Origin of the sequence: Pseudomonas sp. G1002 (genome assembly GCF_013385455.1) — a bacterium.
Taxonomy (GTDB): domain Bacteria; phylum Pseudomonadota; class Gammaproteobacteria; order Pseudomonadales; family Pseudomonadaceae; genus Aquipseudomonas.
Genome location: NZ_JACAPY010000019.1, coordinates 167703 through 223127, shown reverse-complemented (window position 1 = coordinate 223127; position 55425 = coordinate 167703). Strand labels below are relative to the sequence as shown.

At 61.6% G+C, this 55425-nt stretch carries 56 protein-coding genes (2 of these 56 running past the window's edge); 26 read left to right on the top strand and 30 right to left on the bottom strand.

All coding sequences use genetic code 11. The features are described 5' to 3' along the window. Positions 1-471: the start of a saccharopine dehydrogenase family protein gene (locus HX801_RS10220; protein WP_003211412.1), read on the bottom strand. It extends 774 nt beyond the left edge of the window; the window shows 471 of its 1245 coding nt (coding positions 1-471); its start codon is at positions 469-471; its stop codon lies beyond the left edge, outside the window. A gap of 29 nt (positions 472-500) precedes the next feature. Further along, positions 501-1598 (bottom strand): carboxynorspermidine decarboxylase, encoded by a 1098-nt coding sequence (locus tag HX801_RS10215; protein WP_003211413.1) that lies wholly within the window; start codon positions 1596-1598, stop codon positions 501-503. A 184-nt stretch (positions 1599-1782) separates the two neighbouring features. Between HX801_RS10215 and HX801_RS10210 the strand changes: the two genes are divergently transcribed. Next, positions 1783-2445: a DUF2268 domain-containing putative Zn-dependent protease gene (locus HX801_RS10210; RefSeq protein WP_008435410.1), complete on the top strand. Its 663-nt coding sequence runs from the start codon at positions 1783-1785 to the stop codon at positions 2443-2445. A 220-nt stretch (positions 2446-2665) separates the two neighbouring features. On the opposite strand, the gene HX801_RS10205 is transcribed toward HX801_RS10210, so the two are convergent. From HX801_RS10205 to HX801_RS10190, 4 genes are all read right to left on the bottom strand, one after another. Next, on the bottom strand, positions 2666-3139 hold the full coding sequence (locus HX801_RS10205) for a GNAT family N-acetyltransferase (protein WP_003210233.1): 474 nt from the start codon (positions 3137-3139) through the stop codon (positions 2666-2668). Beyond that, on the bottom strand, positions 3132-3524 hold the full coding sequence (locus tag HX801_RS10200; protein ID WP_177022011.1) for a GFA family protein: 393 nt from the start codon (positions 3522-3524) through the stop codon (positions 3132-3134). The genes HX801_RS10205 and HX801_RS10200 overlap by 8 nt, the downstream gene beginning before the upstream one ends. A 75-nt stretch (positions 3525-3599) precedes the next feature. Next, entirely contained in the window at positions 3600-4688 is a 1089-nt protein-coding gene (locus HX801_RS10195) for a polyamine ABC transporter substrate-binding protein (protein ID WP_003210229.1), read from the bottom strand. Between the two features lie 29 nt (positions 4689-4717). Further along, the gene (locus tag HX801_RS10190; RefSeq protein ID WP_003210227.1) at positions 4718-6019 is read right to left on the bottom strand and encodes an FAD-binding oxidoreductase; all 1302 of its coding nucleotides are present in this window, start codon (positions 6017-6019) and stop codon (positions 4718-4720) included. Between the two features lie 117 nt (positions 6020-6136). On the opposite strand from HX801_RS10190, the gene HX801_RS10185 reads away from it, so the two are divergent. The 6 genes from HX801_RS10185 (at position 6137) to HX801_RS10160 (ending at position 14790) form a co-directional block, all read left to right on the top strand. Next, the gene (locus HX801_RS10185) at positions 6137-7027 is read left to right on the top strand and encodes a LysR substrate-binding domain-containing protein (protein WP_003210225.1); all 891 of its coding nucleotides are present in this window, start codon (positions 6137-6139) and stop codon (positions 7025-7027) included. Between the two features lie 21 nt (positions 7028-7048). Continuing rightward, positions 7049-7894 carry a LysR family transcriptional regulator gene (locus tag HX801_RS10180; protein ID WP_003210222.1) on the top strand — a complete coding sequence of 282 codons (846 nt, stop codon included), beginning with the start codon at positions 7049-7051 and terminating at the stop codon, positions 7892-7894. 388 nt (positions 7895-8282) lie between these two features. Next, entirely contained in the window at positions 8283-10571 is a 2289-nt protein-coding gene (gene metE, locus HX801_RS10175; RefSeq protein ID WP_177022010.1) for a 5-methyltetrahydropteroyltriglutamate--homocysteine S-methyltransferase, read from the top strand. 247 nt (positions 10572-10818) lie between these two features. After that, a complete protein-coding gene (locus tag HX801_RS10170) occupies positions 10819-11316 on the top strand; it encodes a sigma-70 family RNA polymerase sigma factor (protein ID WP_003210217.1) in 498 nt (165 codons plus the stop codon). Continuing rightward, on the top strand, positions 11313-12260 hold the full coding sequence (locus HX801_RS10165; protein ID WP_003210215.1) for a FecR domain-containing protein: 948 nt from the start codon (positions 11313-11315) through the stop codon (positions 12258-12260). Before HX801_RS10170 ends, HX801_RS10165 begins: the two co-directional genes overlap by 4 nt. Positions 12261-12348: 88 nt before the next feature. After that, entirely contained in the window at positions 12349-14790 is a 2442-nt protein-coding gene (locus HX801_RS10160; protein WP_177022009.1) for a TonB-dependent receptor, read from the top strand. 187 nt (positions 14791-14977) lie between these two features. Here the strand turns inward: HX801_RS10160 and HX801_RS10155 are convergent, their stop codons facing one another. Further along, a complete protein-coding gene (locus tag HX801_RS10155) occupies positions 14978-16036 on the bottom strand; it encodes a HoxN/HupN/NixA family nickel/cobalt transporter (protein ID WP_087692446.1) in 1059 nt (352 codons plus the stop codon). A 127-nt stretch (positions 16037-16163) separates the two neighbouring features. On the opposite strand from HX801_RS10155, the gene HX801_RS10150 reads away from it, so the two are divergent. After that, on the top strand, positions 16164-16688 hold the full coding sequence (locus tag HX801_RS10150) for a DUF924 family protein (RefSeq protein WP_008435398.1): 525 nt from the start codon (positions 16164-16166) through the stop codon (positions 16686-16688). On the opposite strand, the gene HX801_RS10145 is transcribed toward HX801_RS10150, so the two are convergent. Continuing rightward, on the bottom strand, positions 16685-18115 hold the full coding sequence (locus HX801_RS10145; RefSeq protein ID WP_087692444.1) for a hypothetical protein: 1431 nt from the start codon (positions 18113-18115) through the stop codon (positions 16685-16687). The two genes, HX801_RS10150 and HX801_RS10145, sit on opposite strands and share 4 nt — an antisense overlap. 171 nt (positions 18116-18286) lie before the next feature. Here HX801_RS10145 and yfcF point away from each other — a divergent pair, with 171 nt between their 5' ends. Together yfcF and HX801_RS10135 are read left to right on the top strand one after the other, a co-directional pair. After that, the gene (gene yfcF / locus HX801_RS10140) at positions 18287-18919 is read left to right on the top strand and encodes a glutathione transferase (protein ID WP_177022008.1); all 633 of its coding nucleotides are present in this window, start codon (positions 18287-18289) and stop codon (positions 18917-18919) included. Between the two features lie 34 nt (positions 18920-18953). Continuing rightward, a complete protein-coding gene (locus HX801_RS10135) occupies positions 18954-19685 on the top strand; it encodes a GntR family transcriptional regulator (RefSeq protein ID WP_003210205.1) in 732 nt (243 codons plus the stop codon). Between the two features lie 15 nt (positions 19686-19700). On the opposite strand, the gene HX801_RS10130 is transcribed toward HX801_RS10135, so the two are convergent. Beyond that, positions 19701-19964, bottom strand: a complete 264-nt coding sequence (locus tag HX801_RS10130; RefSeq protein ID WP_008435390.1) for a hypothetical protein — start codon at positions 19962-19964, stop codon at positions 19701-19703. A 143-nt stretch (positions 19965-20107) separates the two neighbouring features. Between HX801_RS10130 and HX801_RS10125 the strand changes: the two genes are divergently transcribed. Both HX801_RS10125 and HX801_RS10120 read left to right on the top strand, forming a co-directional pair. Further along, on the top strand, positions 20108-20746 hold the full coding sequence (locus HX801_RS10125; RefSeq protein ID WP_177022007.1) for an ATPase: 639 nt from the start codon (positions 20108-20110) through the stop codon (positions 20744-20746). A 29-nt stretch (positions 20747-20775) separates the two neighbouring features. Continuing rightward, on the top strand, positions 20776-21117 hold the full coding sequence (locus HX801_RS10120) for a hypothetical protein (protein ID WP_003210199.1): 342 nt from the start codon (positions 20776-20778) through the stop codon (positions 21115-21117). Between the two features lie 152 nt (positions 21118-21269). Here HX801_RS10120 and HX801_RS10115 read toward each other — a convergent pair whose 3' ends face one another. Further along, entirely contained in the window at positions 21270-22019 is a 750-nt protein-coding gene (locus tag HX801_RS10115; RefSeq protein ID WP_177022006.1) for a creatininase family protein, read from the bottom strand. 86 nt (positions 22020-22105) lie between these two features. After that, entirely contained in the window at positions 22106-22819 is a 714-nt protein-coding gene (locus tag HX801_RS10110; RefSeq protein ID WP_023658766.1) for a murein L,D-transpeptidase catalytic domain family protein, read from the bottom strand. Between the two features lie 37 nt (positions 22820-22856). Between HX801_RS10110 and HX801_RS10105 the strand changes: the two genes are divergently transcribed. Next, positions 22857-24419 carry a murein L,D-transpeptidase gene (locus HX801_RS10105; RefSeq protein ID WP_177022005.1) on the top strand — a complete coding sequence of 521 codons (1563 nt, stop codon included), beginning with the start codon at positions 22857-22859 and terminating at the stop codon, positions 24417-24419. Here the strand turns inward: HX801_RS10105 and HX801_RS10100 are convergent. Beyond that, positions 24416-24916: an AAA family ATPase gene (locus HX801_RS10100; RefSeq protein WP_177022004.1), complete on the bottom strand. Its 501-nt coding sequence runs from the start codon at positions 24914-24916 to the stop codon at positions 24416-24418. The two genes, HX801_RS10105 and HX801_RS10100, sit on opposite strands and share 4 nt — an antisense overlap. A 45-nt stretch (positions 24917-24961) precedes the next feature. Continuing rightward, positions 24962-26020, bottom strand: a complete 1059-nt coding sequence (locus tag HX801_RS10095) for an alginate lyase family protein (RefSeq protein WP_008435376.1) — start codon at positions 26018-26020, stop codon at positions 24962-24964. Between the two features lie 130 nt (positions 26021-26150). Here HX801_RS10095 and dapF point away from each other — a divergent pair, with 130 nt between their 5' ends. Further along, the gene (gene dapF, locus HX801_RS10090; protein WP_177022003.1) at positions 26151-26984 is read left to right on the top strand and encodes a diaminopimelate epimerase; all 834 of its coding nucleotides are present in this window, start codon (positions 26151-26153) and stop codon (positions 26982-26984) included. On the opposite strand, the gene HX801_RS10085 is transcribed toward dapF, so the two are convergent. Beyond that, a complete protein-coding gene (locus HX801_RS10085; RefSeq protein ID WP_177022002.1) occupies positions 26953-28128 on the bottom strand; it encodes a PAS domain-containing sensor histidine kinase in 1176 nt (391 codons plus the stop codon). The genes dapF and HX801_RS10085 overlap by 32 nt on opposite strands. After that, the gene (locus HX801_RS10080; protein WP_134326375.1) at positions 28115-28933 is read right to left on the bottom strand and encodes an alpha/beta fold hydrolase; all 819 of its coding nucleotides are present in this window, start codon (positions 28931-28933) and stop codon (positions 28115-28117) included. Before HX801_RS10080 ends, HX801_RS10085 begins: the two co-directional genes overlap by 14 nt. Positions 28934-29060: 127 nt before the next feature. Here HX801_RS10080 and HX801_RS10075 point away from each other — a divergent pair, with 127 nt between their 5' ends. After that, the gene (locus tag HX801_RS10075) at positions 29061-30266 is read left to right on the top strand and encodes a YgcG family protein (RefSeq protein ID WP_177022001.1); all 1206 of its coding nucleotides are present in this window, start codon (positions 29061-29063) and stop codon (positions 30264-30266) included. A 14-nt stretch (positions 30267-30280) separates the two neighbouring features. Here the strand turns inward: HX801_RS10075 and HX801_RS10070 are convergent, their stop codons facing one another. Beyond that, complete coding sequence (locus HX801_RS10070) at positions 30281-30961, bottom strand: class I SAM-dependent methyltransferase (protein ID WP_177022000.1); 681 nt, start codon at positions 30959-30961, stop codon at positions 30281-30283. Between the two features lie 132 nt (positions 30962-31093). Between HX801_RS10070 and HX801_RS10065 the strand changes: the two genes are divergently transcribed. After that, entirely contained in the window at positions 31094-31609 is a 516-nt protein-coding gene (locus HX801_RS10065; RefSeq protein WP_256344240.1) for a GNAT family N-acetyltransferase, read from the top strand. Between the two features lie 3 nt (positions 31610-31612). Here HX801_RS10065 and HX801_RS10060 read toward each other — a convergent pair whose 3' ends face one another. Beyond that, positions 31613-32038 carry an N-acetyltransferase gene (locus tag HX801_RS10060; RefSeq protein ID WP_008435362.1) on the bottom strand — a complete coding sequence of 142 codons (426 nt, stop codon included), beginning with the start codon at positions 32036-32038 and terminating at the stop codon, positions 31613-31615. 16 nt (positions 32039-32054) lie between these two features. Continuing rightward, positions 32055-32621, bottom strand: a complete 567-nt coding sequence (locus HX801_RS10055) for a TetR/AcrR family transcriptional regulator (RefSeq protein WP_177008604.1) — start codon at positions 32619-32621, stop codon at positions 32055-32057. A gap of 101 nt (positions 32622-32722) precedes the next feature. Here HX801_RS10055 and HX801_RS10050 point away from each other — a divergent pair, with 101 nt between their 5' ends. Continuing rightward, complete coding sequence (locus HX801_RS10050; protein ID WP_177021998.1) at positions 32723-34162, top strand: amidase; 1440 nt, start codon at positions 32723-32725, stop codon at positions 34160-34162. Between the two features lie 165 nt (positions 34163-34327). On the opposite strand, the gene HX801_RS10045 is transcribed toward HX801_RS10050, so the two are convergent. Both HX801_RS10045 and HX801_RS10040 read right to left on the bottom strand, forming a co-directional pair. Continuing rightward, complete coding sequence (locus HX801_RS10045; protein WP_177021997.1) at positions 34328-34819, bottom strand: GNAT family N-acetyltransferase; 492 nt, start codon at positions 34817-34819, stop codon at positions 34328-34330. Positions 34820-35040: 221 nt separating this feature from the next. After that, positions 35041-36456: a cytosine permease gene (locus HX801_RS10040; protein WP_003210161.1), complete on the bottom strand. Its 1416-nt coding sequence runs from the start codon at positions 36454-36456 to the stop codon at positions 35041-35043. 251 nt (positions 36457-36707) lie between these two features. On the opposite strand from HX801_RS10040, the gene HX801_RS10035 reads away from it, so the two are divergent. Continuing rightward, positions 36708-37619 carry a LysR substrate-binding domain-containing protein gene (locus tag HX801_RS10035; protein ID WP_003210159.1) on the top strand — a complete coding sequence of 304 codons (912 nt, stop codon included), beginning with the start codon at positions 36708-36710 and terminating at the stop codon, positions 37617-37619. Positions 37620-37736: 117 nt separating this feature from the next. Here HX801_RS10035 and argE read toward each other — a convergent pair whose 3' ends face one another. Genes argE through HX801_RS10015 form a run of 4 tightly spaced genes read right to left on the bottom strand, consistent with a single transcriptional unit; the run spans position 37737 to position 41339 of the window. Further along, positions 37737-38882: an acetylornithine deacetylase gene (argE, locus tag HX801_RS10030; RefSeq protein WP_102606138.1), complete on the bottom strand. Its 1146-nt coding sequence runs from the start codon at positions 38880-38882 to the stop codon at positions 37737-37739. Next, the gene (locus tag HX801_RS10025; RefSeq protein WP_177021996.1) at positions 38879-39556 is read right to left on the bottom strand and encodes a DUF1028 domain-containing protein; all 678 of its coding nucleotides are present in this window, start codon (positions 39554-39556) and stop codon (positions 38879-38881) included. Before HX801_RS10025 ends, argE begins: the two co-directional genes overlap by 4 nt. Positions 39557-39572: 16 nt before the next feature. Then, the gene (locus tag HX801_RS10020; protein ID WP_003207327.1) at positions 39573-39983 is read right to left on the bottom strand and encodes a RidA family protein; all 411 of its coding nucleotides are present in this window, start codon (positions 39981-39983) and stop codon (positions 39573-39575) included. Positions 39984-40007: 24 nt separating this feature from the next. Beyond that, positions 40008-41339 (bottom strand): flavin-containing monooxygenase, encoded by a 1332-nt coding sequence (locus tag HX801_RS10015; protein WP_371316561.1) that lies wholly within the window; start codon positions 41337-41339, stop codon positions 40008-40010. Between the two features lie 153 nt (positions 41340-41492). Here HX801_RS10015 and HX801_RS10010 point away from each other — a divergent pair, with 153 nt between their 5' ends. The 6 genes from HX801_RS10010 (at position 41493) to HX801_RS09985 (ending at position 47809) form a co-directional block, all read left to right on the top strand. After that, positions 41493-42332: a helix-turn-helix transcriptional regulator gene (locus HX801_RS10010; RefSeq protein WP_177022031.1), complete on the top strand. Its 840-nt coding sequence runs from the start codon at positions 41493-41495 to the stop codon at positions 42330-42332. 46 nt (positions 42333-42378) lie between these two features. Beyond that, positions 42379-43761, top strand: coding sequence for an aspartate aminotransferase family protein (locus HX801_RS10005; RefSeq protein ID WP_177021994.1), 1383 nt, complete (start codon positions 42379-42381; stop codon positions 43759-43761). Positions 43762-43880: 119 nt separating this feature from the next. After that, the gene (locus HX801_RS10000; RefSeq protein WP_023658770.1) at positions 43881-45260 is read left to right on the top strand and encodes an APC family permease; all 1380 of its coding nucleotides are present in this window, start codon (positions 43881-43883) and stop codon (positions 45258-45260) included. Positions 45261-45299: 39 nt separating this feature from the next. Beyond that, a complete protein-coding gene (locus tag HX801_RS09995) occupies positions 45300-46790 on the top strand; it encodes an aldehyde dehydrogenase (RefSeq protein WP_177021993.1) in 1491 nt (496 codons plus the stop codon). Positions 46791-46817: 27 nt separating this feature from the next. Then, positions 46818-47315, top strand: a complete 498-nt coding sequence (locus tag HX801_RS09990; RefSeq protein ID WP_256344239.1) for a GNAT family N-acetyltransferase — start codon at positions 46818-46820, stop codon at positions 47313-47315. Positions 47316-47332: 17 nt separating this feature from the next. Then, on the top strand, positions 47333-47809 hold the full coding sequence (locus HX801_RS09985) for a GNAT family N-acetyltransferase (RefSeq protein ID WP_177008600.1): 477 nt from the start codon (positions 47333-47335) through the stop codon (positions 47807-47809). 162 nt (positions 47810-47971) lie between these two features. On the opposite strand, the gene HX801_RS09980 is transcribed toward HX801_RS09985, so the two are convergent. Beyond that, positions 47972-48460 (bottom strand): HIT family protein, encoded by a 489-nt coding sequence (locus tag HX801_RS09980; RefSeq protein ID WP_102368849.1) that lies wholly within the window; start codon positions 48458-48460, stop codon positions 47972-47974. 141 nt (positions 48461-48601) lie between these two features. Between HX801_RS09980 and HX801_RS09975 the strand changes: the two genes are divergently transcribed. Continuing rightward, on the top strand, positions 48602-48931 hold the full coding sequence (locus tag HX801_RS09975) for a DHCW motif cupin fold protein (protein ID WP_087692424.1): 330 nt from the start codon (positions 48602-48604) through the stop codon (positions 48929-48931). A gap of 14 nt (positions 48932-48945) precedes the next feature. Here the strand turns inward: HX801_RS09975 and HX801_RS09970 are convergent, their stop codons facing one another. After that, on the bottom strand, positions 48946-49860 hold the full coding sequence (locus HX801_RS09970; RefSeq protein WP_102368851.1) for a LysR family transcriptional regulator: 915 nt from the start codon (positions 49858-49860) through the stop codon (positions 48946-48948). A gap of 118 nt (positions 49861-49978) precedes the next feature. On the opposite strand from HX801_RS09970, the gene HX801_RS09965 reads away from it, so the two are divergent. Further along, positions 49979-51211, top strand: a complete 1233-nt coding sequence (locus tag HX801_RS09965; RefSeq protein WP_177021991.1) for a cation:dicarboxylate symporter family transporter — start codon at positions 49979-49981, stop codon at positions 51209-51211. Positions 51212-51349: 138 nt separating this feature from the next. On the opposite strand, the gene HX801_RS09960 is transcribed toward HX801_RS09965, so the two are convergent. From HX801_RS09960 to HX801_RS09945, 4 genes are all read right to left on the bottom strand, one after another. Continuing rightward, complete coding sequence (locus HX801_RS09960) at positions 51350-52960, bottom strand: argininosuccinate lyase (protein WP_177021990.1); 1611 nt, start codon at positions 52958-52960, stop codon at positions 51350-51352. A 20-nt stretch (positions 52961-52980) separates the two neighbouring features. Then, on the bottom strand, positions 52981-54228 hold the full coding sequence (locus HX801_RS09955; RefSeq protein WP_008435327.1) for an OprD family porin: 1248 nt from the start codon (positions 54226-54228) through the stop codon (positions 52981-52983). 301 nt (positions 54229-54529) lie between these two features. Beyond that, positions 54530-55006 carry a copper chaperone PCu(A)C gene (locus HX801_RS09950; RefSeq protein ID WP_003207356.1) on the bottom strand — a complete coding sequence of 159 codons (477 nt, stop codon included), beginning with the start codon at positions 55004-55006 and terminating at the stop codon, positions 54530-54532. After that, on the bottom strand, positions 55006-55425 hold the 3' portion of the coding sequence (locus HX801_RS09945; protein ID WP_003207358.1) for an SCO family protein. Its footprint extends 186 nt past the window's final position; the window shows 420 of its 606 coding nt (coding positions 187-606); the start codon falls outside the window, past its right edge; its stop codon occupies positions 55006-55008. The genes HX801_RS09950 and HX801_RS09945 overlap by 1 nt, the downstream gene beginning before the upstream one ends.

Genomic DNA, 55425 nt, shown 5'->3' with positions numbered 1-55425 from the left:
GTTGACCACACCCGGGTCGAAGCCCACGCCAAGGATGGCCGTGATGTTCTTCTGTTTGCACTCTTCCAGGTGGTTCCATTCGTAGTTGCCGTACCACGGCGGGGTCTCGCAGACCTTGCCCGGCTCTTCGTGGATGGCGGTGTCGAGGTACGCCACGCCGGTGTCGATGCAGGCACGCAGTACCGACATGTTGAGGAACGCGGAACCGACGTTGATGACGATCTGCGATTCAGTCTCGCGGATCAGTGCCTTGGTCGCTTCCACGTCCAAAGCGTTCAGCGCGAAGGCCTGGATGTCGGCGGGTACCTTGAGGCTACCCTTGGCCTTGACGCTGTCGATGATGGCCTGGCATTTGGAGATGTTGCGCGACGCGATAGCAATACGACCGAGTTCGTCGTTGTGCTGCGCGCACTTGTGGGCCACCACCTTGGCGACACCTCCTGCACCAATGATAAGAACGTTCTTTTTCAATTGCTTTATCTCTCCTTTATCTGTCCGCTTTACGAAAGGCTGGACAGGTAGTCGTCGTAACCAAATTCACGAACCACTTCGACTGTACCGTCGAGTTGTTTCACTACGATGGACGGCATTTTCAGGCCGTTGAACCAGTTTTTCTTGACCATGGTGTAGCCTGCCGTGTCGATGAACGACAGTCGATCGCCGATGGCCAGCGGCTGATCAAATTGGTACTCACCGAAGATATCCCCGGCCAGGCACGACTTGCCGCACACCATGTAGGTGTGTTCGCCATTGCTCGGCGCCAGCTTGGCGTTGAGGCGATAGATCAGCAGGTCCAGCAGGTGGGCTTCGATGGAGCTGTCTACCACGGCGAGGTTCTTGCCGTTGTAGAGGGTGTCGAGCACGGTCACTTCCAGGGAGGCGCTGTTGGTGATCGCCGCTTCGCCGGGTTCCAGGTACACCTGCACGTCGTACTTCTGCGAGAACGCCTTGAGGCGCTGGCAGAAGGCGTCGATGGCATAGCCTTCACCGGTGAAGTGGATGCCGCCGCCGAGGCTGACCCAGTTGACCTTGTGCAGCAGCGCGCCGAAGCGTTCTTCGATGGTGTTGAGCATCTGGTCGAACAGGTTGAAATCACCGTTCTCGCAGTTGTTGTGGAACATGAAACCGGAGATTTGCTCGATCACACCTTCGATCTTCACCGGGTCCCACTCGCCCAGGCGGCTGAACGGGCGCGCCGGGTCGGCCAGCAGGTAGTCGGAGCTGCTCACTTGCGGGTTGACGCGCAGGCCGCGGGTCTTGCCTTCGCTGCGCTCGGCGAAGCGCTGCAGCTGGCTGATGGAGTTGAAGATGATCTTGTCGCAGTTGTCGAGCATCTCTTCGATTTCATCGTCGGCCCAGGCCACGCTGTAGGCGTGGGCTTCACCTTCGAACTTCTGGCGACCCAGCTTGAGCTCGTACAGCGACGACGAGGTGGTGCCGTCCATGTATTCCTGCATCAGGTCGAACACCGACCAGGTGGCGAAGCATTTGAGGGCCAGCAGAGCCTTGGCGCCGGACTGTTCGCGCACGTAGGCGATCTTCTGCATGTTGACCAGAAGCTTCTGTTTGTCGATGAGGTAGTACGGCGTTTTGATCATTTTCAGAGCCTGCGGCGGTGCCTGCCAAAAAAGGACACGCATTGTGCCCGCACTTGGGACAGATCGAAAGGTTAGTCAGCGGAATTTGCTGGCCCGGTTATAAGCTGGCCTGTGAATATGACAGCCCGTAGGTATGATGAGCCGCTTTGATAACGGACCACGGCTTGGGCGACGAGAGGTGAGAATGGACGCATGGACGCTGCATTGGCTGGAAGCTTCGGGGAGCCTGGCGCAGTTTCGCCCGGAGTTGATCCGAGAGTTTGAGGTTGCCTACGAGGCAATCGCGCAACTGCTGCCGCCGCCGCGGCTGGACATTCTGATCCAGCGGTTGCCGGGGGAGACCCTTCCGGAACTCGGCCTGGTGGGCCGTGCTTATCGCAGCACGATGTTCAGCATGACCCTTGATCCCGATAACCCGAATTTCCTCACCAGCCTGCAAAGCGGTGCATTGCGTCGACACGTGGTGCATGAGGTGCACCATTGCCTGCGCATGGCGGGCCCCGGTTATGGCTGGACGCTGGGGGAGGCGATGGTCAGTGAGGGCCTGGCCGGGCAGTTTGTGCGGCAGGTGCTGGGCAGTGAGCCGGAGTTGTGGGAGCGGGCGCTTGCCCCCCAGGAACTGCTGAGTGCCCCGGTAGACCGCCAGCTTCTAGACGCCACGTATTACGATCACAGTGAATGGTTCTTTGGTACCGGCGCGCGGCCAAGATGGCTGGGATACACGCTGGGCTACCAGATGGTGGAGGCCTGGCTGGCAAAACAGGGCGAGGTGGACGCCGCCACATGGGTCAATGTACCCGCCCAAGACATACTCGCCAATGCCGCCAAAGCGGGGTTGGTGGCCTGACTTTGAAACACAAGCCCACCAAACAACCCCTATCCCCTGTGGGAGCTGTCGAGCCTCAGCGAGGCTGCGAAGGCGGCGGCACAGCCGATAAAATAAGCTGCCTGACACACCGCTATCGCAGCCTCGCTAAAGCTCGACAGCTCCCACATGACAAAAACGCACCCACACTGACATCAAACCGTCATCTCCCCCCGAACGTATTCAGGCCGGTTGTCGTTGATCACCTGCATGAAGCCTCCTGATCAATTAATGATTTAGCGTGAGTTGCATGTTCGTCCTGTACCGGCTCAAACCCGCAGCGCAGATAAAAGCTTGCGCCCTCGTGGGTGTCGGTAGACAGGCGCACGACATGGAAGGATTGCGCAGCGCGTGCCAAAAGCTGGCCTACCAACGCTTTGCCCACCTGGCGTCCCCTTGATGCCTGTGCGACGTACACCCGGCGCAGCCTGCCAACCTCCGGACCTGCGTAAGGGTCATGGGACAAACCGCCAACGGCGATCAACTGCCCGTTGCTGAATACACCCAAAAGACATTCGCCTGGCTGGTCAAAACGGTTGGCGCCGCTGGACCACTCTGCAACGAGTCGCGTGAGAAACCTGAATCCTTCGGCGACGGCTTCTGCTTCCAATACCAGGATCTCTTCGGGCAACGCCGAGAGGGTGCGTATCGACAAACCGTCCTCTGATTCAGCCACTGCGATTCTCCAGATCCAGCCAAGCGGCCTTGGAGTCAACGCAGGAGTGCTCCTGCTTGCCAGGCAAGAGCGGCGTATCGAGTGTAGCGATTGCTATCGAGACCCAGTCTGGGTAAACACCATTGATATCGGACCAGAACATCGACGAGCCGCAGCGTGAGCAAAACTCACGAAACACACCCTCGGAAGATTCATAAGCCTTGAGCGTTTGCAGCGAAGACTCGATGTGCACCGACGATTTCGGAGAACTCGCGTATGTCGCGAAGGCGGAGCCATGACTCTTTTGGCATTTTTTGCAGTGGCAATGCGTCACAGCTTTCAGCGGTGTCGATACTCGGTAGCTGACCGCGCCGCACAGGCAGCTACCCTGGTGAAGTCCTTCCATGTTGATTCAATCCCAAGCTCAATGGAGTGACTATACCGCTCTCCCATGAGCCTTGAGCAAGTCCGGTTTTCGGTATCACGTATTGGTCTTCAACTTGGTCCACAACCGAGTGGCCAGCCGCGCAATCGCTGGCGGCAGGTCCTCCACGATAAACAGCTTGTCCATCACGCTTTTCGGCGGGTAGATCGCCAGGTCTTGCTTCACCTCAGGGGTCACCAGCTCATCCGCCGCGCTGTTGGGGTTGGCGTAGTGGATGCTGTTGCTAATGTTGGCAATCACCTTGGGCTCCAGCAGGTAATTCATATAGGCATAGCCGTTTTTCTCGTGCGGTGCACCCTTGGGCATCACCACCATGTCCAGCCACAATGTCGAGCCTTCGTCCGGGATCGAGTAGGCGATGCTGATACCGTTTTTCGCTTCCCTGGCGCTGGCGGCAGCCTGTACCACGTCGCCGTTAAAGCCGATCACTGCGCAGATATTGCCGTTCGCCAGGTCGCTGATGTACTTGGAGGCATGGAAGTACTGGATGTAGGGGCGGATTTTCAACAGCGCCTGCTCGGCCTTTTTGTAGTCGGCCGGTTCGTGGCTGTGGTGCGGCAGGCCCAGGTAGTTGAGGGTGATCGGCAGGATCTGCGTGGGGTTGTCGATAATCGCCACGCCGCAGGCGCTGAGTTTCTTGATGTTGTTTTCATCAAAGAACAGGCTCCAGGAATGGGTGACGTCGGTGGTGCCGAAGATCGCCTTGATCTTCTCGACGTTGTAGCCAATCCCCGCCGTGCCCCACATATACGGGAAGCCGTACTGGTTGCCCGGGTCGTTGGTCTCCAGCTTTTTCATCAGCAACGGGTCGAGGTTTTTCCAGTTGGGCAGTTGGCTTCGGTCGAGCTTCTGGATCGCCCCGGCCTTGATCAGCCGCGAGAGGAAGTGGTTGGACGGGCTCACCACGTCATAACCGGTATTGCCGGTCATCAGCTTGGATTCCAGCACTTCATTGCTGTCGTGAATGTCGTAGGTCGCCTTGATTCCGGTCGCTTTGGTAAAACTGGTCAAGGTGTCATCGGCGATGTAGCCGTTCCAGTTGGAAATGTTCACTTCTTCGGCGGCGTACACAGCCGCCGGGAGCGCGCTGAGGATGACCGCCAGGGACAGACTGTTGATGTGCATGTGAATCACCTTTATCGAGGTTTCTTGTTCTAGATTTCTGTCCGTGCTCGAACCGTTTCCACGCCCATACGCAGCATGGCACCGATGTCGAACAACGGCCGGGGTGGCAGCCAGCCGGGCTGTGCCCTGTGCATCACAGAGTGCAGGAGCGAGGAAGTCTGGCCCGACGCCCACTCGGCCAGCAGTCGACCCCACAGCGTGCCGCGGGCCACGCCTGAACCGTTGCAGCCCGCGACGGCATACAGGTTGCTTTCGACCCGCGCGAAATACGGTTGACCGCTGCGGGAGGCGCTCAAGTGGCCGGTCCAGGTGTAGTGGATGTCTTGTTCGGTCAGCCACGGGAAGCGTCGCTGCATGCCCTTTACATGGTGTTGGCGCCGGTGCAACAGGTCGCCGTTGGACAAGTCCCGGGTGCGGTACTCCGCTGTGTTGCGGATCATCACCCGATGGTCCGGTGTCAGGCGCACCGTGGCACCCAGTGGCCGCGTGGACAGCACGCCCCACGGTTCCACTGCGCCGATCCGGCGGTATTCCTCATCGCTGAGAGGGCGGGTGAGGCTGGCGCTGAGTTCCATCGGGAACGTCGCACTGGCCTCAAGGCCCACCCGTGGAATAAAGGCGTTGAGGCACACCAGCACCTGGCCGGCTTCAATGCAGGCGTCCAGGCCGTTGGCGCGAATGCCGCCATTGGCCATGCGCTCAAGGCCGGTGATGTCGGTGTTCTCATAAAGCGTCACGTTGTCCGGCAGCGCTTCGAGCAAACCCTTCACATACTTCGCCGGTTGCAGCAAGGCGTTGCCGTGGCCGCACCAGATGGCGGCCTGGTAATGCTCGGTGCCGAGTGTCTGCGCGAGTGCGGCACCTTGCAGGAACTGCGCTGAAGCACCCGCGGCACGCAAGGTCGCCAACTTGGCATCCACATGCGCAAGCTTGTCGCGATCGTGCACGGCGAAGTAGTAGCCGCTGTCCCGAAAGTCGCAGTCGATGGCATGGCGGGCGATGCGCTCGCGCACTTCATCGCTGGCTGCGCGGGAGATCGCGGTGTCCACCTCAAAGTCAGCGAAGCCTGCGTTGCCCATCAGTTCACTTGCAGCGGGATGCTCATGGGCCACCACAAAACCGGAATTACGCGCTGAGGCACCTTGGGCGGCGCGCTGGCGGTCGACGATCACGATGCGCGCCTCGGGGTGCATCTCGGCCAGGTTGTGCGCCGCACACAAACCGGTGATGCCGGCGCCGATCACCAGCCAGTCGGCTTTTTGTAGGCCGGTGAGTCGGTCCCGGGCGGGGAGGCTTTCAGTCTGGGCAATCCAGCCACATGTGTTTTCCATGAAGATCCTCGGCTGTATGCGTTGCTGGCATAAATAAGTTCGGGCTGCAGCTGGAATCTATAGGGCCTGCGGTGATACAACCAACGTTATAAAATCATCCAGCCATTCGGAAAACGCATGGATAACATCCGTCACGTGCCTTCGCTGCAGGGCCTTCAGGCGTTGGTTGAAGTCAGCGACTGCGCGAGCTTCACCGTGGCTGCGCAGAAGCTGTGCCTGACCCAAAGCGCGGTGAGCCGCAAAATCCAGCAACTGGAAAGCCATTTCGGCGTGCCGATGTTCACCCGGACCAGCCGCAGCCTGCGCCTGACCTCCGAAGGTGAGCAGGTGCTGGCCAGTGCCCGGAGCATCCTGGCGCAACTGAAGGGGCTGGAGGATCGGCTCTCGCCTCGTAAACGTCCGTTTCGCATCCGCCTGCATGTGTCGCTGGCGGTGCGCTGGCTGCTGCCCAAGCTCAGCGATTTCTATCGCAACCATCCCGATATTTCCCTGGCAATCGAGACCGTCGCCACCGAGGTGGTCGAGCCGGCGAGTGACAGCGATGCCTACATCCTTTACCTGCCCAAGCCCGACAACGATCCTGCGCGGCTGACCTTGTTCCACGAATCATTGGTGCCGGTCTGCGCGCCGGGTTTGGGGCCACTGGCTTCCGTGGAACAGCTCGAACACTTTGCGCTGCTGCATCGTTCAGCCGACAAGCAGGACTGGATGACCTGGCTGGCGGCCAATGGCGCGCGGTCGCTGGACGACTACCGGCATATCCCGTTCAACCTTGACGAATTGGCGCTGGATGCCGCCGCGCGCGGGCTTGGGGTGGCGATGACGGATCTGACGCTGGCGGCCGAGTCGATCGAACGGGGTGTGTTGGTGGTGCCGTTTGGTCAGCCGCTGGTGACCGGCGGAGTGTATGCATTGTGCTTGCAGTCATCGGCGGCGTCACACCCAGGCTGCGTGCTCATCATGCAGTGGTTTGGTCAGCAGGCGCGGCATGCTAACGTCACGTCTTGACTCTCTATCGCCAGCCCATCCATGAAAATGCCCGATATCGACGCCATCCAGGCGTTCGTCCTGGTCGCCGAACTCAAGAGCTTTACCCGCGCTGCCGATGCCATCGGCGGCACCCAGGCGGCTATCAGCCTGAAGATAAAACGCCTCGAAGAAAGCCTTGGCCGCAAGCTGCTGGAGCGCACGCCGCGACGGGTCACGCTGTCGGCCCATGGCCAGATGTTTTTGGCCAGCGCCCGCCGCTTGCTGGACAACTACCAGGATGCGATGAATTGTTTTGGCCCGCAGAAACGCACCTTGCGCGTGGGCGTCAGCCACCACATTGTCGGCGCCGATCTCAGCCTGTGGCTGCGACGTTTGGCGACCACCGACCCGGACGTGATCGTGGCGTTCAGCCTCGGCACCTCGCGGGATATGTTGATGAACTACGAGCAGGGCAAGCTGGATGTGGCGATGATCCTGCGGCACGACAACCGTCGCCAGGACGGCGAAGTGGTGGGCATCGAACGCTTTGGCTGGATGGCTTCCCACGACTTCGAATTGCGCCAGGGCGGGGCGTTGCCCCTGGCGATCCAGCCGGAACCCTGCGGCATGCGCAGCATGGTGATGGCGGCGCTGGCCGAGCAGAACCGTGCCTGGGAAGAGGCGTTCGTGGGCAGCGGGATCCTGGCGATCGGCGCTGCAGTGGTGGCGGGAATTGGCATCGGCGCGATGGTTGGGCGAATGGCGCCCAGTGGCTGCGTTGACGTGGAGCAGCGTTTCGACCTGCCGCCGCTGCCCAGTCGTGAAGTGGTGCTGTATACGGCGCAGCGGGACTCTCAGGCGCAAGCGTTGATCCGCACCTTGAGCGCCGATATTCCCGCCGATTGAACTAGAAAATCAGACGCCCGGCCCAGGCCATCAGCAGCGCCAGGCTGCCGATGCCGAGGAGTGTGAGCCCAAGGGCTACGAAGTGAACGAGGAGGGTGGTCAGTGGCTGCTGCTGTTCCATGTGGGGGCTTCCTTGGGGCTTGGGAAGCAAAAGTATGCTGAGCGGCCGGGCACCGAAACAGACGCCGCCAGCTATTTCAGTGATAAGCAAAACGAAGGCCCACCCACTCCCGTGCGCATGGAGCGTGAGCGCCGCGCGATCACTTAAGCCTGGGCGGTGCATTTCATCATGAGTGGAACTTGTGATCATCTCAAATAAAATGAGTTTGTCTCACTATCACTCGATCCCGACAATGGCTCCCATACAAACACATTGGAGCTTTACGTCATGGCTGTTGCCCATTCCCTTGGATTCCCGCGCATTGGTCGCGATCGTGAACTGAAAAAAGCGCAGGAAGCGTTTTGGAAGGGCGAGCTCGACGAAGCCGGCCTGCGCGCCGTAGGTCGTGAACTGCGCAAGACGCACTGGGACCTGCAAAAGAAGGCCGGCATCGAACTGTTGCCCGCCGGCGACTTCGCCTGGTACGACCAGGTACTGACTCACTCGCTGATGTTCGGTGTGATCCCCGAGCGTTTCCGCCCGGCCGACGGCAAAGCCACCCTGCACACCCTGTTCGGCATGGCCCGTGGCGTCAGTGACAACTGCTGCGGCGGTGCCCACGCCCAGGAAATGACCAAGTGGTTCGACACCAACTATCACTACCTGGTCCCTGAATTCAGCGCCGACCAGCAATTCCAGCTGGGTTGGGAGCAACTGTTCGAAGAGGTCAAGGAAGCCCGCGACCTCGGCCACACCGTCAAGCCGGTCGTCATCGGCCCGCTGACTTATCTGTGGCTGGGCAAGGCCAAGGGTGGTGATTTCGACAAACTCGACCTGCTGGACCGCCTCCTGCCGCTGTACGGCCAGATCTTCCAGCGCCTGGCGGACCTGGGCGTGGAATGGGTGCAGATCGACGAGCCGATCCTGGTGCTGGACCTGCCGCAGGATTGGAAAAACGCCTTCGAGCGTGCCTACAACCTGATCCAGCGCGACCCGCTGAAGAAGCTGGTGGCCACCTATTTTGGCGGCCTGGAAGAGAACCTCGGCCTGGCAGCCAACCTGCCGGTGGACGGCCTGCACATCGACCTGGTGCGTGCACCGGATCAGTACCCGACCATCCTCGATCGCCTGCCGGCTTATAAGGTGCTGTCCCTGGGCGTGGTCAACGGCCGTAACGTATGGCGCTGCGACCTGGAAAAAGCCCTGGCCACCTTGCAGCATGCTCATGAGCGCCTGGGTGATCGCCTGTGGGTGGCGCCATCCTGCTCGTTGCTGCACAGCCCGGTAGACCTGTGCCGTGAAGACAAGCTGGATGCCGAGCTGAAAAGCTGGCTGGCGTTTGCCGTGCAGAAGTGCGAAGAGGTGGCGGTGCTGGCCCAGGCCGTGAACCAGCCTGAAGCGCCGAACGTGATCGCCGCCCTGGCCGAAAGCCGTGCCGTGCAGGCGGCCCGTGCCGCTTCGCCGCGTATCCACAAGCCGGCGGTGCAAGCCCGTGTGGCGGCGATCACCGCCAAGGACAGCCAGCGTGACTCGCTGTTTGCCCAACGTATCGAGAAACAGCGTGCCGGCCTTAACCTGCCGCTGTTCCCGACCACCACCATCGGTTCGTTCCCGCAAACTGCTTCGATCCGCCTGGCTCGCCAGTCCTACAAGGCCGGCAAGTTGAGCGAAGCCGAATACGTCGAAGCCATGCACAGCGAGATCCGCCACGCTGTCGAAGTGCAGGAAAACCTTGGCCTGGACGTGCTGGTGCATGGTGAAGCCGAGCGTAACGACATGGTCGAATACTTCGCCGAACAGTTGGACGGTTATGTATTTACCCGCTTCGGCTGGGTGCAGAGCTACGGTTCCCGTTGTGTGAAACCGGCGGTGATTTTCGGTGACCTGAGTCGTCCGAAAGCCATGACCGTGGAGTGGATCCGCTACGCCCAGGGCCTCACCAACAAGGTGATGAAGGGCATGCTGACCGGCCCGGTGACCATGCTGATGTGGTCGTTCCCCCGTGAAGACGTGAGCCGCGAAGAACAGGCGCGGCAACTCGCCCTGGCGATTCGTGACGAAGTGGTGGACCTGGAAGCCGCCGGGATCAAGATCGTGCAGATCGACGAAGCCGCGTTCCGCGAAGGCTTGCCGTTGCGCCAGGCGCAGTGGAAGGAATACCTGGATTGGGCCACTGAAGTGTTCCGCCTGTGCGCCTCCGGCGTGCGTGACGAAACCCAGATTCACACCCACATGTGCTACAGCGAGTTCAACGATGTGATCGAGTCCATCGCGGCGATGGATGCCGACGTGATCACCATCGAAACCTCGCGCTCGGACATGGAACTGCTGGAGGCATTCGAAGCCTTCGCCTATCCGAACGACATTGGCCCAGGTGTGTATGACATCCACTCGCCACGGGTGCCGGATGCCTCGGAAATGGCCAACCTGCTGCGCAAGGCAGCCAAACGCATCCCGGCCGAACGCCTGTGGGTCAACCCGGATTGCGGCCTGAAAACCCGTGGCTGGCCGGAGACTGAAGCGGCGCTGATTCACATGGTGACAGCGGCGCGTCAACTGCGGGCCGAACTGGCCTGATCCAACACCCGGAATCACACGCCGGGTGAAGCTCAAAAATGTGGGAGCGGGCTTGCTCGCGAATACGGAGTATCAGCCGCTGGAGATGTCGACTGACCCACCGCATTCGCGAGCAAGCCCGCTCCCACATTGGGTCACCGGCGTTATCAAAATCATGAAATTGCCAGCATTACCCCGCGCAGACTAGAATGCGATCAATTCTTAATTACGCTTGGGTCTCACCGCCCGGCACGCCCCGGTGATCGGCATGTCGTCTCCCCTCAATCTGCATATCCAGGACCTGTACTGCGAACACCATGGATGGTTGCACCGTTGGCTGGACCGCAAGCTGGGCAACGCCAGCGATGCCGCAGACCTGGCCCATGACACGTTCATGCGCCTGCTCACCCGGCAAACCAGCACCCACCTGGGCGCCGAACCACGGGCGTTGCTCACGCATATCGCCAAGGGCCTGATGATCGACAGCTGGCGCCGCCAGGAAGTGGAACGCGCCTACCTGGAAACCATCGCCCACCTGCCCGAACAGCATGTACCTTCGCCGGAAACCCGCTGGCTGATCCTCGAAGCGCTGTACCGCATTGAGGCGATGCTGCGGGATCTGCCGGAAAAAACCCGCCAGGCCTTCCTGATGTCGCAGATCGACGGCCTGAGCTATCAGCAGATTGCCGATGCCCTGGGTGTGTCGCTGATTTCGGTCAAACGCTACATGCGCGATGCCTTCCTGGCCTGCCTGAGCGTGGCATGAGCCAGTCGATTGATCCGCTGATCCTCGGTGAAGCCGCCGACTGGATGGTGCAGTTGCAGTCCGGCAGCGCCACCGATGAGGACCGCCGCGCCATCGCCCAGTGGCAGGGCCGCAGCGCCCAGCATGCCCAGGCCTGGCAACGGGCGCAGGCGATTCTGGGGGACTTCAACAGCGTGCCGGCGGCGATTGCCGGCGATACCTTGAAGCGCATCGGGCGCAAAAAATCCCTCGGCCGACGCCAGGCGCTCGGGTTGTTGCTGGCGGCCGGCCCGGCGGCCTGGCTGGCGTATCGGCAGGTGCCGTGGCAGCAGTGGACCGCCGACCAGCACACGGCCATCGGCGAACAAAGGAACCTCACCTTGCCCGACGGCACACGCATGCTGATCAACACCGGCAGCTCGCTGAATATCGCGTTCTCCGAGCAGGTGCGGCGTATCGAGCTGCTCAAGGGCGAAGTGCTGATCACCACCGCCAAGGATTCGGCCCATCGCCCGTTCATCGTCCAGACCCGCCACGGTACCGCCAGGGCCTTGGGCACGCGGTTCAGCGTGCGGGTGGGTGAGCAGGCAAGCCGAGTGGCCGTGACCGAAGGCGCAGTGGAGTTGCTGGCGGTGCATGCCGGCCAGGGGGTGATCGTCAAGGCGGGCGAGCAGGGCGCCTTCAGTGTTGACCGGGTAGCCGCCGTCGAGCCGCTGGACGTCAGCACCCTGACCTGGGAGAACGGCATGCTGCTGGCCCAGCATATGCGCCTGGCGGACCTGCTGGATGAGCTGGGGCGTTATCGCGCCGGCGTATTGCGCTGCCATGCCTCGGTTGCCGACCTCACGGTGTCGGGTGCGTTTCCCCTGCGCGACACCGATGCCAGCCTGCACCTGTTGCAGGAAACCTTGCCGGTCAAGGTCAGCAGCCTGACGGGGTATTGGGTGACGGTCGAGCCGCGCTGATCTTTTTCAACTTTCGCTGATACCTTTTTCGTTGTCGCCCGGTGTAGGGGAGAACCCTCAACATTGCTCCGCGCCGACAGGAATGCCCATGACCGCCAGACCGCTCCCGTACTGCCCCCGTCCGTTGAAGGCTCTGAGCCTGGCGGTCGCCCTTGCCGCCGTCGCACCGTTGCAGAACGCCCAGGCAGAAGACGCTGCGCCAAGCAGTGCGGCGCGCAGCTATAACATCGCGGCGGGGCCGCTGGGGAATGTGCTGGCGCAGTTTGCGGCGTTGTCCGGGGTGCCGTTGTCGTTCGATTCGACGTTGCTCAACGATCAACAAAGCCCGGGGCTGCAAGGCAGCTACAGCGCACAATCGGGTTTTGCCCAGTTGCTGCAAGGCAGCGGCTACACCCTGCAAGGCACCGGCACCAACGGTTATACCGTGGTGCCCCAGGCCAGCGGCGGTGCGTTGGAGTTGGGCGCCACCACCATCAGCGGTGAAGCGAGCGGGGCGCAGGCAGACACGTATGCCGGTGGCCAGGTGGCACGTTCTGCACGCCTGGGCGTGTTGGGCAATCGGTCCATCAACGACGTGCCATTCAGCGTGGTCAGCTACACCTCGAAAACCATCGCCGACCAACAAGCGCGAACCGTCGGCGACGTATTGCTCAACGACGCGTCGGTGCGCCAGTCGTCTGGGTTTGGCAACTTCTCCCAGGTGTTCACCATTCGCGGGCTGCCGCTGAGCACCGATGACATCGCATTCAACGGCCTGTACGGCGTGCTGCCCCGGCAGATCATCACTACCGAAGCCCTGGAACGGGTGGAGTTGTTCAAGGGCCCGAATGCCTTCGTCAACGGCGTGTCGCCCTCGGGCAGCGGGATCGGCGGCAGCGTCAACCTGGTGCCCAAGCGCGCTGAAGACACGCCCACCCGCAGCGTCACCCTCGATTACGCCAGCGACAGCCAGGCCGGCGGCCACATCGACCTCGGCCAACGCTTTGGCGAAGACAACCGCTTTGGCGCCCGGGTCAACCTGGCGCGGCACGGCGGCGAAACCGCTGTGGATGACGAAAACAAAAGCTCGCAGTTGATCGCCGTTGCCCTGGATTATCGCGGCGAGCGCTTGCGGGTCTCCACCGACTTTGGCTACCAGAAAGAACGCATCAATAACGGCCGCTCGGTGGTCTACCTGACCGGCACCAAAGTGCCCAGCCCGCCGTCGGCCAAGGACAACTACGCCCAGGACTGGAGCTGGTCGCAGCTGGAAGACACCTACGGCATGGTCAACGCCGAATATGACTTGAACGATAACTGGACGGCCTACGCGGCAGGTGGCGCCAAGCACACTCGGGAGAACGGCCAGTATTCGTCGCTGTATGTCGCCAACGATGGCAGCGCCAAGGTGGGCTTCCTCTATTCACCCCATGACGAAGACAACAAAAGCGCCATGGCCGGCTTGAACGGGCACTTTGCGACGGGGCCGGTGACCCATCAGATGAACTTCGGGCTGTCGGGGATCTGGGGCGAGCAGCGCTCGTCCTACGAGGCGATCCTGCAAGCCAACCGCCAGCCCGGCAACCTGTACGACCCGACGCAAACGCCGCGACCTACCAACACCTATTTCGGCAGTGATATTCACGACCCGCGGGTTGTCGGCAAGAACCGCATCAAGAGTGCGGCGGTGTCCGACACCCTGGGCTTTTTGGATGATCGGGTGCTGTTGACCCTGGGCGTGCGGCGCCAGACCATCGAGGTGGACAGTTGGAACACGGCCACGGGGGCACGGGGTACACCGTACTCCGAGTCCATCACCACACCGGTCTATGGCCTGGTGATCAAGCCATGGGAGCACGTATCGTTCTACGCCAACCGTATCGAAGGCCTGGCCCAGGGCCCGACGGCGCCACTCACGAACGTGACCAACCCCGGCGAAGTCTTCCCGCCCAAGCGCAGCAAGCAGACGGAAGCCGGGGTGAAGCTGGACTGGGAAAACTATGGCGCCACGCTGGGTGTGTACCGCATCGAACAGCCGAACAACGCGACCACCCGGTTCCCGGGCCAGAAGTTCGACACCTTCACTGTCGACGGTGAACAGATCAACAAAGGCGTGGAACTCAACGTGTTCGGCGAGCCCATCGACGGCCTGCGCCTGCTGGCCGGTGCCACCTGGATGGACACCGAACAGAAGAGCACTTCCAACGGCGCCACCGACGGCAACCGCGCCGCGGGTGTGCCGCGCTTCCAGTACAACATCGGTGCGGATTGGGATGTGCCGGGCATCCAGGGTGCGGCGGTCAGCGCACGGATGCTGCGCACCGGTGGCGAGTACGTCAACGCCGCCAACAGCCTGAGTATCCCGGCCTGGACCCGCGTCGACCTGGGGGCGCGTTATGGCTTCAAGGCGGATGACAAATACATCACCCTGCGCGCCAACGTCGAAAACGTAGCGAACAAGGCGTACTGGTCGTCGGCGTCGACGGCCAATAACTACCTGACCCAGGGTGAGCCGCGGACAGTGAAATTGTCGGCGACGGTGGATTTCTGAGCCTGGAAAACCCTATCGGGTGAATGGACAACCCGTGGCGAGGGAGCTTGCTCCCGCTGGGCTGCGAAGCAGCCCCAAAAAAAGGACACGGTGTTCTTTCAGGTGGCTCTCGATTGCCTTATTGGGGCCGCTTCGCGACCCAGCGGGAGCAAGCTCCCTCGCCACAACAAGGCTGAATGTCCCTCGGTCAACCCGCATTCACTTCAATCCGGTCAAAGCCCTTGAGGCGATACAGCATCACCGAGATCGCCCAACTGGCCACGAAGATCCCGATGATCATGTAGCCCAGCATCCCGAAACTGTCGTTCAGCGAGCCGATAAAGCTCCAGAACGATCCCTTCAGGTCCAACTGGTCACCCATCAACCCCAACGCCTCGATACTGCCGATCACCACCGCAACCACCACCGATACCAGGGTGATGGTCATGTTGTAGTAGATCTTGCGGATCGGCTTCATGTACGCCCAGCCGTATGCCCCCAGCATCAGGTGGCCGTCCAGCGTGTCCACCAGGGACATGCCGGCGCTGAACAGCAGCGGGAACACCATGATCGCCCACGGCGACAGCCCTTGAGACGCCTGGGTCGCAGAAATCCCCAACAGGCCAATCTCGGTGGCCGTATCAAAGCCCAGGCCGAACAGGAAACCCAACGGGTACATATGCCAGCTGCGGCTGATCAGGCGAAACACCGGGCGGAAAATCCGCGCCATGAAACCCCGGTCCGCCAGCAGCAGGTCGAAGTCGTCCTCCACATACGCACCGCCCTGGCGCACATGGCGCCAGGCCTTGTAGATCGCGTGCAGGATCACCAGGTTCATCAAGGCGATGACCAACAGGAACGAGGCCGAAACCGACGTGCCGATCACCCCGCCGATGGCCTTGAACCCTTCAAACCGCGCCTGCATCACCGAGGCCGCAAACGCGACGCCAATGGATGCCAGGACCACCACCGAAGAATGTCCCAGGGAGAAAAAGAAGCCCACCGCCACCGGACGTTTCTTTTCCTGCATCAGCTTGCGGGTCACGTTGTCGATGGCGGCGATATGGTCGGCATCCACCGCATGTCGCAGCCCGAAACCGTAGGCCAGGAGCGCGGTGCCGAGCAGCACCGGGTGCTCATGGAACGCCACCAGCGCCCAGATCCAGGCGACCACGTTAATGCCGATCAACAACCCGTAGATGCCAAACAGCTTGGCGCGAACCTGGGTGCTGGAGTCACTGAAAATCTGGGCAAGGCGTAGGATCATCAACACTACCTGTGTGCGTTGGAAACATTCAGACACGTTCCGAAACTTTATAGATTTTGTTTAGAGTGATGATGAAATTTGTGGAGTGAGTGAGGAGAGGATTGTGACGACGATGGAAAATGCAGCAATGGCGGTTATTGAGTTCTGGAAACAGGCGGGGCCCAAGCTCTGGTTTGCCAAGGATGAAGGGTTTGACCGGCGTTTTCGCGAGGCTTTCTACACCACGCATTTGCAGGCGGCCCGGCGCGAACTGGAGAGCTGGATGCAAACGCCGGAAGGCGCGCTGGCGTTGCTGTTACTGCTGGACCAGTTCCCGCGCAATACCTTCCGTGGCACGGCGCATATGTTCGCCACCGACCCGCTTGCGCGTTTGTACGCGCGGCAGATGGTCGAGGCGGGGATGGACAAGTCGATCGAAACCCCGTTGCGGGCGTTTTGTTATTTGCCCTTCGAGCATTCTGAAGATCCCGGGGATCAACAGCTGTCGGTGGCCCTGAACAAGGACCTTGATGCCAATACCTACCGCTGGGCCAAGGAGCACGCCCGCATCATCGAGCGGTTCGGGCGCTTTCCTCATCGTAATGAGGTGTTGGCCAGGGTCACGACAGAGGAGGAGCGGGCGTTCCTGGAGGACGGTGGCTTTTCGGGCTAGGCCTCGGGTTCAGCCACTAAGTCTCTGACGCCCGCCTGGCGAAAACGCCGCACCCCCTTGAGATCAATCGCCCAGCGCAACGCTTCAGTCGCCGACGGACGTTCGCCTTGGGTAATCGCCGCGTCATCGGTGGTCAGTTTATTCAGGTAGCCCTTGGCGCCGCCGCGTTCGCTCCAGTAATGGGTGTGGCTGAGCCAGGAGCTGGCGAGCCAGCCTTTCCATTTGCCCACGCTGACCGGCAGGTCCAGTACGCCGGGGCCCATCACCGGGCTGACCGGGCCGCCGACGATGTCGCCAAACAGGCCCAGGGGCGCGGGGAAGTAGAGGTTGGTCCAACGGGTCACGGCGAAGGCCGCAGCGTGGTGCAAGTACAGGGGGGAAAATGGGCGACCGCCGACGGTGACGGGCAGCCGGCCGCTGTAGCCGTAGCCCTTATCGTCGAGCGTCGGCGGGCAGGCGGGGGCTTCGCGGCGTTCGATGCGGCGCTGGAAGTCGCTCACGCTGCGGCCCAGCAACAGGCTGGCGTGGGCCATCGGGCTGCCGAGGGTGACGAGGTCGGTGATGCGCCACGGGTTGCCGAGGTTGCGTTGTTCGATAAAGGCTTCGGCTTGCTGTTCGCGGAACCTGAGGAGGCTTTGCAGGCGGCCGTCGAGGGCGTTTCCAGCCTTTGGCAGCGTGTCCTGGACCACCGGTTGCAGTCGCTCGTGGTTGGCGTAGCGGGCGGCGAGTTCCGGGCCGCGGGGGCGTAACTGATCGTGATGCTCGTGCCACAGGTAGCCGACGATGTCGTAGGCAATCACGCTGCCCAAACTGTGGCCGACGACGATGATGCGGTCGTAATCACCCTTGTCATGCAGGGCGCGCAGCAGGTCGACGCCATCGGCGCGGATCTGTTCGCGCACCACCACGTTCTGCGGGTTGGGGCTCAGGTAGCGGGCGGCATCGCCAAGGTATGACAGTGCCGAGTACTTCAGGGCCAGGCCGATCACCGCCAGCAGCACCGGGATCAGGGCGAAGGGGTTGTCGCTGTGGGGGAATCGGCCATACAGCGTCGCCAGGGTTCCGCTGACCAGCAGCACGAGCAGGGCCAGCAAGGCCCAGCGCGTAGCGCGCCAGATCGGCACGATGGCCGTCGGGATATCCCGGCGCGGACGCTTGAAAATGTCCCATAGCCAACTGAGCAGGTGCCCGACCTTGGTGCCCTGCATCTTGTGGGCCCAGTAGTACTCGTAGAAATCGGTGGTGTTGCGACCCGCCGACTTCAACACGCGCAAATCGAAGTTGCGCGAAAACCGGTCGGGTTTGCTCCAGTAGAAAGGCGTCGCCTCGGGGGTGTCCGCCGGGATCGCCGCTTCGACGAAGCCACGCAGGGTATCCATCGGGCGCTGCTCGCCGATTCCGTGGATGACGATAACCGCTTGTTTCATCTAGTGATCGTTCCTTGATCCGCTTTTCGGGGCGTTACGGGTGGGGTTGAAGGGGCCATAGTATTGCCATTATCGATGGTATTCCAGCCAGGAATGCCCCCATAAAAACCGCGCATTTCATTTGCGCGACGCGATCTCGTAGTGTGGTGCTCCCACCAAGGAGATGTCGCCGTGAACCATCGCCCGCTGAGCCTGTACGTTGACGCCCATTTCACCAGTCCCTACGCGATGTCGGTGTTTGTGACCCTGCGGGAAAAGGGCCTTGAATTTGAACTGCTCACCTTGAACCTCGACACGGCCGAGAACCAGACTGACGCGTACACGCACTTGTCGCTGACGGGGCGCGTACCGACCCTGGTGCAGGAAGAGTTTGCGCTGTCCGAGTCGTCGGCGATAACCGAGTACCTGGAGGATGTGTTCCCGCAGGTGCCGGTGTACCCGGCCGAACCCCGCCAGCGGGCGAGGGCGCGGCAGGTGCAGGCGTGGTTGCGCAGTGACTTGATGCCGATTCGGCAGGAACGCTCGACCCTGGTGGTGTTTTACGGGCTCAAGGGCGAACCGCTGTCGCCGGTTGCTGAAGCAGCGGCCCACACGCTGATCAACGCGGCGCAGGCGCTGTTGGCCGACGGTCGCGACTACCTGTTCGGCGCGTGGTCGATTGCCGACGTGGACCTGGCCGTGATGCTCAATCGGCTGATCCTCAACGGTGACACCGTACCCGCCAACCTGGTGACGTACGCCCAGCGCCAATGGCAACGGCCTTCGGTCCAGGAATGGGTCAAGCAGGCACGACCGTCGCTGTAGTCACACTCCTCAATTACAAAGTGAATCCTGGTCCATGAATATACTGTCGAGTGACTCCCGCCTGCCGCTGTACCAGCGTTTTCGGGATCATCTGATTGAGCAGATTGCCAATAATCACTGGCGTGCCGGTGCGGCTATTCCCCCTGAAGCGGTGTTGTCCACCCAGTACCAGCTGTCTACCGGCACCGTGCGTAAAGCGATCGAGGCGTTGGTGGGCGAGGGCATTCTGGAGCGCCAGCAGGGCCGTGGTACGTTTGTGCGCCGCCCGAAGTTTCAGTCGTCGTTGTTCCGGTGTTTCCGCTTCCAGGGCCCGGGCGGTGAATGCCAGCTGCCGCAGAGCCGGATCCTGTCGGTCAAGCCGGTGAAGGCGCCGTTGTCGGTGAGCGAGGTGCTGGGGCTGGCAGCGGATGCGCCGGTAATCTGCATCGTGCGGGTACACGTGCTGGACACCGGGCCAGTGCTGGCCGAGGAAATCTGGCTGCCGCGCGAGCGGTTCCAGGCGCTGCTGGACGTGGATCTGACCCGGCAGGGATTGCTGTTGTACCCCACTTACGAAGAAGTCTGCGGGCAAGTAGTCGCTTCTGCCGAGGAAGCCCTCACCGCCGAGTCCATCGATGACGTGTGGGCCCGCTGGTTGCAGGTGCCGGTGGGCAGCCCGGTGATGGTGATCGAGCGGCTGGCCCGGGATTACGCCGGCCAGCCCCTGGAGTTGCGACGCGGTCGTGGCCACGCCGAACATTTCCGTTATCGCGTGGATATACGCTGAGCTTTAGGCGCGGTGCTATTCGGCTTTGAGCAGCACCAGCCAGCTTTGCACCACCCGGCGGTCAAGGTCTTCCCAGTCGGCCATGCCCAGCACCCGGGTGGTGTTCAAGCCGCGCAAGTAGCCACGCAATTGCTGGGCAATCGCGTAGACCACTTCCGGTTCGGCGGCGTTGTCCAGCAGCACTTCCTCATAGTCGACCAGGTAATCGGCAACCCGCTCGCGAAACTCCGGAAGCACAGCTTCACGGATGCGATCGAAGGTTTTCTGGTGGGGCTTCATAGGCGTTCCTTATCATTTTGTGTGAGGCGGCCTGCACGACACTATTGCTCTAGATAATAGTCACCATCAAGTATTGCGAGTTCTGTTTTTCTGAAAAAGGAGGACAATTGCCATCATTGAACATGATGTGCAAGGACCCTGCGATGAGGACTTTTACCGGTTTGGCCCTGGTGGCGCTGCTGATGAGCACAATGGTTGGCTCTGCGTCGGCCGGGGGGCTTCAAGCCAGCCACCTGGCGCCAATCGTCGCCAGCCCGGTCGGGTTGCAGCATTCGCAATCGGTCGGCGTGCTCTACAGCGACAACACCCTCGACAACCTTGAGTACCTGGCGCGCTACCACGCCATGGCGGTCAATGGTGCCAAGGGCCAGCTGGACGAGCAGATTCGCCAGGCCTTCGTCGACAGTTCCGACCCGGACCTGGCGATTGACTGGCTGATGGCTTCGTTGCGGCACACCTTTGCCTCGGTCACCCGTTACGACAACCTTGATGCGCTGTTGCAGGCGCACCCGGATGTGGTGGTGATGCTCGATACCTACAACCAATTGCTGACCCAGCGTAATGATCGGGTGGAAGCGCGGTTTGTTGCCAAGTTCTATGACCTTGACCTGCAATACATCGCCAAAGCCGAGGGTTCGATGCAAATGCACTTGCCTAATGTGTGGGTACATGACAAAACGGCGCCCCAGATCGCTGCACAGATTGGGCAGCAGCGCGACGTTCAGTTGAACGCGTTAAAGCAGTTCGATGCCTCGCTCAAGGCGTTGCTCGCTGCCGGTTAGCCCACTTCGTTTATTTTTCAGGAATTTTTATGCGCGTGTTGTTAGTGCCAGCGATGGCTTCTGCTTCTTTATTGATGACGGGCTGTGCATCCGCCCCCAATGCCCCAACCCTTACCCTGCAAACCGCCAAGGACCCTGAAGCCTACGTGCAGTGCGTGGTGCCCAAGTTCGAGAAAAACGGCATGACCTCCACGGTCACGCAGAATTCGCGGCATGCCCGGATCGTGGTGAGCAGCAAGATCGCCGCGGACAACATCCTCGAAGTCTACAAGTCCCAGGACGGCGGCAAGGTGTTCCTGTACGAGCGCAAGCCGTTGGCATCGACGTTCAAGCCGTCGCGGTTCGAGCATGCGGCGCAGGATTGCCTGTAATCGACTGGGGCCAGTCTGTGGGAGCTGTCGAGCCCCGGCGAGGCTGCGATAGCATCACTGCGGTCTGACAGTGACACCGAGGTGACCCCATCGCAGCCTCGCTAAAGCTCGACAGCTCCCACAGTTGATCTTCATTGTCTTGAGCGAATGATTCAGCTCGGCTTTGGCTCGCTGCTGAACGTCTCGACCGCTTTCACCAACCCCATGGCCGCCAACGCCACCAACTCACCGCCTTTTTGCGGGGTGGCCAGCGCCGGGTCTGAACCCATGCGCCCATCCGGGAAACGCGCGCGGAAGTCGCGGGCTTCGCGAATCGGCCCGGTGTTGGCGATTTGCGGCGAGTAGTCAGCCGACTTGATCGCGTCCGGGTAGGCCCATTGGGTCACGGCGATCTCCGACGGCGTGGCATGGCTGCCGTGGCCCACCGGGAACTGTTGGTGCGCCAGTTCGTTCACGCCTTCCAGGTCCCACCAGTTGCACAGTTTCAGCGCATAACCCGACGGGCGCCCGCTGAAGCTGGCTTCGGCATACAGCTCGGAGAACGCCGCTTCGATCGAGGCAATATTGCCGCCGTGGCCATTGAGAAACAGGATCTTCTCGAAACCATGGCCTGCCAACGAGCGTACCCAATCGCCAATCGCCGCGATAAAGGTCGAAGGGCGCAGGGAAATGGTGCCCGGGAAGCCCAGGTGGTGCTGGGCCATGCCGATGTTGAAGGTCGGGCCGATCAGGATGTCGGCGTTCTTCTGCGCTTCATGGGCAATGATTTCCGGGCACATCCAGTCGGTGCCCAACAGGCCGGTGGGGCCGTGTTGTTCGTTGGAGCCGATGGGAATCACGATGCTGCGGCTGCGTTCCAGAAACTGGCCAATCTCGATCCAGGTGGATTGATGTAAAAGCATCTCAGGTTCTCTCTCTCATCAAGCCCAGGAACACGGTGGAGTTCCTGGTGGCGTGAGCCGCATGGTGCACGGCAACAGCGAGAGCATCAACCGCCTTTGACAGTACCGGCACTCGCCATCTGGCGCGGCTTGCAGTTGAGGTAAGCCGAGGACTTCAGCCAGCGCTGGTCGGGGTACCAGGAAAACATGAACTGGCCGTCCTTGAGTTTGTCCACCACCTGGCGCGCTACCTGCGGGCGTACGGCGGGGCAACCCTGGCTGCGGCCGATACGGCCTTCGCGCTTGCTCCATAACGGGCTTACATAGTCGGCGGCATGGATCACGATGGCGCGGTCCCGTGCACGGTCATTGAAACCCGGCTCCAGGCCGTCCATGCGTAGCGAGTAGCCGTGGGCGCCTTCGTAGCTCTCCTGGGTGCGGAACAAGCCAATGCTGGACTGGTAACTGCCTTCACGGTTGGAGAACTGGGTGGCGAAGTTTTCCCCGGATTTTTGTCCGTGGGCCACCAAATCCCGCAGCACTAATGTCTTCTTGCGCAGGTCGAAGATCCATAGGCGACGAGCGGTCGAAGGTTGGGAATAGTCGATCACCGCCAGCCGGTCGGACTGTTCGATGCCATTGCCCACCGCGCATTGCATGGCGCTCAAGGCTCTTTTCAGTACATCGGGGTTGAGTTCTGGAGCGGCGTGGGCGAGGCTGCTATACAGAGTAAGAGGTTTACCCGTGTCTGCGAGCGCAACGGTGCTCAGCGAGGCAAAGGTCGAGATGATCAGGCCGAGTCGGCAGCAAAAGGTCAGCATGTATAAAGCATCTCCGCCGTGGATGGGAGCTAAGCGATTGTTCAAAAAACACGCATGTTACTTGAGCATTTGCCTGCTCGTTGCACCGCTGGTCGCGACAGCCGAAGACCTGTTGGTGGTGTCGCCGGCCCCGGTGCAATTGGCGCTCTCGCAATTGTCGACCGTTTGCCCAGGCCCGGCCGGGCAGGTCGATGCGCCTTCCCTGGCGCGTTTGCAGGCGTTTTATCAGCAGCAGGGCGACGTGGTGCTGTGGTCCGAGGGGGATCGCCGCGCCGCATTGCAAGCCCAGCTGCAGTTGCTGGCCGACGATGGCCTGGACCCGACTCACTATAGACTGCCCCCGTCGGATGCCACCGGGAACGTGCTGTGCATCGATATCGGTACCAGCCAGCAGTACCTGCAAGCCCTGCAGGACCTGCATTTCGGCCGCTTGCAGCAGTCGCGCTTCGAGCCCGTCTGGCATTCGCAACCGGCCCCGGACCCCGACACCCAATTGCTGGCCATGGCCGAGGCCGGCATGCAGAACGTCGCCCAAGCCTTCGACCAGGCCCGCCCGAGCGCGCCGCTATACCTTGGCCTGCGCAGTGCCTACGCCGCCTTGCGCCAGCAACCGTTGCAGCATTGGGAAGCCGTGGCCAGCGGCCCGTTGTTGCGCCCGGGCATGGACGATTCGCGGGTGCCGCAACTGGCGCGGCGAATGGTCAATGGCGGCTACCTGAGCGCCACCTCCGCGGGGACGCAATACCGTGGCGAGTTGGTCAACGCGGTCAAGACCTTCCAGCAAAGTCATTCCCTGCAAGCCGACGGCGTGATCGGCCCCGGCACGGTCACCGAGCTGAACATCAGCCCGGCGATTCGCCGCGAACAATTGCGCATCAACCTTGAACGGTTTCGCTGGCTGTCCCGGGACCTGGAACCCGAGGGCGTGCTGGTGAACGTGGCAGCGGCGCAACTGAGCTTCTACCAGGGCGGCGTGCCCGTGTGGCAAACCCGCCTGCAAGTCGGCCGCGCCGACCGCCAGACGCCGCTTCTGAAGTCGCGCATCACCCGGCTGACCCTGAACCCCACCTGGACCATCCCGCCCACCATCATGCGCGAGGACAAGCTGCCGGCGATCCGCCTGAACCCCGAATACCTGCGCCAGCAGAACCTGCAAGTGCTCGACAGCCAGGGCAACCCGCTGGCACCGGAACAGGTCGACTGGTCGCACCCCGGCAACATCCTGCTGCGCCAGGGCGCCGGCCCGCGCAACCCGCTGGGCCGGATCGTGCTGCGCTTTCCCAACCCGTATTCGGTGTACTTGCACGACACGCCGAGCCAGCCGCTGTTCTCCAAGGGCCCGCGGGCTTTCAGTTCGGGGTGTGTGAGGGTTGAGCAGCCACTGCTGCTGCGCGACTTCCTGGTGAGCCCGTCGGAGAAGATCCGCACCGAAGAACTGCTGGCGACGGAAACCACCCACGAGTTCCGGCTCGCGACGCCGGTACCGGTGCTGCTGGGGTATTGGACGGTGCAGGTCGATGGCAAGGGCGCGTTGCTCTACGCGCCGGACATTTACGGGCGCGACCCGGTGTTGATGAAAGCGATGGAGAGTGCGCTCTAGGCGCTTAGCTGAGCGTTGATCATCGTCAGCGCCTCATGGGGAGGCAAGCGCGCCGTATCGACGGTCAATGGCGACTCGGCCCATGGCTCATATTCATGGGCCAGGACGGACTGCCAGGTGGGCGGTGTGAGCCCCGGAATGTCGCTGGTGCGTGATTCCACCCGGCGTTGGTGTTCCTGCGAGTCGGAGCAAATCACCTGGATATTCACCAGCGGCTTACCGGTGCGTAGAGCGGTGTCGCGCCACGCCTGACGACTTTCAGTCACCGGGTTCACGCAGTCAGCGACAACCGTGTGGCCCAGCAGAAGGTTGCTCAACGCCAGCGCATTGGCCACCTGATAGCCGCTGCTGCCCACGCCTTGCTCCAGTACCCCGGCATCCCGGATGGCCTGCTCGATGGTATCGATGCGCAGGTAAACGGCACCGGTCTGGGCAGCAAGGGCCTTGGCAATCGTGGTCTTCCCGGTGCCGGGCAGGCCGCTGAACACAATAAGCATGGTCGATCCTTCGAAGGGGTGAGTCGGCTCAGTCTACCGGGCGACTCACTTCAAATAACAGGCGCTGATCCAGTCCGAAGGCTTGGGCGCGAGTTGTTCGGCCACTGGCAGATACCGGGCGTCCAACTGCGCCGCCAGCCAGTACAGCGTGTTGCTGCTTTTCGGGTTCCATTCGCCGCTGTAGCCAGGCTCACCTACGCGCGCCCGGTCCCGGTCGAACTGCACGTGGGTATGCACGAACTCTTCGTGGCTGCGCTGGCCTTTGGCATACGGCGCCAGCCAGTCCAGTGCTTCGCTCAGCGAGCCACCGTGGGGCGCGGTGACGTCCAGCCAGTTGCCGCCAATGCCGTAGGGCTTGGCCGCCAGCGCGGCCTGCACCAGCGGCTCCAGGTCGTAGACCACATAGTGCAGGGCGTCACGGTCCTGGAAGTCGCTCACCGAGCCGTCGGGCAGTACGTTGTCGTTGATCTGTTGCCGGAACAGCTGGAAGGCCTGTTCGAGCATCTCGCGGTCGCCCAGTGCGGCGGCGGCCACCGTGACCAGTTTTACGCGGTGGCTCTGCCAGTTATTGGTGTTGGTGGCTTTCTTTTCGCCGTGGAACTGCTTGATGCGCTCGATATAGCCATTGCCCAGGTTGGTCAGCAGCGCGCGGGTGGCGTCGCGGGTCTGGGGGCGAAGGTCGCTGGCGGTGAGGGCGTAGGCGCTGATCAGCATGTCGAGGTTGGTTTCGTCGATCGGGTTGAAGTCCGGCTGGTAGGTGCTGGCCCACGCGCTCAGGTAGTCATCCACTTGCTTGAGGTAGCGCGTGTCACGGCTCAGGCGCCAGGCCAGGGCCGCCTGGCGCATGACTGGCCAATCCTTCTCGGCGGCGATGCTTTGCTCGCGGATGCCGTGGTTCGGCAGGGTACCTTCGGTGTGCAGATGGGGCAGGGCGTCGGGCTGGTCGCCGAGGTGGCGCTGGGCGGCAGCCAGCAGTGATTTGGAGGTCGGATTCGAAGTGGCGGGCTGGCAGGCACTCAGGACCTGGGGCGCGGCAAAGGCGGCGTTGGCGAACGCGGCGAGCAGCGCGGCGAGGGCCACGGTGTGCAGAGGGCGTTGGAGCATGCTGTTCCTCAGGGATGGATTGACCCGATCGGGGCGCAGCCACGCTACCATGCCCGTGATGGGAATTTGATGAAATACCCGCCAGCCCTCTATCCTTGCAGGCCTTGCCCGGTCGAGAACAGGACGCACCATGACTTTGCAGTTCGTGAAGATGCACGCCCACGGTGATGATTTCATCGTGATCGACCGGCGCGGCCAGGATGACCCGATCACCGCTGAAATCGCCCGCCGCCTGGGCGACCGTCATCGCGGCATCGGCTTCAATCAATTGGCCGTGGTGCTCGACTGCACTGACGCGGCCGCCCGTATCAAATTCTGGAACCCCAACGGCACCCCGCTCGACACCTGCGGCAGCGCCACCCGCGGGGTTGCGGACATGCTGATGCGCGAAGCCGGCACTGCCACCCTCGTGCTGCGAACCAACCGGGGGCTGCTGACCTGCGTGCGCGAATCGGCGCAGCGGGTGTCGGTGGACATGGGGCGGCCGTCAGTGGGCTGGGAAGCTATTCCGCTGGCGCAAGCGATGGACACCGAACGCTTGCCGCTGGAGGGTGACCCGGTGGCGTGCAGCATGGGCAACCCGCACTGCACCTTCTTTGTCGATGACCTGGCGACGGTCGATATTGCGACGGTTGGCCCGTCGCTGGAAACCCACCCGTTGTTCCCCAACAAGACCAATGTGCATTTCGTGCAGGTACTCGACCGGGGTCATATCCGCCTGCGCATCTGGGAACGGGGCGGCGGTATCCCGCAGGGCTCGGGTTCGTGCTGTTGTGGCGCGGTGGTCAACGGGATTCGTCGTGGGCTGCTGGATGACACCGTCGACGTGCAATGCGATGGCGGTACCGTGACGGTGCATTGGGATGGGCGTGGCGGCGTGGTGTTGACGGGGTCAGTCCAAACCGTTGTTCACGGCACTGTGGCGGCCGCGCTCATGGGTGGCGCAATGGAAAGTGCACACTGAAGGTAGTGCCCCGGTCCGGGCTTGAGTTCACCGAAACGCCTCCATCATGGGCCTTGGCAATTTCCCGCACGATAAACAGCCCCAGGCCAACGCTACGCACCTCACTGTCCTGCTCCGTGCCTCGGGTCATGGGCTCAAACAAGCCGGCCATCAACGCTTCGGGAATCGCCGGGCCGTGGTTGTGCACCGAGAGCCGGCTCTCTTGTGCGTCCTGGTGCGAGGTGACGGTAATCGGCTGTTGCAGGTCGCCGTACGCCACGCTGTTGGCCACCAGGTTGCCGATGATTTGTTGTATGCGGTCGGCATCCAGGAACGTGCGGGCGCTGCCCGTGGCGTGATGTTCGAGGGTCGCCGTGGGGAACGCCACTTGCAACTCGTCGAGACTGTCACGGGTGACGGCGTGCAGGTCGAGTGCTACGGGATTGATGCTGATGCCCTGGCCGACTCTGGCCTGGGTGAAGTCCAGCAAGTCGGCGATCATCCGCTGCGCCCGTTCGGTGGACAGGCCGATATGCCCCAGGAGTTGGCGCTCCTTGGGGCTGCGCTCGCCACGGGCGAGGAACTCCGAGGCCATCTTGATCGCGGTAAGGGGATTCTTCAGGTCATGGCTGACAATCGCGACCATCTGCTCGGCAAACAGCGCCCGGCGCTGGGCGATTTCATAGGCGCTGCTCAGTTCGGCCTGGGCCTGCTGCAGCGCGACTTCAGTGGCGGTCTTTTCCTGCAACAAGGCTTCAGCCAGTTTGCGGGCATTGAGCAGTTCACGCTCGTACTTGTCGCGGTCGGTGGTGCCGAAGAGGGCCAGTTCGTTATAGGCAATGCCGGCATGTTCGTACCTGACGCCGTTGAGCAATACCGTGACGGTGCGCCGGTCACGGTGCAGCAGGTCGAGTTTTACTTCAGCGATGGAGCCCTGCATTTTCATCAGGGGCCCCAGGTGCGTCTGATGGAAGATCCGCCCGCCCATCGTCAGCAGGTCCTGGAACCGTCGTTCCTTCAACTCCTCGACGCTGAAGCCGGTCCAGTCGCTGAAGCACTGGTTGGCCTCCACGATGGTGCCGTCTTCCCGGGTGACTACCAAGGCGCAGGGCGCGCCGTCGAACAAACGTTGAGAGTCCGGCAACGACAGGTTATCGGCTGGCATCGGCACCCACCCATGGCAACAGGAAACTGTCCATGGCCGCTGAACAGGCGCCGGGTGCGCTCATGTGCGGGCAATGCCCCACGTTATCGACCAGGCAGTACGTGCTGGCGGGCAACGCGGCATGCAGGTACTCACCGACGCACACCGGTGCGATCAAGTCGTCGGTGGATTGCAGAATCAGGGTGGGGGTCATCAGGCCGGCGATGTCCTGGCGGTTGTCCGACAGGAACGTCACCCGTGCGAAGCGCTTGGCGATGTCCGGCTCGGTGCGGCAGAAACTGTTGGTCAGTTCTTCGCCGAGGGCCGGTTGCCCAGGCGCGCCCATGATCACCGGGGCCATGGTGCTGGACCAGCCGAGGTAATTGCTGTCGAGGGTATCGAGCAACGAATGGATATCGTCGAGGGTGAACCCGCCCGTGTAGTCACCGGAATCGATATAGCACGGCGAAGGACCGATCATCACATGGGCGGCGATTGTTCCGGGCGCCTGGCGATCGGCCAGGGCGCCGATCATCGCGCTGACGGAGTGCCCCACCAGCACCACCGGGCCCACGGCGTATTCATCAACAATCTCGCCCAAGTCATGGGCGTAGCCGGCGAGTGAGCTGTATTTTTCGCTGTCGTACGCGCCTAGGTCGGACTGGCCAGCCCCCACCAGGTCATACAGCACCACACGGAAACGCCCGGTGAAGTGAGGAAACAGATAATTCCACATGGTCTGATCACACCCGAAGCCATGGGAGAAAACCAGGGTCGTGGGACCGCTGCCATACACCCTGACGTTGTTGCGCTGCTGAAGGTCCATGGCGTTCTCGTGTAGGGCGTGTGTGGGGGTGGCGTAAGTCTAGATAGTCGGTGGCGTCGGGTCACCTGTTTATAGCGTCGATAGGGTAAAGTCGGCCGATTCAGGATGAAACTTCAGGTAACAAAACATGATGGTGTTCCTACGGCAATGTGTCTTGGGCTTGCTACTGATCGTTTCCGGCTCGAAGGTGTGGGCCGATACCGTTCCCCCGGCGCCGGTCACGGTTGCGCTGGACCAGCGCGTGATCGACCTGACCCAAACCCTCGACGCTGCCACTCAATCGCGTATGACCACGCAACTCGCCGGTCTGGAACAACGCAAGGGCGCACAGGTGGCGGTGATGCTGCTGCCGAGCACCCAGGGCGTTGGCATCGAGGACTTCGCCAACCAACTGTTCCGTGCCTGGAAACTGGGGCGCAAGGACGTCAACGACGGCATCCTGCTGCTGGTGGCGAAGGACGATCGCAAGGTTAGGATCGAAGTCGGTTACGGCCTGGAGGGCGTGGTCACCGACCTGCTGGCCCACCGCATCATCGAAGAACACATCACCCCGGCCTTTCGCCAGGGCGATTACGCCGGCGGCGTGCAGCAGGCGGTGGACGACCTGACGCTATTGGTGGACGGCGGCAACTTGCCCGAGGTGGCCAAGGCCGGGGTTGCGCCTGAAGCGTATGCGGTACTCCTGGCGTTCATGTTTGGCGGGGTGGTCGGGGTATTGATGGGCGCCGAAAAACTCCCTTGGCGCCGGGCCCTGATGGCGGTGGTCGGTGTCACCGTGGTGCTGGTCGCGGTGGCGGGCGGCAAGGACTGGCCGGTCTATTTGCTGTTGCTGCCCCTGTGCATGCTGATCGGTGGCGCTACTTTCGGCGCGTTGTGGCAGGCGAGGGCGGCGTTTTACACCGTGCTGGTGCTGTTGGGCTACATCGCCGGCGTGCTGCTGACCGATAACTTCGTGCGCGAGATATCCCTTATTCACTGGCTGGCTTATCCATTCGCAGGGTTGCTGGTCCTGGGCCTGTATCTCGGCCTGTTCCTGGTGATGAAGAGCATGTGGCAAGAGAGCCAGGTGGGCTTTATCGTGCGGCTGGTGGTGGTGCTGGCGGTGTACGGGATCGTCGGGGCATTGATTGACAAGGGCGCCACGGGATGGCTGCTGGCGTTTCCCTTCGCTTCGTTCGCGGCGCTGTTCATCTTTGCCCACGGTATCAGCGGCGGGTCGGGGTCGGGGTCGGGTGGGGGCTCCAGCTCCTCCGGTTCGAGTTCCAGTTCCAGCAGCAGCTCATCGGGTGGTGGTGGTTCCAGTGGTGGGGGTGGGGCGTCGGGGAGTTGGTAAGCCTCCCCCGGAAGCTAGGCGGGCTTGTAGGCAATCCAGCCCTTGAAGCTGAAGCCCGCGTAGAACAGTTCCACACCTTCGAAGCCTGCCTCCCGTAGCAGCGCTTCATCGTCGTTGGGTGACAACACCGGCAAGTGGCTGCTGATGGCGGCAATCGCCCGCTGGGCATCTTCAGCCGGTACGCCGGAATCCACGGCATAGGCTGCATAACGCTTCAGCCAGCGCGCTTTTTCCTCTGGCGAGGATTGGGGGAAGCTGTGATGCGCCGCAATCAAAGGCGCGCCCGGCGACAAGCGCCGCCATAGTTCTTTCAAGGTTTGCAGACGCTCTTCGGCCGGGATGAAGTGCAAGGTCAGCAAGGACGTGGCGGCATCGAACGGCCCCTCGGGCGCGGTATCGATATAGCCTTCATGTAACTGCACCCGGGCCATCAGCGGACCCAAGGTGGCCTCGGCCAGCTTCAGCATCTCGGCAGACGGGTCCACCCCCACAAACTGCCACTCGGGCTGGCTGTCGGCAAACTTCTTCAACTCCAGGCCGCCGCCTGCACCGAGTACCAATACCTTGCCGGTGGCTGGGACGCTTTCGCGCAGCAACAGGGTGGTCATGCGCTGCAGGGACTCGAAACCCGGTACCAGCCTCACCGGGCCTTCGGCGTAGCGGGCAACAGCGTCGGGGTCTGAAAACCAGGTCATTGCTGGCTCCTGTTGGCGGGGGAAGCGATAACCCTACTGGGGCGAATTCAGGCTGGCAATTGCAGAGATGTGCAGTTGTGTTAAAACGTTGCCTTTGCTGATTTTGAGAGTACCCCTCGAATGCTCCCCGACATGCTTATCCGCGATGCACGACCTGAAGACGCGTTATGCGTTGGCGTGCTGGGCATGCAGGTTTTTCTCGATACTTACGCCACCGAAGGCATTCGCGACTCAATCGCCGCCGAGGCGCTGCAAGCGTTTTCGCCCCAGACGATTTCCGCGCTGATCGCCCAGCCGGGCACGGCCATCATCGTCGCTGAAGCCAATGGGCATCTGGTGGGGTTTGCCCAAGTGGCGATGGACACCGGCCATGCGCTGATCTCAACCCCGAAGGCGGCGGAGTTGCAGCGGCTCTACATCCAGGAACGGTTTACCGGGCTCGGACTCGGCTACCGTTTGCTGCAAGCGGCTGAACAGCGCGCAGGGCAGGGTGGCGCTTCTTTGTTGTGGGCGACGGTGTGGGTCGGCAACGAGCGGGCGCTGGGTTTTTATCCGCGTCGTGGTTATGAGCTATTGGGGGCGCCTACGTATACGTTCCAGAATGAAACCCATGAAAATCGGTTGTTTGGCAAAAGGCTTGGCGTCTAGCCGTCAGAGCGTTTTGCTGAGGAAAACCCGGCTGCTGCCTTGCGGGTCGCATGGTATTTCACCAAAACGTACCCAGCCATTCTTCTCGTAAAATTCCGGGGCCTGGAAACTGATGGTGTACAGCACCGCCGAGCGGCACCCTCGGTGACGGGCTTCGTCTTCGAACGCCTTCAGCAGCGATGTACCCAGGCCTGAACCACGCAGCGCATCGGGCAAATGGAACAGGTCGAGGAACGCCATCCCGAGGCTGGTTTTGCCGGTGATGCCGCCGAGGGTTTCACCGGTGTCGGGATCCTTGATCAGCACCGTCAACGGACGTCGGTCATTGGAGCCGGTGATGTGTTCGTTGAAGGCGGCGAGTCCCTTGCCGAGAAGCTGCTCGGCTTCGGCGTCTGGTTGGTCACCTATCTCAATCAAATGCTGTTTCATCAGGTTCTGCTCCCTGTCAAAGCCGTTCCCGCACCATCCGCATCAGCCGTTCACCCACCTGATCCACGCCTTTGTTTTGCGCAACCACCTGGGCACCTTCCATCAACAACGTCAGCTCTTCAGCCAGCTCCCCGGGCTTGCTCGCCTTGAGCTGCGTGCACAGCAGCTTCACCCGCTCAAACTGGCGTTTTTTATGCGCCTGGATCAGCGCTCGCGCAGGGTGATCGGCCTCCGGAATTTCCGCGAGGGTGTTGGTAAACGGGCAACCGCGATAGCCCGCCCGTTCCAGGTCGTCGACGATAAAACCCGCCAAGCCCAGCAGCTGTTCCCTGGGGGAGTCGGGGTGTTGCTGCGCCAGGCCATCCAGCACATCGCTGTAGCTTTCCGTCAGGCGCTCCAGCCACTCCAGCACCAGCGCATCCTTATTCTCGAAATGCCGGTACACGGTCATCTTGGTCGAGGCGGCCAGTGCCGCAATGGCATCCACGCTGACACGGGTGATGCCCTGTTCGACAAACAGCGTTTGCGCCGCATCGACGATCCGCTCGCGCGGCGGCAGTTGAGGTGTCCGTTGCGCACGCATGCACATTCTCCACTTGACAGCGATACCATGGAGTATCGCATGATACTTAGCGGTATCGTCCGATACCGAAGAGTATTCATCATACCCGTTTGGAGGGTTTCATGTACCTGTCTGAATATGCCGATCAGGATGCTACCGGCCTGGCACGCCTGATCCACACCCACGCTGTCAGTGTCGACGAGGTGCGCGCGGTGGCCTTGCAAGCCATCTTAACCGTCAACCCGCAGATCAACGCCTTGGTGGAAGCCTGGGACGATGAACCGGTTGCGGCCCAAGGCCCGTTCCATGGCGTGCCGCTTTTGCTCAAAGACCTGGGCGTCAGCGCCGCAGGCCGCCGCAATGAACTCGGCAGCGCGCTCGCGCAGGGCTGCACCGCCGATGCCGACTCGGAACTGATGACCCGCCTGCGCCGCGCCGGCCTCATGCCGTTGGGCCGCACCACCACCCCCGAATTCGCCGCCAGCACCACCACCGAAAGCCGCTTTTCAGGCCCCACCCGCAACCCGTGGGACGTGCAGCGCAGCGCCGGTGGTTCCAGCGGCGGCTCGGCAGCGGCGGTGGCGGCGGGGTTGGTACCGGTGGCGCATGCGACCGATGGCGGCGGCTCAATCCGCGTACCCGCGTCCATGTGCGGCCTGTTCGGGCTCAAGCCGAGCCGTGGCCGCGTGCCCATGGGGCCGGACGTCGACGAAGTCTGGAGTGGTTTGGCAGTGCACGGGGTATTGACCCGTTCGGTACGCGACAGCGCTGGCATGCTCGACGCGATCCATGGCGGCGCGCCTGGAGATCCGTTCCACATAGCACCGCCAGAAAACAGCTTTTCGGCGCTTGCCCAACGGGCGCCCGGTTCGTTGCGCATTGCCCTCCAGAGCCTGCCTTTAAGCGGGCAAAAGCTGCATCCGGCGGTGGAACAGGCGCTGTTCAATACCGCCAAACAACTGGAAGCACTGGGTCATCAGGTTGAAGAAATCCAGCCGGACATTGGCGTGAGTTGGGAAGCGTTTGTCGAACTCAATGCGCGTTTCTGGTCGTCGAACACGGCAGCCTGGATAGATGCAGTTGCCGGCGCGACGGGTCGTTCGATCAGTGCTGAATACCTGGAACCGGCGACTCTGGCGTTGTATCGCCTGGGCAAGTCACTGCAAGCGACAGACCTGTTGGGTGCACTGTGGGAACGCAACATCGTCGCGCGCCACATGGGTGACCTGTTCCAGCGATATGACGTGCTGCTGTCGCCCACACTGCCCGGGCTGGCGCCGATGATCGGCGACTACAACCAGGGCCAGGCGCAACTGGACGGGCGAGGGTGGATGAATCGAGTGTTTGCGCATTCGCCGTTTACCGCGCTGGCCAATGTCATTGGCGCGCCGGCGATGTCGGTGCCGCTGGGTCATGATTCCCGGAGCGGGCTGCCGATCGGCATGCAGTTCATGGGCGCGTTTGGTCAGGAGGGCATGTTGCTTGGCCTGGCGACGCAACTGGAACGGGCAACGCCTTGGGCTGCACGTCGCCCGCACGTGTGGGCCGGGGGAAACCCGTAACCCAAGGCAAATGCTTTCCCTGTGGCGAGGGAGCTTGCTCCCGTTGGGCTGTGCAGCAGCCCCAAAACCGGTCACCAGGTCTCTGAAAAACCGCGTCCACTGAATCAGGGGCGCTTCGCACCCCAACGGGAGCAAGCTCCCTCGCCACAGGGGGAAGTGTGATGGCTAGATATCCATCACCATCTCATGCCACGCCATCCCGCCGTGGTCCGACGCCGACGGCTGCACATAGCGATAGCCCATGCGCTTATACAGCTCCACATGGCGGTCCTTGCACATCAGGTGAATGGTCTTCTTGCCCATCGCCTGCATGCGCTGCACGAACTCCGTCATCAAGCGCGTGGAGTAGCCCTTGCCTTGCTGGGCGGGATCCACCACCACCGACATGATCACCACATTCGGCGCATCGGCTGAATGCCCGACCAACTCCTTGAAGGCCTCATCCGACATCACCACTTCATCGGCGCAACCGCAGTTGATGAAACCGACCACAACACCATCCGCCTCCAGGATCAGAAAGCCTTGCGGGTACAGCGCAATGCGCGTGGCGATCTTTTCCAGAGTCGCGGCTTCGTCGCCTTCGTAGGCGGTGATTTCGATTTCGTAGCAACGGTTGGCGTCGGCGGGGTTGGCGTTACGGAAGGTGAGGGCGTGCATTGGGTTACCAGAGAAATTGAACGACAGCCCCCATGATAAAGAAAGAACACCCCGACAGCACCGCCGAACACAAAACCCACTCACACCACCGACCCCCTATGGGAGCCGTCGAGCTTTAGCGAGGCCGCGATGGCGGCCTTCCTGGCACCATCAATATTCGCCAAGCCGGATAACTGGAAAACCCGCAAATGCGGGTTTTCTGGTAACTGAGCCAGGCTCTATTAAACCCCACCCACCAACTTCCCCCCCTCCAACCGCCGCTTATACGCACTGTCCCGACTCGCCAACCAGAAATACAACGGCGACGTCACCACCAACCCCACCAACCAGGACAAATCCGCCCCGTTGATATGCGCCGAAATCGGCCCGACATACAGCGGCGTATTCATAAACGGAATCTGCACCACAATCCCCACCGCATAGGCCACCAGCGCCTGGGGGTTGTACCGGCCATAAATCCCGCCATCCACGCGAAAGATCGAACCGATGTCGTACTTGCCCTTATGGATCGCATAGAAGTCGATCAGGTTGATCGCCGTCCACGGCACCAGTACCACCAGCAGCACCAGCACCATGTCCACGAAGTGCCCGATAAAATCCTTTGACGCAAACACCGCCGCAATCGAGCACGCCGCCAGCACCAGCACCGAGATCACTGCACGCGCCTTGGCGGTCGGGATCCAGCGGTAGGCAAAGGTCTGTACCAGGGTGATCAATGACAGCACGGCGCCGTACAGGTTAAGTGCGTTGTGGCTGATCACGCTAAGCAGGAACAGCAACAGCATCAGCGGGCCAATGGAGCCGGTCGCCAGTTTGACCGCGTCCATGGTGTCCATGCCCACCGGCGTAGCCAGTACCGCAACCGCACCAAAGATGAACGACAGGCTGGAACCGAGCACGGTACCCAAATAGGTGGTCCAGAAGGTCGACGCCACCGGCACATCCGCCGGCAGGTAGCGGGAGTAGTCAGACACATACGGCGCAAACGCGATTTGCCACAGCGCGGCCAGCGACACGGTGGCCAGCCAGCCGGAGATGTTGAAGTTACCGCGTGTCAGGAAGTCGGCCGTCTGCACATGGGTGAAGATGTAGCCGAACCCCAGCACGATGCCCGCGCCCAGCACCCAGGTACCGATGCGGTTGAGGACGTGGATGAAGCGGTAGCCGATGATGCCGATGATCCCGGAGCCGATGGCGCCGATGACGATGCCTACCGGTACCGGGATCGCGTCGACGACGCCGTGCAGGGATTTGCCCGCCAGTACGATGTTGGAGGCGAAGAAGCCGATGTACATCACGCCGGCGATCACCACCACCAGCAGTGCGCCGAGGGAGCCGAACTGGGCGCGGCTCTGGATCATTTGCGGGATGCCCATCTGCGGGCCCTGGGCCGAGTGCAGCGCCATCAGCACGCCGCCGACGAGGTGGCCGACGAGGATGGCGATGATGCCCCACACCAGGTTCAGGCCGAACAGTTGCACGGCCAGCGCGCCGGTGACGATGGGCAACGGCGCGATGTTGCCGCCGAACCACAGGGTGAACAGGTCTCTTACCTTTCCGTGGCGATCTTCCGGGGGCACGTATCCAATCGTGTGTTTTTCGATAAGCGGGGCGGAGGATGTTGCAGTGGTAACCATGACGAGCTCCAAGGCAAGGTGAGTACGTTGACGTACTTCGCTGGGCGGCGCGTGTGCGTCGCTTTTGTTGTTGGAGTGATCATGTGCAATGGTCACAGGGAGGTAAATTAGTAAGTTTGTTGCTATAGACCTTAAAAATAATATCTCGCGGGTTTTTTTGCTCCGGTATGTTGCATGCACTTGAATCAGTGTGAAAAAGCCGATTTTCACGCACTTGTTTGGGGCGAAATCCCACGTTTATGGAGGTCCCGATGGCTGCCTATAACCTGCGCCAGCTCAGATATTTTGTAACCACGGCCGAGTGCGGCAGCGTGGCAGAGGCCTCGCGCAAGCTCTATATCGCGCAACCGTCGGTGTCGACGGCCATCAAACAGCTGGAAGACAGCTTCGGTGTGCAGCTGTTTATCCGCCATCACGCCCAAGGGGTGTCGCTGACGCCAAGCGGTGCGCGGTTCTATCGCAAGGCCCTGGAGCTGCTGCGGGTGGCCCACGAATTTGAGCAGAACGCCCTGGCAGACAATGACGTGGTGGCGGGGCAGATCGATATCGGTTGCTTCGAAACCGTGGCACCGCTGTATTTGCCGCGCTTGATTGCCGGTTTCCGGGAGCGTTGGCCGGGGGTGGAAATCCGTCTGCGCGATGGCGAACAACAGGAACTGGTGCAGGCGCTGACGGCCGGCAGTATCGATGTGGCGATGCTGTTTGAGCATGACCTGGGCAGCGCCATCGAGACCACGCCGCTGATGCCGCCGCAGCAACCCTATGCGTTGCTGCCGGCGGATCACCGGTTTGCGCAGCAGGCCAAGGTGTCGTTGGCGGACTTGGTGCTGGAACCGATGATTTTGCTGGATGTGCTGCCGAGCCGGACGTACTTCGTGAGCATCTTTGAAGAGCGTGGGCTGACGCCGAATATTGTCTTCAGTTCGCCGTCGATCGAGATGGTGCGGGGGATGGTGGGGCGCGGGTTCGGGTTTTCGATCCTGGTGACCAAGCCGTTTTCGCCGTATTCCTATGACGGGCAGAAGCTGGTGTGCGTGCCGTTGGCGGAGACGGTGACGGGGTCGGGGTTGTCGGCGGTGTGGTTGCGGCGGGCGCCGTTGACCAAGCCGGTGCAGTTGTTTGTGGAGTATTGCCGGGAAGAGCTGGCGCGGTTGTTAGGTTAGACACAGAACTAAAATGTGGGAGCGGGCTTGCTCGCGAAAGCGGTGGATCAGTCAATACATTGGGTGACTGTCGCACCGCATTCGCGAGCAAGCCCGCTCCCACATTTGGCCCGCGTTTCAGGCGCGAATCGAGTCGAGCATGCGCAACAACATGGCATCGCAAGCCTTCAGTTGCGCAACACTCACAAACTCATCCGGCTTATGCCCCTGGTCCATGCTCCCAGGCCCGCACACCACCGTCGGAATGCCCGCCGCATCAAACAACCCACCCTCGGTCCCGAACGCCACGGTGCCAAATTCCCGCGAGCCGCAAAACGCCGCAATCAGCTCCGCCGCCTGGCTGCGCTGGTCGGTGGCCAGCCCCGGGTACGCCGACAACTCACTGAAGCGAATCGCACTCTGCCGGCTCACCGCCTGCATCCGCGGCAACACCTGCTGCATCGCATAGGCTTGCAGCTCCTCGGCCACTTCACCCGGGTCCATCGAGGGCAGGGCGCGCACTTCAAAGTCAAAACGGCAATCGGCAGGCACGATATTCAACGCCTTGCCCCCGGAGATCACCCCGGTTTGCACGGTGCTGAACGGCGGGTCAAAGCGCTCGTCCTGATGCACCTTGAGCCGCTGGCCGATTCGCCCCAGCTCACCAATCAACTCGGCCGCATACTCGATCGCATTCACGCCCTGGGGCGCATACGCCGAATGGCAGGCCTCGCCATGCACTTCACAGCGCATGGCGAGCTTGCCTTTATGGCCCAGCACCGGCTTCAACTCGGTGGGCTCGCCGATAATGCACAGCAGTGGTTTCACCGGCCATTGTTCCAGCACCTTGAGCAACGAACGCACCCCAAGGCAGCCGACTTCCTCGTCGTAGGACAGGGCGATGTGCACCGGCATGCGCAAGTCTGCGCTTGCCAAGGCCGGCACCAGCGCCAGTACACAGGCGATGTAGCCCTTCATGTCCGCCGTGCCCCGGCCAAACAGCTTGCCGTCGCGTTCGGTCAACTCAAACGGCGGCAACGTCCACGGCTGGCCATCCACCGGCACCACATCGGTGTGCCCCGACAGCACAATCCCGGGCACATTCGCCGGGCCGAGGGTGGCGAACAGATTGGCCTTGCTGCGCTCATCGTTGTAGATCAACTCGCAAGGCACGCCGAACCCTGCCAGGTAATCGCGCACGAACTCGATCAGCTTCAGGTTGGATTCGCGGCTGGTGGTATCAAACCCCACCAGCGCCTGCAGCAGTTCGCGGCTGGTGCTCATCGGTCGTCTCCGGCCACGCCGTAGCCAGGGGAGCGGTCCGGGGCGAGGGCGCGGTCGATGTAGTCCTGCACCTGTGGACGGTAGGCGTCCCAGAGCTTTTGCAGCTCGGCGATCGGCTGCTCGTCGGCCCAATCCACCCGCAGGTTGATGATCGGCCAGGTCAGCTCGCCCACCACCACCAGCGCGGCGGAATGCACCGGCCCGGCTTCGCCCCCGGCGGCAATGGCCGCATGCATCGCGGCCAGCAGGCGGTCTGCCAGTTGGCCTTCGCCTTGCTCGAAGGCCTTGATCATCGCCTCGATCACCGCGCGGTCGGCGAGCATATTGCCGGCGGCCACGCACTGTTCGCCCGACACCGCATTGTGGGTGCCAAGGGTTTCGTTGCCGCTGAAATGCACCGTGCGCCCGAGGTGATCAATCGCCGTCAGTTGCCGGTATTGGCTGTAGCCGTTGCGGGTCAGGGCCTTGTCTACGGCATCGGCAGGGGCAAGACCTTGCTCCAATAGATCGAGTACGTCCGGGCCGAGGGCGGGCAGGGTGATGTTCTGGGTCGAGACCGCACCCACGCCGGGCCGCAGCCATGGGCAGCGGGCGCCCACGGCGATGCTCGATGAGCTGATGGCAATGCCCATCTGGCCGGTTTCCGCGCAGCGGGCGACGATTGAAAAGGTCATGTCGTGCCTCCTTGGATTACTCGGGGATGACTGCAATCACGTCGATTTCCATCAGCCACTGTGGCTGGCCCAGGGCCGAAACCACCAACCCGGTGGAGATCGGGAACACGCCTTTTAGCCACTTGCCGACTTCCTGGTACACCGGCTCGCGGTAGCGCGGGTCGATCAGGTAGGTGGTGGTCTTGACGATGTGGCTCAGGTCGCTGCCGGCCTCTTCCAGCAGTTGCTTGACGTTTTTCATTGCCTGTTCGGCTTGCGCGCGCGGGTCGCCAAGGCCGATCAGGTTGCCGTCGAAATCGGTGCCCACCTGGCCCCGTACATACACCGTGTTGCCGGCGCGTACGGCCTGGCACAGGTCATTGTCCAGGCTCTGGTTAGGGTAGGTTTCCTTGGTGTTGAACATGCGGATGCGAGTGTGAGTAGGCATCAAAAAAACTCCAGAAAAAAGTGATCAGGCGCTGACAGGTGAGGTGTGAACAACCGGTGTGGGTTCGCGGTACTCAAGGTATTGGCGCTGGATGGCGATATGGTCGGCCACGTACTTGGCGTCATGCCACACCCCCCAGATAAACGACGAGCCCCGGCGCGACTGCCATGGCAAACCGAGGAAGTAGATGCCTGACTCGCTGGCTACGCCGCGCTGGTGCTGCGGCTTGCCGGCGGCGTCAAATGCATCGACCTTCAGCCAGCTGTAATCCACGGCAAAGCCGGTGGCCCAGATGATTGAAGTGATACCGGCCTTGGCCAGGTCCAGTTCCAGGATCGGGTGCTTGATGCACTCGGCATCGGGAAACGCACGACGCGCTTCGGGCTCTGGCGGCAGGTCGAGGCCGTTGCGCTCGATATAGGCATCCGCCGCATCCAGCAGGGCCAGGTAGTTCTCATCGCCGCGGGCCAGGTTTTCCACCAGGTTGGGCTGGAAGCTCGCAACGCTGCCGTTGAAGGATTGGGTCAGGCCGACCAGGGTCATGCCTTGCTGGGCCAGCTCGCGGAAGTCAATGGTCTTGCCGCCGTGGGCGCCGCTCACCGCAATGGTCACGTGCTCGCGGCCGGGTTTCATCGCGGCCTGGTCCCACTCACCCAACACGCCCAGCCACCAGCAGAAATCGCGGTTGCGATAGGCACGCGGTGGGCGGTCGTGAGCACCCACCGACAGGTACACCTGGCGCCCGGAGCGTTGCAGTTCGTCGGCGATCTGCACCCCGGAGGAACCCGCCCCCACCACCAGCACTGCGCCGGCCGGCAGTTGCGCGGGGTTGCGGTAGTCGGCGGAGTGGATCTGGTGCAGCGCGCTGTCTTGAGGGGCAATCGCCGGAATCACCGGCTTCTGGAACGGCCCGGTGGCCGCCACCACGCGGTTGGCTTCGATCACGCCTTCGCTGGTGTGGATGGTGAAGCCTGGGCGACCGACATTGCGCACCACCGAGGTCACGTCGACGCCGGTACGAATCGGTGCATTGAACTTGCGTGCATAGGCTTCGAAGTAGTCCGCCACACGCTCTTTCGGCGCAAAGCCATCGGGGGCGACGTTATCGAAAGCCAGGCCCGGAAAACGGTCATGCCAGGCCGGGCCGTTGGCGACCAGCGAATCCCAGCGGCCGGTGCGCCAGCGCTCGGCGATACGGCTGCGCTCCAGCACCAGGTGCGGCACGCCTTGCTTGCTCAGGTGCTCGCTCATGGCGACGCCAGCCTGACCGGCTCCCACCACCAGCGTGTCTGTTTTTGTTATTGCTTGAGTCATGTGTCTGTCCTTGCGTAATGCAGTTGGATTCAGCTTGGGCATGGCTTCAAGGCTAGGGGGAGGGCGGTTTTTAATAAAATATTATTAAGCTGGGAAGTGAGCATAAATATCGGATGCAGGCTCACCCTATCGGGTGATTTCGAGGATGGAGCGGGTGTGCAACCATCCTTGCAGTTCTTTCAGCGAGTGTTTGAAGTGGAAAACGACCGGCTTTCTTCTGCGCAATGGTTCGAACAGATGGCCCGGGTGACCGATAGCATCGGGCAATCGGGGTTCGCCGCGACCTTGTTCGAGGCTCTCGGTTATCTCCAGCCGATCCAGGCCACCACGCTGTATTTCTACCCGCGCGGTGGCATGCCCAGTGCGCTGTTCGAGCTGGACGGGCCATGGTTGCCACAAGGCAATGTGCGCCAGTACCTGTCGGGGTTTTATCTGCTCGACCCGTTTTACGGGGCCTGTGTGGAGGGCGTCAGCTCCGGGTGTTACGAGCTGGCCGAGGTCGCCCCCGATCACTTCGAGCTCAGCGAATACTTCCAGTCGTTTTACCGCCACTCCCATCTGGAGGATGAGCTGAACTACATCCTGCAGTCGAGCAACGGCTCGAGCCTGGCGGTGTCGCTGGCCTTTACGCAAAAGCTCGACGCCACCATCACCGGCCAATTCAAACGCATCGCGCCGTGGGTGCTGGCGGTGCTGGGCAAGCATTTCGTTGGCCTGGATGCCCAGGGGGCGCGATTCGAAAACCTGCTGGAGCAGCGCATTCACTCGGCGCTGAACAACTTCGGCTCGTCGATATTGACCGAGCGGGAATGCCGGATCGCCCAACTGATCCTGCGCGGGCATTCCACCCGTTCGCTGGCCGAACGCCTCGATGTCTCGGAAGACACCATCAAGTCCCACCGCAAGCACATCTACACCAAGCTCGATATCGGCGCGCAATCGGAACTGTTTGCCCTGTTTATCGATTCGCTGGCCGAAGCCCAGGGCGTCCTGAGCAAAGACCCCCTTGAAAGCTACATGAGCAAGCACCGCTGAGCGGCGTTGCTCGCCCTTGCGTCACTACTAATAAGAGAGAAATACCATGAACGTACCCGCCCAACTGAACCGCCTGACCGAGGACTACCAGAAGTCGGATGCGGCCCACCACATCCATGCATTTGTCGATCAAAAAGCGCTGAATGCCGAAGGCCCGCGGGTGATGGTGCGCGGTGAGGGCCTTTACCTGTGGGACAGCGAAGGCAAGCGTTACCTGGACGGCATGTCGGGCCTGTGGTGCACCCAGCTGGGTTACGGTCGCAGGGACTTGACCGCTGCCGCTGCCGCCCAGATGGACCAGTTGGCGTACTACAACATGTTCTTTCACACCACCCACCCGGCGGTGATCGAGCTGTCGGAGTTGCTCTTCAGCCTGTTGCCGGGCCACTACAGCCACGTGATCTACACCAACTCGGGCTCCGAGGCCAACGAAGTACTGATCCGTACCGTGCGCCGTTACTGGCAAGTGGTCGGCCAGCCGCAGAAAAAAATCATGATCGGGCGCTGGAATGGTTATCACGGCTCCACGCTGGCGGCGTCTGCCCTGGGCGGCATGAAGTTCATGCACGAGATGGGCGGCCTGATTCCCGACGTGGCACACATTGACGAACCCTACTGGTACGCCCATGGCGGCGAGCTGACGCCTGCCGAGTTCGGCCGCCGCTGCGCCTTGCAGCTGGAAGAGAAAATCCTCGAGCTGGGCGCTGAAAACGTCGCCGGGTTTATCGCCGAGCCGTTCCAGGGCGCGGGCGGCATGATCTTCCCGCCGGAAAGCTACTGGCCCGAGATCCAGCGCATTTGCCGGCAATACGATGTGCTGCTGTGTGCCGATGAGGTGATTGGTGGCTTTGGCCGTACCGGCGAATGGTTCGCCCATCAACACTTCGGTTTCGAGCCCGACACCCTGTCCATCGCCAAGGGCCTGACCTCCGGTTACCTGCCGATGGGTGGCCTGGTGCTGAGCAAGCGCATGGCCGATGCACTGGTGGAGCACGGCGGCGTGTTTGCCCACGGGCTGACCTATTCCGGGCACCCGGTGGCGGCAGCGGTGGCGCTGGCCAACCTCAAGGCGCTGCGGGATGAAGGCATCGTGCGCCAGGTGAAGAACGACACCGGGCCGTACCTGCAAAAAATCCTCCATGAAGTGTTCGGCAATCACCCGATGGTCGGCGAGATCCAGGGCACGGGCCTGCTCGCGGCCTTGCAGTTCGCTGAAGACAAGAGCACCCGCAAGCGCTTCGAGAACGAAAATGACCTGGCCTGGCAGTGCCGCACGTTTGGTTTCGAAGAGGGCGTAATCATTCGCTCGACGCTGGGCCGCATGATCATGGCGCCGGCACTGGTGGCCACGCGCACTGAGCTGGACGAGCTGGTTGAAAAGACCCGCATCGCCGTGGATCGCACCGCACGGATCGCGGGAAAACTCTGAAGTGACCAGCGCGCCACCCCAGGCGAGGGGTGGTGCGCAACCTCCATCAGGCAACGCTGAACGGCATCGATGCCATCGAATGCCGCGACGCCCTGCATCCCCATTTCCAGGAGTCACCCATGAATACAATAACAAACGTGACTGATACACCCGCTCATCAATCCTCACCCAAAGCCGCCTCGTCCCGCCGGTTCCGTCAGCCGCTGGGTCTTATCGGGCTGGTGCTGTTCGGCCTGGCGTACATGGTGCCGCTGGCGGTGTTTACCACCTACGGGCTGGTGACCCAAATGACCAAGGGCCACTTGCCGACCGCCTACATGCTGACCCTCGCCGCCATGCTGCTGACGGCCTACAGCTATGGGCGCATGGTCCAGGCGCATCCCTATTCGGGCTCGGTCTACTCCTACACCCGCAAGGCGTTTGGCGCTTACTTCGGCTTCATCGCCGGGTGGACCCTGTTGCTGGACTACATCTTCCTGCCGTTGCTCAGCTATTTGCTGATCGGCATCTACATGTCCGAGTATTTTCCCGGGGTGCCGACCGCCGTGTGGGTGCTCGGCTCGATTGCCCTGGTGACCACGCTGAACCTGGTGGGCATCGAGTCCATCACCCGGGTCAACTGGATACTCATCGTCGCTCAGTTGGTGTTCATCGTGGTGTTCGTGGCGTTGTCGGTGCACACCCTGAGCGAGCAGTCCGCACCCGTGTCGCTGCTGGCGCCATTCCACCATGAAGGCTTCAGCGCGCCGCTGATCATGGCGGGCGCCGCGGTGCTGTGCCTGTCGTTTCTTGGCTTCGATGCGGTGTCGACCATGGCCGAGGAAACCCCCAACCCACGCCGCACCATCCCGTTGGCGATCATGGTGGTGTCGCTGTTCGGCGGCCTGCTGTTCCTGCTGGTTTCGTATTTCGCGCAAATGGTGTTCCCGCAATGGAACAGCTTCGTCGACCCGGATGCCGCCTCGGTGGATGTGATGCGCCGGGTGGGCGGCGAACTGCTGGTGACCGCCTTTACCGCAACCTATGTCGCCGGTTGCTTCGCCTCGGCGATGGTCTCCCAGGCCAGCGTGTCGCGGGTGCTGTTCGCCATGGGCCGTGACGGCGCGCTGCCCCGCGTGCTCGGCAAGCTGGTGACGAAAAAGCGCGTGCCCGCCACGGCCATCGTGCTGGTCAGCCTGTTCTCGCTGATTGCCTTGTTCATCACGCTGGATACCGTCGCCAACATGATCAGCTTCGGTGCGCTGTTCGCGTTCTCGGCGGTGAACCTGGCGGTGATCAAGCACTACCTGGTCGACCAGAAGTTGCGCGGTACCAGGAACTACTTGCTGTACGCGGTTGTGCCGGCGCTGGGGTTCCTCAGCACGATCTGGCTATGGAGCAGCCTTTCCAGCCTGTCGTTCACCATCGGCCTGTGCTGGATGGGGCTTGGGCTCCTGTGCCTGCTGGGCATCACGCGGGGGCTGCGCGTGAAGATGCCGGAACTGCAGATCGCCGAGTGAACCCCTCTTTTATCCATCGCCATTCGTTGGGAGTACAACGTGTTCGACCTTAACTACTGGCAACAGCGTGTTGCCCGCCAGACGTTCATCAACACCGCCCTGATCGGTGGCCGCTCAGTGAATGCGGCATCCGGGGCGACCTTCGATGCCATTAACCCTGCGACCCAGCAGTTGCTGTCGCGGGTTGCAGCCTGCGGTGACGCAGAAGTCGACCTGGCCGTGCGCAGCGCACGCCAGGCCTTCGAGACCGGCCCCTGGCGACGGATGCCGCCGGTGGAGCGCAAGAAAATTTTGATCAGGCTCTCCGAATTACTGATGACCCACCGCGAGGAACTGGCGCTGCTCGATTCGCTGAACATGGGCAAGCCGGTGATGGACGCCTACAACGTTGACGTGCCCGGCGCCGCCAATGTGTTTGCCTGGTACGGCGAAGCCCTCGACAAACTCTACGATCAAGTCGCGCCCACCGCTCACAACGCGTTGGCAACCATCACGCGTGAAGCACTGGGGGTGATCGCGGCGGTGGTGCCGTGGAACTTCCCGCTCGACATGGCCGCCTGGAAACTCGCGCCGGCGTTGGCGGCCGGTAACAGCGTGGTCTTGAAACCTGCCGAGCAGTCGCCGTTTTCTGCCCTGCGCCTGGCCCAGCTTGCCCTGGAAGCCGGTGTCCCTGAAGGTGTGTTGAATGTGGTGCCCGGCCTCGGCGACAGTGCCGGCAAGGCCCTGGGGCTGCACCCCGACGTGGATTGCCTGGTGTTCACCGGCTCCACTCAGGTGGGCAAATACTTCATGCAGTATTCCGCCCAGTCCAACCTGAAACAGGTGTGGCTGGAGTGTGGCGGCAAGAGCCCGAACCTGGTGTTTGAGGACTGCCAGGACCTGGACCTTGCGGCGCAGAAGGCCGCCTTCGGCATCTTTTTCAACCAGGGCGAAGTGTGTTCGGCCAACTCCCGTCTCTACGTGCAACGCTCCATCCATGACGAATTCGTCGAGCGCCTGATCGCCAAGTCGCGCGCCTGGATACCGGGTGATCCGCTGGACCCCGGCAGTGCGGCCGGTGCCATCGTCGACAGTCAGCAAACCGCACGCATCATGCACGCCATCAGCCAAGCCCAGGGGGAGGGCGCCAGGCTGTTGTGCGGTGGCGAACAGTTGACCATCAATGGCTCCTCCAACTTCATCCAGCCGAGCATTTTTGCCGACGTGACCCGCGACATGGCCCTGTCCCGTGATGAAGTGTTCGGCCCGGTGCTTGCCGTCAGCGCTTTCGACACGGAAGAGCAGGCGATACAGCAGGCCAACGACAGCCTCTACGGCCTGGCGGCCTCGGTATGGAGTGATGACCTCAACCGTGCGCACCGTGTGGCCCGGGCGCTGAATGCCGGGACGGTGTCGGTCAACACCATCGACGCCCTGGATGTGGCGGTGCCGTTCGGTGGTGGCAAGCAATCCGGGTTCGGGCGTGATTTGTCGCTGCACGCTTTTGACAAGTACACGCAGCTGAAAACCACCTGGTTTCAGCTGCGTTGACTCAAGCGGTTATCCGGTCGTGTATTTATGCGTGCGCGACCGGCACAACTACAGGCAAAATCAGTGCGAACTCAGAGGGCTTTGAACACCATGGTCACTATTCGCGTAATGAGCACTGCCGACTACGACGCCGTGCTCGAACTGATGCAGAAAACGCCTGGCATCTCCCTGCGCGATGCCGACTCCCGCGAGGCCACTGAGCGTTACCTGGAGCGCAATTCAGGCATGAGTTTCGTCGCCGAGGTCGATGGGGGGCTGGTTGGGTGCGTGATGTGCGGGCACGATGGCCGGCGCGGGTATTTGCAGCACTTGCTGGTGCTGCCCGCGTATCGGCGCCAGGGTATTGCGAACGCGTTGGTTGAGCGCTGCCTCACCAGCCTGGCGCAATTGGGCATCCGCAAATGCCACCTGGATGTGTTCAAGACCAACGACAGCGCTGCCCGTTATTGGCAGAGCCAGGGCTGGCAGCTGAGGACCGATATTGATCGCTATTCGTTTACCCGACCGGGTGACGAGAACGCCTGACGTCCATGGAGGGACAGATGCTCGAGATACGACGCGCCACGCTGGAAGATGCACAGGCAGCCTTCGACATTCGCCTGTTGGCCATACGCAGTCAATGCATCGGCGCCTATACGTCCGAGCAGATGATGTTGTGGACGCAAGGCGCAGCCAAGGACGGTTACGACACGCTGATGGACAAGCATTTTTACCTGGGCTGCGTGAACGCTGAACCTGTGGCCACCGGCATGCTGGATCTGGCGAACAACGAAATCGGTGCGCTGTTTGTGCTGCCCGGGTTTACCGGACGCGGGATTGGCAAACAGATACTGGCGTATCTGGAAGCGTTGGCGCAGGAATTGGGGATCGAGGAAGTGATCCTGGACGCGACGTTGAACGCGGCGGATTTTTATCGACGGTGTGGGTATGTGGGCGATGAGCAGGCGATCTACCACTCGCCATCGGGGTTGCAGTTGGCCTGTATTCCTATGCGTAAACACCTGCGCCGTTTGCGCTGACACGGAAAAACTGTGGTGAGGGCGCTTGCTGTGGCGAGGGAGCTTGCTCCCGCTGGGTCGCGAAGCGGCCCCAATAAAGCCAGCGCAATCTGACTGAAAGAACTCGCTGACCTTTTTGGGGCTGCTGCGCAGCCCAGCGGGAGCAAGCTCCCTCGCCACAGGTCATGTGTCGTCTTGGGTATTGAACTCCGTACGCAAACACCTGATCACCTCGCTCACCGAAGCTCCTTGAACCACCGGCGGCGTAGGGCTCTCACCAAACTCCCGCCAGATAAAAAGCGTCAGCTCCGCACCGTCGGTAGCCTTCTGCTGCGTCCCGAAATCCTGCAGCACCCGATAGCGCTCATCCTGCCAGAACAGCGCTTCAACCCATCCATACACCGGTATGAAATGAAAGTGCAGCGGGAAGCCCGGCATATGCCCGAACCGGCTGATGTAAAGCCACTTGGGCTTCAACTGAGCCTCCATGACCCGCTGGGTTTTGGCCAGCAACCCACCCAGCTCCGCGAGCGCCGCATCGGGCATCTCGGCCAGTGAGTCAACCGGCGCCTTGGCACCCAGCATCAGGTAGCCCGGCAGTGCGGATGACAGGTGATGATTGAGCAGCCAGTGCTCGGTCTCATGCACAACAAAGGATGGATCGATCTTCATCGACGGGCTTCCATGCGAAGAGGCTTGGCAGGATACCAAGAGTCATCGCCCTGTATCCCGCAAATGCAGCGGATCTGTCTCTATCGCGGCATTCACCTTATCGGTACGGTTCATCCATACCTATTCAATGCCGAGAAAACCATGGACCTGACCGCAATCCCCTTTGGCACCACCGACTGGTCGACCCTCGAACCGGTGATGCATCCCGGCGAAACCGGCAGTGCGTATTGGCGCACCTGCCAGTTCGGTTCAACCCGCGTGCGCATGGTCGAATACAGCGCCGGTTACCTGGCGGATCACTGGTGTTGGCGCGGGCATATCCTGCTGTGCCTGGAAGGTGAGCTGCACACCGAGCTGGAGGATGGCCGGCAGTTCACGCTGACTGCCGGGATGAGTTATCAGGTGGGCAATGACATGGAGGGGCATCGTTCCTCCACTGCCATTGGCGCAAAGTTATTTGTGGTCGATTGACGTTCCATCGCCCTTCAACCCTTGCGATAAACCCCCGCCAACTCCCGCGCCAGCCCAATGAAATTCTGCAACGGCGCCGACGGATTGAACGCGCGCCGCACCAGGGTGATCGGCGCCAGCAACCTGGGTCGTGCATCGCTGATCCGGCAGTACACCACGCTTTCGCGATGCACGTCGCGCATCGACGCCGGCACCACCGAGATGCCTTCACCGGCGGCCACCAGGCTGACGTTGGTCAGCATGCGCTCCACTTCAAAGGCAATCTTCGGCTCGAAGCCGGCGTTCTGGCAGGCCTTGATCAGGTTGGCGTACATCCCCGGCGCGCCGGGGCGGCGGACCAGGATGAAGCGTTCGTCCTTGAGGTCGGCCATGGTGATTTTTGGCTCGGCACCCTTGAGCAGCGCATGCCCGACGGGCAGGGTCAGCAGCATTTCTTCGTTGAGCAATCGGTGGAACGTGAGGCTTTGGTGGTCGCCCACCGGTGCGCGGAGGATGCCGATGTCGATGCGTTTTTCGATGGTGTCTTCGGTGACTTCCCGGGCGCTGCCTTCGTTGATCGAGAGCTCCACGCCCGGGTATTGCTCGCGGTAGGCGCGGATGATTCGCGGGATCAGCGGGTGGGCGGCGGCGGAACTGGTGAAGGCAATGACCAACGTGCCTTCGATACCCTGGGCAGCGCGAGCCGCCTTGAGGGAACCTTGCTCGACGCGGGCGAGGATCACCCGCGCTTCATCGAGAAACACCAGCCCGCCGGCAGTCAGGTCGACGCCCTTGGGGTGGCGCTTGAACAGGTCGAATCCCAGCTCTTGTTCGAGGGCACGAATCTGTTGGCTGAGGGGCGGCTGCTGCATGTTCAGGCGAGCGGCAGCGCGGGTGAAATGTCGCTCTTCGGCCACCATGATGAAATAACGTAAATGGCGAAGTTCCATGGTGGTATATCCCGTGACAAGACTTTATTATTTGTGGCCTGAATGCGCCTTGGCGACCAATATGCCGAAAGTGGCCTGATCCGACAATAACAATAAATAAAAAGACCATGGAGCATTGATGTCGACCCGATTTTCGAATAACGCCACCTTGCCTATTTTGATTGCCATTGCTCTTGGCATGGTGTTGGGGCTTTTTTATCCGGGCGTGGCAGTCGAGATGAAGCTGCTCAGTGACGCCTTTATAAAAATGGTCGGGTTACTGATGCCATTTCTGTTGTTTGTGCTGGTGTCGACCGGTGTCGCAGGTATCAAGCGCGAGCCCCACCATCGGCATGTAGTGGGGCGGATCGTGGTGTATTTCCAGCTGATGTCCCTTGCTGCATTGGTGTTGGGAATGTCGACGGGGTGGTTGTTCAGCCTGGATCATACGGCAGTGGCCAACCTGGATTTTGATCATCTGACACCGCCTGCCGCGCCCGAAACGCTGCTGCACGAGCTGTCGATGACCTCGATTTCGTCCAGTCTTTACAAGGTTTTCACCCAAAGCCTGGTGCTTCAGGTGATGCTGGTGGCGGTGCTGTGCGGCCTGCTGCTGGGGCGTGGCGGCCAGGTCGCAAACCGCTGCCTCGGTTGGCTGGAAGCGGCGGTCGCCGGGTTGTTCTGGTTGCTGCGGTTTATCCTGAAGTTCGCACCGCTGGCGGCGTTTGGGGCGATGGCATTTGTGGTGGGAAAGTACGGTTTAAGTTCGGTGCTGCCGCTCTTGAAGTTCATTGTTGTTATTTACCTGGTTTGCGCGGTGTTCGTCATTCTAGTGTTCGCCACGATTACCCGCCTGCTCGGCGTTAAATTGACCCGGCTAATTATTTACTTGAAAGAAGAGTTGTTGTTGGTGACGTTCACCGGCTCTTCAGTGGCCGCACTTCCAGGTTGCGTCAGCAAACTTGAGGCGCTGGGCTGTGATCGCCAATTAGTGCGCCTGGTGTTGACCACCGGGTATACGTTCAACTTGGCCGGTACCAATATTTACCTGACCACCGCCATCATGTTTCTGGCGCATCTGGCCGGGGTGGAGATTGCCGTGCCCGAGTTGCTGGCGGTGCTGGTGATCTGCCTGTTTACCTCGCTGGGGTCTACCAGTGTGGCGGGCTCGGCGCTGTTTACCCTGATTGCTACCTTGAACATCCTGCAACTGGTGCCACTGGAAGGGGTGGGTTTGTTGTTGGGAGTGGAACGGCTGATGAAGTGTCGGTCGTTGACCAATGTGCTGGGCAATTGCGTGGCGTGCCTGGCGATATGCGGGTGGCAGAAGTCGATTGACCATGAGGTGTTGAAGCGGGAACTGAGTCACTGAGCCGAACATGCTTTCCAGACCCAAACGCGGTCAAATGTGGGAGCGGGCTTGCTCGCGAATGCGGTGGGTCAGCCAATAAATCTGCTAACTGATACACCGCCTTCGCGAGCAAGCCCGCTCCCACATTCAGATCGCATTTCAGCCCTTGGCGTTGAGCAACTTGTCGAAGGCCTTGTCCAGGTTGCCTTCAGCACCTTTCAACTTCTCACGACGCTCCTTCAACCAACTCTGGTCCGCGTCGAGATTCTTGCGCGCTTCCACCAGCATCCGCTTGACCTCTTCCGGCTGCGGCCCACCCGTACCCTTGCGAGTCTTGACCATCGTGGTCGGCGACAGCGCAGCACGGAAACCGGCCTCATCCAGCGGCAACGTATTCGGCGTCCATTTGTATTTGTCCGCGGCCTGGGTGTACAGCTTCTGCGCGTCCGCATACGCGAAGGTCTTCGGCGTGGTGCCATTGCTGCGCGCCTCGGTGACGATCAACGAGGCGAAGCTGTGGCCAATGCGGAACGGCACCTTGAACTGACGCTCCAGGGTGTCAGCCAGCTCCATCGAAGTGGTCCACTCGGACTCCAGCTCATCCAGCGCTCGCTGCGGGTTGATCTGCAGCGCATCCAGCACGGCATCCATGCTTTTGAACATGTCATCGGTGGACTGGAACAGTCCCAATGAATCGAACGCAAACTTGTAGTCGGTCATGCCGGTGGTGACGTTATGCGCGCGCAAGGTCACGGTTTGCGCCAGGCCCACCACGTCGGAGGCCGATTCCCGGGTGCGCATCAACAACCCCGGGTTGCGTTTTTGCGGCATCGCACTGCTGGTGTAGGTGGACTCTTCGTCCAGCAGCAACCAGGGGCGGATCTGATGGTACTGGGTATGGATATCGCCAATCATCGCGCCGATGCGGATCGCCGAAGACGCCGCGAGGTTCGCCGCCTCGATCGGGATGTCGTAGGTCGACACCTGGCTCGAATCCAGGGAGTTTTCCCGCACGCCGTCGAACCCCAGCAACTCGGCCAGGCGTTCGCGGTTCAGCGGGTAAGCGGAGTTCGCCAGTACCGCGGTGCCCATCGGGCTCAGGTTGAGGCGGGTGTAGAGTTCACGGATGCGTTGGCCGTCGCGATCAAATGCGGCTTCGAACGCCAGCAGGTAGTGCGCATAGCTGATGGGCATGGCCTGCACGCCGTTGGTGTAGGCGGGCACCAGGGTGTCGATGTTCTTGTCGGCGATGTTAAGGATGCGCTGGCGGGTGGCGTTCAGTGCCTCGCTGTAGGCCAGCACCTGGGAGCGCAGTTTGGCCAGGCGGTAGGTGGCGAGCATGTCCTGGCGGCTGCGGCCGGAGTGGATCAGCGACGCTTCCGGACCGATCTTGTCGGTCATGATTTTTTCCAGTTGCAACACGTCTTCCGGGCGCTTGCCATCGGGCTGGTCGGCCTGGTCGATGGCAAAGCGCACGCCGCCGGCGATCTTGTGGCCCATGTCCGGCTTGACGATGCCTTCTTCGGTGAGCATCACGATCGAGGCTTTGTTGATGCGGTTCAACCAGGCGAACTGGGTTTGGGTCGGGTCGCCCTTGGCCTTGTGGGCGCTTTGCGAGGAGCCCGGCGTGGCGCCGACTTTGGCCGCCTGGGAGGCGCATTCTTCGGTGGTTTTGCAGGGCAATGCGCCGGTGTCGGCAGCGTGGGCGCCGTAACTGCTGAACAGGGCAAAGGCGACGGCCAGGTGGATCAGGCTTTTTCTGCTATTCATGTGCAACGCTCCGGGAAAAATCACAGCAAGGGCAGGGTGTAGCTGACGATAAAGCGGTTCTGGTCGATATCGCTGCCGCTGCCATTGCTGCGATACGTGCCATTGCGCCATTTCACTTCAAGGTTCTTCAGGGCACCGCTCTGGAACACGTAGCCGATATCGGTGTTGCGCTCCCACTCGGTACCTTCCAGGGTTCGGGTACGCACGAAGTTGTCACCCTTGAGGTAGCGGGTCATGAAGGTCAGGCCGGGGATGCCGAGGGCGGCGAAGTCATAGTCGTAGCGGGCCTGCCAGGACTTTTCCTCGGGGTTGGCGAAGTCCGGCGAGATCATCACGTAGTTGACGAGGTAGGAGTCGGTACCGTCCAGGTGGGGGAAGCCGGTGGTGCCTTTCATGCGCTGGTAGGCGGCGCCGAACGAGTGGCCGTGGAGGCTGTAGGTGAACTTGGCACCGAAGGCCTGGTTGTCGATGTTGCTGTTGCCTTCCTTGCTGGAGTCGGCGTAACGCAGGTCGGTCTTGAACGACTGCGCGTCACCCAGTGGCAGGGTATGGACCAGGTTGAAGATGTGTTGCTTGTAGTTGTTCTCGAGGTTGGCGTAGTGGTAGCCGGTGACCAGGGTTTTGGTCCAGCTGTAGCTGGCACTGGCGAAGTCGAATTTATCGCTGGGCACGGCGCCCTTGATGCCTTTGCCGTCGACTTCGATGTCTGCATGGCCGCTGTCGTTACGCAGGGTGTTGCTGGTCAGGCGCCCGGCATCGAAGGTCAGGCCGGCGATGTCCTGGCTGGTCAATTGAGTGCCGCGAAAGGTCTGGGGCAGCAGCCGGCCATCGTTGGGCAGTACGGTCGGCAGCTTGGGGATCAGCGTGCCGAATTTGAGCACGCTTTTGGAGATCCGCGCCTTGGCGGTGGCGCCCATTCGACTGTAGCTGTCCGGTGCGCCATCCTCGCCCACGGGGAGCAGGCCGGTGTTTTGGCGGTCGGGGCTTGAGTCCAGTTTCAAACCCTGCAGGCCGATGGCATCGAGGCCAAAGCCCACCAGGCCTTCGGTGTAACCCGACTGGTAATTGAGGATCAGCCCTTGGGCCCATTCATCGCGCTTGGACTGGCTCGCGTTGGGCTGGCGGTAATCGCTGTTGAAGTAGAAGTTGCGAAATTCGAGGTCGGCCTTGCTGTCTTTGAAAAAGTCAGCTTCGGCAAAGGTTGGGAAGGCGAGGGTCAAACCGAGGGTGGCCGAAGTCAAGCCCAGGGTAATGGGGGATTTGTTCATTGTTATTCCCGTTGTCTGCTGCTTATTTTTAGAATTATCTGGCCGGACGGCGACAGGGAGACGCGTCCGGCTTGCGCAGGCTAACGAGTTGTATTGCAGATTGAAAATATATAGAAAGTGTTGAGGCGAGACGAAAAAAGTATGAAGCGGACGCCCGATTTTTCAGGCACTGAAGGGCGAATGTGGGAGCGGGCTTGCTCGCGAAAGCGGTGGATCAGTCAATACATCCGGTGACTGTCACACCGCATTCGCGAGCAAGCCCGCTCCCACACAAGCCCGCTCCCACATTTTGATCTGCGCTTTAGTGCATCTTGCTGTGATCCATGGTTTCCGTTGCATTCAACGCACGGGCTTGGGCCTTCACTTCGATCGACTGCTTTTCACCCTTGGCATTTTCCACGGTGACGGTCAGCGGCACCTGGTCGCCTTCCTTGATCTGGGCGGTGAGGTCGATCAGCATCACGTGATAGCCATCCGGGTCGAGCTTGACCGCCTTGCCCGCGGGCAATGGCACCGAATCCACCGGGCCCATGCGCATCACGTCGTCCTTCATGGTCATCTCATGGATCTGCACGGTCTTGGCGACCGGCGACGCCACGCTGAGCAGTTTGCTGTCGCTGTCGGCGGTAACGGTCATGAACGCGCCGCTGGACGGCTGGCCCGGTACCGAGGCGCGTACCCAGGCGTCGGTGACCACTGCCTGTGCACTGGCGTGGGCGGCGAGGCCGAGCAGGGAGAGACCGAGGGCGAAGCGCTTGAGGTGTTGAACGGCAGTCATTAGCAGACCTCCATGACGGTGAGCAGGTCTTCTGCGCACTCTTTGGCGTTAAGCGAGGCAGACAAGCCCAGGCGCAGGGTGCCCCGAGTGTCGAACACAAAGCTGGTGGCGGTGTGGGAGAGGGTGTAGCTGTCGCCGGCGGGGATCTTTTCATAAAAGATCCCGAATTCCTTGGCGGCCACGGCGATTTCTTCCGGGGTGCCGTACAGCGCCTGGAAGCTGGGGTCGAAGGCCTTGACGTAGGCGTCCAGTATCTTGGGCGTGTCGCGTTCCGGATCCAGGGTGATAAACACCACCTGCATGATCTTGCCGTCGCGGCCCATCAGTTTTTTCGCCTGGGCCATGCGCGCCAGGGTGGTCGGGCACACGGCCGGGCACTGAGTGAAGCCGAAGAACACCACCGGCATCAAGCCACGGAA

What these genes read in the sequence shown, in the direction of transcription:
- HX801_RS10055 (WP_177008604.1), bottom strand. Translation starts at nt 32,621, where the DNA reads ATGCGTGCGCAACGGACACCTCAACTGCCGCCGCGCGAGCGGATCGTC.
- HX801_RS09975 (WP_087692424.1), top strand. Translation starts at nt 48,602, where the DNA reads ATGGACCTGACCGCAATCCCCTTTGGCACCACCGACTGGTCGACCCTC.
- HX801_RS10120 (WP_003210199.1), top strand. Translation starts at nt 20,776, where the DNA reads ATGCGCGTGTTGTTAGTGCCAGCGATGGCTTCTGCTTCTTTATTGATG.
- HX801_RS10035 (WP_003210159.1), top strand. Translation starts at nt 36,708, where the DNA reads ATGGCTGCCTATAACCTGCGCCAGCTCAGATATTTTGTAACCACGGCC.
- dapF (WP_177022003.1), top strand. Translation starts at nt 26,151, where the DNA reads ATGACTTTGCAGTTCGTGAAGATGCACGCCCACGGTGATGATTTCATC.
- HX801_RS09990 (WP_256344239.1), top strand. Translation starts at nt 46,818, where the DNA reads ATGCGTGCGCGACCGGCACAACTACAGGCAAAATCAGTGCGAACTCAG.
- HX801_RS09980 (WP_102368849.1), bottom strand. Translation starts at nt 48,460, where the DNA reads ATGAAGATCGATCCATCCTTTGTTGTGCATGAGACCGAGCACTGGCTG.
- HX801_RS10180 (WP_003210222.1), top strand. Translation starts at nt 7,049, where the DNA reads ATGAAAATGCCCGATATCGACGCCATCCAGGCGTTCGTCCTGGTCGCC.
- HX801_RS10060 (WP_008435362.1), bottom strand. Translation starts at nt 32,038, where the DNA reads ATGAAACAGCATTTGATTGAGATAGGTGACCAACCAGACGCCGAAGCC.
- HX801_RS10115 (WP_177022006.1), bottom strand. Translation starts at nt 22,019, where the DNA reads ATGCTTTTACATCAATCCACCTGGATCGAGATTGGCCAGTTTCTGGAA.
- HX801_RS10165 (WP_003210215.1), top strand. Translation starts at nt 11,313, where the DNA reads ATGAGCCAGTCGATTGATCCGCTGATCCTCGGTGAAGCCGCCGACTGG.
- HX801_RS10190 (WP_003210227.1), bottom strand. Translation starts at nt 6,019, where the DNA reads ATGGAAAACACATGTGGCTGGATTGCCCAGACTGAAAGCCTCCCCGCC.
- HX801_RS10080 (WP_134326375.1), bottom strand. Translation starts at nt 28,933, where the DNA reads ATGGACCTTCAGCAGCGCAACAACGTCAGGGTGTATGGCAGCGGTCCC.
- HX801_RS10130 (WP_008435390.1), bottom strand. Translation starts at nt 19,964, where the DNA reads ATGAAGCCCCACCAGAAAACCTTCGATCGCATCCGTGAAGCTGTGCTT.
- HX801_RS10150 (WP_008435398.1), top strand. Translation starts at nt 16,164, where the DNA reads ATGGCGGTTATTGAGTTCTGGAAACAGGCGGGGCCCAAGCTCTGGTTT.
- argE (WP_102606138.1), bottom strand. Translation starts at nt 38,882, where the DNA reads ATGAGCACCAGCCGCGAACTGCTGCAGGCGCTGGTGGGGTTTGATACC.
- HX801_RS09985 (WP_177008600.1), top strand. Translation starts at nt 47,333, where the DNA reads ATGCTCGAGATACGACGCGCCACGCTGGAAGATGCACAGGCAGCCTTC.
- HX801_RS09960 (WP_177021990.1), bottom strand. Translation starts at nt 52,960, where the DNA reads ATGAATAGCAGAAAAAGCCTGATCCACCTGGCCGTCGCCTTTGCCCTG.
- HX801_RS10095 (WP_008435376.1), bottom strand. Translation starts at nt 26,020, where the DNA reads ATGCTCCAACGCCCTCTGCACACCGTGGCCCTCGCCGCGCTGCTCGCC.
- HX801_RS10185 (WP_003210225.1), top strand. Translation starts at nt 6,137, where the DNA reads ATGGATAACATCCGTCACGTGCCTTCGCTGCAGGGCCTTCAGGCGTTG.
- HX801_RS10110 (WP_023658766.1), bottom strand. Translation starts at nt 22,819, where the DNA reads ATGCTGACCTTTTGCTGCCGACTCGGCCTGATCATCTCGACCTTTGCC.
- HX801_RS09955 (WP_008435327.1), bottom strand. Translation starts at nt 54,228, where the DNA reads ATGAACAAATCCCCCATTACCCTGGGCTTGACTTCGGCCACCCTCGGT.
- HX801_RS09970 (WP_102368851.1), bottom strand. Translation starts at nt 49,860, where the DNA reads ATGGAACTTCGCCATTTACGTTATTTCATCATGGTGGCCGAAGAGCGA.
- HX801_RS10065 (WP_256344240.1), top strand. Translation starts at nt 31,094, where the DNA reads ATGCTTATCCGCGATGCACGACCTGAAGACGCGTTATGCGTTGGCGTG.
- HX801_RS10000 (WP_023658770.1), top strand. Translation starts at nt 43,881, where the DNA reads ATGAATACAATAACAAACGTGACTGATACACCCGCTCATCAATCCTCA.
- HX801_RS10195 (WP_003210229.1), bottom strand. Translation starts at nt 4,688, where the DNA reads ATGCACATCAACAGTCTGTCCCTGGCGGTCATCCTCAGCGCGCTCCCG.
- HX801_RS10135 (WP_003210205.1), top strand. Translation starts at nt 18,954, where the DNA reads ATGAATATACTGTCGAGTGACTCCCGCCTGCCGCTGTACCAGCGTTTT.
- HX801_RS10045 (WP_177021997.1), bottom strand. Translation starts at nt 34,819, where the DNA reads ATGCACGCCCTCACCTTCCGTAACGCCAACCCCGCCGACGCCAACCGT.
- HX801_RS10025 (WP_177021996.1), bottom strand. Translation starts at nt 39,556, where the DNA reads ATGACCTTTTCAATCGTCGCCCGCTGCGCGGAAACCGGCCAGATGGGC.
- HX801_RS10170 (WP_003210217.1), top strand. Translation starts at nt 10,819, where the DNA reads ATGTCGTCTCCCCTCAATCTGCATATCCAGGACCTGTACTGCGAACAC.
- HX801_RS10215 (WP_003211413.1), bottom strand. Translation starts at nt 1,598, where the DNA reads ATGATCAAAACGCCGTACTACCTCATCGACAAACAGAAGCTTCTGGTC.
- HX801_RS10040 (WP_003210161.1), bottom strand. Translation starts at nt 36,456, where the DNA reads ATGGTTACCACTGCAACATCCTCCGCCCCGCTTATCGAAAAACACACG.
- HX801_RS09965 (WP_177021991.1), top strand. Translation starts at nt 49,979, where the DNA reads ATGTCGACCCGATTTTCGAATAACGCCACCTTGCCTATTTTGATTGCC.
- HX801_RS10160 (WP_177022009.1), top strand. Translation starts at nt 12,349, where the DNA reads ATGACCGCCAGACCGCTCCCGTACTGCCCCCGTCCGTTGAAGGCTCTG.
- HX801_RS10155 (WP_087692446.1), bottom strand. Translation starts at nt 16,036, where the DNA reads ATGATCCTACGCCTTGCCCAGATTTTCAGTGACTCCAGCACCCAGGTT.
- HX801_RS10125 (WP_177022007.1), top strand. Translation starts at nt 20,108, where the DNA reads ATGAGGACTTTTACCGGTTTGGCCCTGGTGGCGCTGCTGATGAGCACA.
- HX801_RS10075 (WP_177022001.1), top strand. Translation starts at nt 29,061, where the DNA reads ATGATGGTGTTCCTACGGCAATGTGTCTTGGGCTTGCTACTGATCGTT.
- HX801_RS10100 (WP_177022004.1), bottom strand. Translation starts at nt 24,916, where the DNA reads ATGCTTATTGTGTTCAGCGGCCTGCCCGGCACCGGGAAGACCACGATT.
- HX801_RS10210 (WP_008435410.1), top strand. Translation starts at nt 1,783, where the DNA reads ATGGACGCATGGACGCTGCATTGGCTGGAAGCTTCGGGGAGCCTGGCG.
- HX801_RS09950 (WP_003207356.1), bottom strand. Translation starts at nt 55,006, where the DNA reads ATGACTGCCGTTCAACACCTCAAGCGCTTCGCCCTCGGTCTCTCCCTG.
- metE (WP_177022010.1), top strand. Translation starts at nt 8,283, where the DNA reads ATGGCTGTTGCCCATTCCCTTGGATTCCCGCGCATTGGTCGCGATCGT.
- HX801_RS10070 (WP_177022000.1), bottom strand. Translation starts at nt 30,961, where the DNA reads ATGACCTGGTTTTCAGACCCCGACGCTGTTGCCCGCTACGCCGAAGGC.
- HX801_RS10145 (WP_087692444.1), bottom strand. Translation starts at nt 18,115, where the DNA reads ATGAAACAAGCGGTTATCGTCATCCACGGAATCGGCGAGCAGCGCCCG.
- HX801_RS10020 (WP_003207327.1), bottom strand. Translation starts at nt 39,983, where the DNA reads ATGCCTACTCACACTCGCATCCGCATGTTCAACACCAAGGAAACCTAC.
- HX801_RS10050 (WP_177021998.1), top strand. Translation starts at nt 32,723, where the DNA reads ATGTACCTGTCTGAATATGCCGATCAGGATGCTACCGGCCTGGCACGC.
- HX801_RS10085 (WP_177022002.1), bottom strand. Translation starts at nt 28,128, where the DNA reads ATGCCAGCCGATAACCTGTCGTTGCCGGACTCTCAACGTTTGTTCGAC.
- HX801_RS10015 (WP_371316561.1), bottom strand. Translation starts at nt 41,339, where the DNA reads ATGCCCAAGCTGAATCCAACTGCATTACGCAAGGACAGACACATGACT.
- HX801_RS10005 (WP_177021994.1), top strand. Translation starts at nt 42,379, where the DNA reads ATGAACGTACCCGCCCAACTGAACCGCCTGACCGAGGACTACCAGAAG.
- HX801_RS10200 (WP_177022011.1), bottom strand. Translation starts at nt 3,524, where the DNA reads ATGGAAGGACTTCACCAGGGTAGCTGCCTGTGCGGCGCGGTCAGCTAC.